This window comes from Hymenobacter radiodurans, from assembly GCF_004355185.1.
Taxonomy (GTDB): domain Bacteria; phylum Bacteroidota; class Bacteroidia; order Cytophagales; family Hymenobacteraceae; genus Hymenobacter; species Hymenobacter radiodurans.
The window spans coordinates 57,672-114,997 of the sequence record NZ_CP037921.1 but is presented as its reverse complement, the minus strand read 5'-3'; the positions used below and the strand labels follow the sequence as shown (position 1 = coordinate 114,997).

Below are 57,326 nucleotides of genomic sequence, written 5' to 3'. Positions count from 1 at the left end.
GGTGGGCATATGTCAGAAGCAGAGGCAGATGAGCATATATATACCCTTATGGAGAAATACAATTCTAGAGTCACCGATTATATTGAGGAGACTCTCAGTAAAGCTCAAGTAAGTATTGACAAACAGCTTGGCCGTAAGAAATAAAGCTTTTTTCTATCCTTCGCGCTGGCTTCGTAAATGGTGAGGTTTGGGTTCTTCAACGATCCTAAACCTCACTTTTTCATTTATTAAGCGCTATATTCTAGTTACTGCGGCTGCCCTAGGCACCATGAGGGCTAGTGTTACCGCCCAAATTCTATCCTCTACGACTGCCGCGCCAGAGAGCTAAACCATCGAAGGCACAGCTAAAAAGGAGAAAGTGCCGAAACAAGCACGGGCCCCAGCAGCGCAGCCGTATCCAAAGTGGGCTAACTAGGCGTCTAGAATCTCAACACTTAATACCTACCCCGCTATTATGGCAGCACGGATCCGCGTAAAGTGAAGTATGCCAACCGCCGTTAAATTTTATTGATTTGGTAACTTATAAAAGCTATTAAATAAAAAGCCCCGCTACAATTGATAACGGGGTTTTTTGCTTTTTACTTATTTCTTAGATCAACGACTTGTACAGCGTCTATTAAATGCGAGAAATGATTAAAAAGCAACTCTACGAAGCGCCCATTAAGTACTCCATATGTCCCTTTTCTTACTTCAGCGTTAGGCCTTAACTTATAGTACAGCTTTAGAGGCTTAACTATTGAATCTACTTGAAGACGAGCACCCTCATTCCATTGCTGATCTCCTGGTTCACCTGGTGTATGCATAAAGGTATACTCAGGTGTAGTTGCACATTCCCAAGTTTTGATGCTTTTATCTTCAATCTTTTCTTTTATCAAACGCAGAAGTACTTCTGGTTCAATATTTTCTTTAAGTGTAATGTAAACAGCCATTATGGAGTGACTTATTGTGTACAGCAAGGTATGAGCAAACGAGCTCGTCTATTACTGTTTATGTATTTCCTGTATTTATCTAGTGCTTTTTATGCTTTCCAGCGTTGCAAACAGTAGAGATGGAATTTCTTCATCAACTATCATTTGATAATTGATCTCCACTTTATTAAGAACATCAACAATCAAGCAATTCTTAGCACTTACATGATGGTTGTTCCCAAAATTTGCGACCATATAGATGTGAAGAGCTTCAGCAAAAATACCCAGTTCTTCCTTTTTGAAACCTTCTAACTTGGCTAAGAACCAAATTGCGCCAACGTAGTTGTTTTCCTTCTCCTCAAATGAATATACTTGGCTAGGTGTTATTTGCACAGGCAAGTTACTTATATCTATAATTGCCTTCTTACTATTTTTACTTAATATCCTGGCATCCTCGGGTAGCCAACTGCTAACATTAAAATCCTCATAATTATGAAGGATGCTGAGGTTTCTCTCATACATATCCTTTGTCTGTTTTATCATACCTGGCTTAAAGTCATTCAATATATCCGTTATTTTCTCCTTAATTGGTTCCGTATTCTTCGCTTTTACGGCATTGCTTAAAGCGCTCAGGCTTCGCACCCAATAATCGCCGCCGCCATCCAAGCTTGCCTCATTCCTTTTGCCTAAACTATTAAGAAAAGTTTTTTGACTTTTTTCAGTCTTATTTCTAAATGTTACAATATTCTTTACGGAAATCTTTTTCATTTTATTATTATTTTGAATATATCGAGCTGTGTTACTTATATAAAGTAGGGTATCCAGCATCGCCCCTTACTTGCGTAAAGAGGGGTGCACTAGATTTAAATTGGTAACGGCTGCCAGGTTGAATCACTGAAGAAGTGAGTTTAACTTGAAGCTAGGAGAGGGAGCACTTTTTCCGCGGCGCGTTCTTGTAGAATGGCGCGGCTTTTCCGGTACTCGACGGCTTCCGCTTCATGCAGGAACTCTATCGTCCCATGGTTGGCTAGTACTGCCTCGGCAATTTCGGGTAAGCTCACATTGAAGAACTCTTTCCGCTCATTCACGCAGTTTACCCGGCGCTGGTGAAAAGCCTTGTGCAAGTTGTTTTCCAGCTTGGGAGCATCATCGCAGTAGATGACGGCATGCACATCGAAATGGAAGGGGACGGAGGCATCCCCCAATTCCTTTACTCGGTCGAGCGGATCTAAACGGCGCGTCATGCCGATTTTGTACACGTTTTCTCCAAAAGAGCCAATGTTGGAAATGACGTACACGTGTCCGGAGCGGGTAAGCTGGGCTTGCGAAATAGCCTTCTGCTTGAGTTGGGCCGCTTGCGTGAGCTGCTCTTGCAGCGCCTGGATCTGCGCCAAGAGCTTCTGCTGCTTCTCTCCCGTTGCTTGTTCCACTTCCTGCTGGGCTTTACGCAAGGCTTCCGCGTACCGGCGCTCCTCCTTTTCGGCATCCGAGCGGGCTTTGTCCAACTCGCGTTGCGCCAATTCCTCTTCGCGCATCTGTTCCCGGATTTGGCGCTGCACCTCCCGTTCCTCCTGCACCTTCTCCTGAAATTCGTGCACGAGATAAAGTTCCTCCAGTTTCAGGTTCAGGTAGCTGGCTGACAGGGACGCATCCTGCGCCGTGGCTAGCTTGTTGATGGCATCGAACGCTTTAGTAATGCGTGTTTCCATCACGGTCACGTTGTTGTACTTCACTTTGGCGATGGCCGCGTCCGACTCTCCATTAAAGCCGCGTAACATCAGCTTCAAGTACTGGTTGGTTTTCTTGCGGCCTTCGCTGACACTGCCGTTGACCTCCCAGCTCGTGGCGCACTTAGCGGCCAGACCCAGCGTAATGAGTTCCTTCTGCCCCCGGCGAATCGCTTCCAGTTTTTGCTGATACTCGACCGAGGTGACAAAGTCGTAACGGGGAGTATAATGGCCGAAAGATTGGAGGTTCGCCTCCTCATCTAAGGCTTTAAATTCCGTTTTTAGGATGGTGATAGCCTGCTCAAACGTACGCTGGGTATCTTGGTGCTGTAGATGCTGCTCTTCCAGTTCCTGGACCTGGTCGAGTACGCGCTGCCGTTCCTCTTCCACATCCGTGATAGGCTTGAATCGAAGTAGAAGCTCGTCTACTGCCTGTTGAGCTTGGTGCAGTTGCTGCTGGTGTTGGGTAGCGACGAGCTGAGCTTGCGCCTCTGCTGCGAAGCGGTCCGCCTCCCGGTGCCGGGAGATTTCCTCCACCATGACCTGATGCTGTATAGTCGCTTCCGCGGCTTCCTGCTTGGCTTGATCACGCTCAGCGGAGCGACGCTGCAGTTGCTTGAATAAAAAGAAGGAGATACCTGCCAAGGCTAGGCAGACAAGAACTAGAGTAGGAATTGTTTGCATACGCGAGAAAAGTAGAATTATACCAATAGACGGGCTTTTTCAACAATGTATTCAGCTTCTGTCAAGGCTCCTTTCTCCTTTAATGCGAGCAGGTGGAGCAACTCATCCGCCTTCAAAATAGCTTCTGGCTGTTGCCTAGCTCGTCGCATGGAAGGGTAAGCGGGCCTCATGCTCGACCTAATTGCTGGCGGGGTGGCCGGTTGCGGAGAAGGACCTGATACAACGGGGGTCGCACGGGCCACAGTTGCCGGCTGCTGGGCGGGCCGTGTTACTGCTACTGGTTGGGCAACACGGACAGGCGGCGGATTGTAGGTTGCATTGAAAACAGCCTCCGATACGGTTAGGTAATAGATTACATGGATCAGCGCGATCAGGCAAGGAATGAGCGTCCAGCAAAAAAGGATGCAGAGGGCACCTTTAAGGGGCTTGCCTAAATAAAAGTACTGGATGCCGATGCTTCCGAAAAAGAAGGCTAGTACGGCGGCGGTAGTTTTGTTCTTCATTAAAAGTGTAAGCTTGAATAAGGAGAATTGAAAAGGCTTACAGACGCAGCTTACATACACATGCATGCATAGCTGCGCTACTATATCACATCAGTAAGGACAATTGCTACAAGCAAGGGCCAGTCCGAACAAAGTATTCAGCAGGAGCTAGGCGAGCGGTGCTTCCGAGCGGAAAGACAACTCCTCATCCTGTGTAGCAACGATCTGCACTGCCTAGGATAAGAAGATTGTCGTGCGTAAGCCAGCTAACGCCAGGAGACTATTACAACTGTAGGGTGATAAAATAGTGGGAAAGGTTATTATGCGTCCTGAAAAGACACGTTCGCGTGTAATAGATAGATGTCAAAATAATCGGAGTGCTGAGGAAGATTTTTTATGCGCACTTCTCCTCAGCAAGCTAATGATTTGCCTTGTACAAGAAGGCTGCCGATTTTTTGTAAGGGGTAACACGGCTAAAGATCCGATCTACTAAGCGTAAGTAGCAGGAGTATATCCGTATGCCTTTTTCAGCTTCGGCTTGCTTCGGTACCTACTACAATCTGGATGATTACTTTGCTACCGAGCAGCAGACAAAAGCGTTGAGCAAAAGTCACACCGCAAGAATAGATGGCTATACCCTAAGGCAGCGGTAGTCTCATTAGTTATCTATTCAAATACTTTGTAACAGATCATAAACGCCCGTTGAACAAGTGTGACGCCATGGAAAAAGGTGGCTATTGTTAGATCTTTTGGGCAGTAGCTCATGTGATACAACCATGCCTTCAGACAACAGGAATGAGCAAGGCCCTTTATCTTGCTGACTTATTCGTCTACTAAACCGGAATGCAGCATACAATCCCTTTTGATGCCTATCTCACCAGCCAGGATCTTGCTGCCTTCCTGCTGGAGAACCGCTACGTCAGGGTGCAGGCCACCACGCCTGGACTTACGAGTGTAAGAATCACGCTCGATGGACCGCACACAGTCAAGCCCCACCATGTCGTCTCGCTAGCCTGCCTGTTGGAAGAATACTACGCAGCGGGCATCCCCATCGCTTTTACTCCCAGCGCTTCCCCGGCGTATAGCTATCTCCAAAACATTGGTTTTCTGGATATGTGGGGCACGGAGAGGCCAACCGAGCACACCGGGTTTACCCCCATGGATGATCCCACTGCCTTTGCCGTGTGGAAAGCCTCGCCGGAACTCATGACCGATTACGTATTGAGCGCTTATGACCACTTCAAGTATCGTTTCTTCGAGGATAAAGACATTAGCTTCCTGCCCACTTATCTGACGGAGCTGTTCAATAATGTCTTTGATCATGCCTTTGCCGAAGGCGCTACGGAACGCTCTGCTTTCGGTATGCTTCAGTACTACCCCACGACCAAACGGCTATTTGCCTCCGTATCTGATTTTGGGATGGGTATTCCTACCTCGGTCAACCGGTTTCTCAGAAGTCGTCAGGAGCCGGAGTTAATTCCGGTTGAAGCACTTCGGAAAGCCACGGAGCTACATTTCTCTTCTCATTCCCGGCCGCATAACAAAGGACGTGGCTTGGACACCCTTCGGGTTGGTCTTACGGCGCTGCGGGGTACTCTCACCATACAAACTTCCCACGCCCTCTACCATTTGAGCCGCGATGGCAAGGAAAGCCTACACAGTTTGCCTGGTATTGATTTCCCCGGAACAACGGTGACCATCAAGCTGTCTTATGGAGACCTGGAACAAGACAGTATGGACGAAATCCAGGATGAGGCTGCGCTATTCTAAGGCTAGTTTCGTATACTGCTTAAAATTACCCTTTACTACTTGCACCCACACACTATGAGCAATACAGCAGCAAACGGGGTAGTACTGACTATTTCTGCTATCACAACCGGTACGTACAGCAATACCGATGGACTTTCTTTGCTGGTGGCGATGAAGGATGGCCTTCGCCAACAACAGGGGGTTATCACTTTATCCTTACAAGGTGTTATTGGTTTCTCCAGCTCCTTTTTAAACTCATCCCTTGGTGCCCTTTATGAAGACATGGGAATGGATGGTTTCAAACGAATTCGCCTGACCAATTACAAGCCAGCGCAACTAGCGCAACTGAAGAAATACATGGCCGATGTGGCGCAGTTGCATGACGCTGAGTAACAACAGTAATCCTTAAAGCGCTCATTTGATGAAAGCTCCTCGACTGAGGAGCTTTCTGTTTCTGCCGCTTCTTCGCTGCCTGCTTCACACGCAATTCTTTACCGCGGGCTTAATAAAAAAGCCCCTATAACAGGGGGCGGTCCGCGTCAAGTTATGCTGAGGAACGGTTATCGTACCTAATCTCGCCAATTCAGGGCTTAGCGGAACGTCAGCCGGCGGGAGCACTTACTGCCCCCGGGTTTTTCCCCCGCCGGTTTTGGATTTCCCTTTGCTTTTAGCGGAGGCCTTCGCTCGTTTATTATAGTCCAGGCACAGGGTGAGAAAGTAGGCAAAGTCCCGCGGGTCTTGGATGCCGTAGGAATCGATATACCCATAGCCTTTGTATTCCTTGCCTTTCATCAGCATCGTGTGGTAGCCGTTCTTTTCAGCCACTTCTTCCTGCCGCCCGGGGTCGAAGCGCAACATGAGACTGTCCTCGCGGACGCACACGCAGGTTTTGCCCTGGACCAGAAAGTTTAACACGCCAAACATTTCTTTTTCCTCAATCACTAACTCTGGTATAGCCGCCAAGTATTCACGAACGCGATCGGTAAGCTTAGGGTCGTAGGCCATGGTTGTAGCAGGATTTACTGGCAGGAATGGTATGAGTAGATAAGGTCGCAACCTACGCCCGGCAATTGACAGCGGTATGTCACCAGGATGACCTGGGGTTCGCGGCTGATCCAACCGGCCATTGGGGCCTTGAGTTGATATAGCTGAAAGTCGGGCGGGGAAGTAGGCATGGCGCTGAGAAGCGCTAATCGGGGTGATTGCCCGTGACCCCGGCGGTGCACCGCTTAGGTAAATGAAAATAGTACTTTACACTAGGAAATCATAATTTTCACTAGATGCTTGCACTATCTAAATTTTTCTTTACTTTTTCTAATGAAGGCTCCGATAATCATTAGTTATCGGAGCCTTAATGCTACCTTTAAGTCGGCCCACATCTAGTTAATTACTCACTCTTCGTTTACATCTATATAAGGAGTATGCCGGACCTGATCCCCGTCACCCCGCCGGCCGTGGGTCGCGCGCGCGCCTTCGACGACTACGCCGCCGAGACCGGCGCGTTTGTGGCCGCCGGCTTGGAAGGGTCAGCCAACACCCAGCGTGCTTACGCCGGCGACTGGCGCCGCTTCACCGCCTGGTGTAAGGCCATGGACCGGCCGGCACTGCCGGCGGCGCTGGAAACCCTGGCCGGCTTTGTCACCCACCTGGCGTCGGAGGGCAAGAAGCTGGCCACCATCCAGCGCCACTGCGCCGCCGTGGCCAAGGCCCACCAGCTGCAGGATCTGCCCAGCCCCACGGACGAGAAGAAATTTAAAGTCCTGCTGAAAGGGGTCGGCCGCAAGAAGGGCAAACGCCAGCGGCAGGCCCCGGCCTTTACGCTCGCTCACTTCAAGCGCGTCGTGCAGGGTATCGATCTGAGCCGGCCCAAGGGCGTGCGCGACCGGGCGATCTTATTGTTGGGGTTGGCCGGGGCCTTCCGGCGCGAAGAGCTGGTGAGCCTGGACGTCGAGCACTTGCGCTTCGACGAGGATGGGCTCGTGGTGGATCTGCAGCGCAGTAAAACCAACCAACTCGGGGAGGCAGACGAGAAGGCCGTGTTCTTCGCCCCGGATCGGCGTACTTGCCCCGTGCGGGCCGTCAAGGACTGGCTCCAGCTCCTGGCGGAGAACGGTCGCACCAGTGGGCCCCTGTTCGTGTCCTTCTACAACGGCCAGCGTCTGACCCGCCAGCGCCTGAGCCCGGAGCGGGTGAACCTGGTCGTGCAGGAGTACTTGGGCGCGGAGTATACGGCCCACTCCCTGCGGGCCTCTTTTGTGACCATCACCAAGCTGGCCGGCGCCGATGACAGCAAGATCATGAACCAGACCAAGCACAAGACCACGGCCATGATCCGCCGCTACACCCGCCTGGATAATATCCGTCAGCATAATGCGGCCCAGGATTTAGCCCTGTAAACTAACTCGCAACTATGAATGGAGAGGAACACCGCGAGCATCCATTCGGCGAGCAACCCGCAATAGTTGAGCTTGAAGCGGCCCCGCTACCGTGCCTGCACAAAGCGCCCTCCCTGAAGTGAGAGTATCAAGCTTTTGCCGTTCGCCTTACGCCGATACCCCTGCTGGGTCAGGCGCTGGTCTTCATAGGTGCGATCATAGGCGGGAAAGTCTTCCTGGTAGAACGAATAGTCGAGGTGCAGCGCCTGCTTATTAGCCTCAAATGTCATCTCGACATTGCAGACGGTTAGGTCCGGGCCCGTACCGAAGGCCCGATTGTCGAGCAGCAGGTAATCGCCTTTTACCTCGAGCACGCGCGCTTCGCTCACGAAGCATCGGCTGTCCCCTTTTTCATTGCCAAGCAGCAAGTAGCGTTGACGGCCCGGAGCAGCGAGCCGATAAATTTCGCCGTACCCGCACTCCAGGTCGGCATGGTAGGCGAAGAGCTTCCCCGCCGCGTTTTTCCACTGAAACACGGGGCGGTTAATCGTGCCGCGCGTGCCCCCGAGGAGTAGGAATACGTGAATACCCTCAGCTGGGTGGCGTCGCGGGAATCGACCGACAAGTCAAGACCCAGATTTTCGGCCGCTGCGGCCGAGACCTCATGGGTGCGCAAATATGCCACCAGTTGGCGGGCCGTCTGCTCGACCAGGCGGTCCCATGCCTCGCTTTCCCCTTCGGTACCGGCCTCCACCAGTGCCAGGTTTTTCTTCAGTTCGGCGGCCGTCGGCAGCTTATGGCCGGTGGGTTGCGCCAAGCCGACGGACACCGTCGCCAGGCAACTAGCGGCCAGCCCCACCAAGCCTTTAAGTAGGTTCCACATGAAGAAGTTAGTTTTTAGGAAAGGGATAGGAGTCGGGAGCCCGAGTAACGGGTGGCATGCACTGTTGGCCTGAGAGGCCCTAATCAGAAGGCATCCCCCCGGCCCCTAGTTCAGGGCTTGGGCGACCACGTAGGTTTCCGTGTCCTGCCAGATGGGGGCCGTGTAGAGCTTGTAATGCACGTTGGCCGGGCTGATGAGCATGGGTCCGAAGTTCTTTTTGACCTCGGCCGCGATAAACGCTTCGGCCTGCGCCAGCCGGCCCGCCGGCACCTGGGTCATAACGGTCGAACACTCGCCCTGCTCGAAGAGGTAGCCGAGCACGGCCCCCTGCGGGGTGGTAAATAGATACACGTCCTGTTCCCTGCCCACGAAGGTTTGCTGCTGGGCGGTAATCGACTGCTGCACCCAGGCTTTGTCTTTATTCAGGCAAGCAATCTGCTGAGCCGTGATGACCGGACCCACCGACCGCGTCCCGCAGCTGAGTAGTAGGACAGCCAGAAAGGAAAAGAGGAAGTTCAGGTACACGGAGTATACTGCTTGGTAAAAAATGATCATGCTTAGGTAGCAAGCCGTGTTCGTCCTAAGGTTCGCGAGGCTTACCCTGCTTAGGAGAGCAGGCGGGCCTGGTGGGCCGCCTTGAGCAGGGTCGGGGCATTGAGCAGGGTGGCCAGGACCACTTCCTTCGCCGCCTGCTTGACTTCATCTTGACTGATGTCGCGCGCCTCCTCCCGCACCAGCTCCGTCAACGCCTGCACGGCGTGGCTCAGCACCTGGCGTTTGGGCCGGGGCTGGTGCAGCTCGGCGCGAACCTGAGCTAGGTGGGCCTGGATCTTCTTGCGGCGAGTGCGGAACACCGAGTCACTGGCCACGGCGGGCTGAATAGTGTCGAGCAGGGCCAGCAGCGGCAGGAGCTTCGCCACGACGGCTCCGCCCACCTGGGCCCGCCGACTCGAGGGGGTATGAGCCGGGTGCCCGGGGGCAGGAGTTGGTTGTTGGAGGCCCAGGGTGGCGGCCGGAGGGGAATCGGAACTAGGAAGCAAAGGCATGGGGAAAGATAAGCAGGTAGACGATGACCAGCGGGCGGAGGGCAGCCGCCACGAGCCGGTGGTGACGGAGTTTATCCCTCTTCTTCTGGAGGTAGGGTAGGCTCCTCGGCGGCGACCTCGGCCGTGAGGGCGACCGCCCCAAAGCGATCTTTAAAGCGGGCATACAACGCGTTCATGCCCAGCAGCAACAGGCCCATCAGGATAAAGACGACGGCCCGCGCGATCGTGCCGCTCTGCCGCAGGTCAAAGAAGACCAAGCGCACCAAGCAAAAGGCAATGCCAGCCAGAGCCACGTAACGCAGGTCCTGCCGGCGCAGCAGCAAGCTGCTCACAAAGATGCCCACCACTTCCAGCATCAGCAACACGGTCAGGATGGACTGATCGAAGGACTGCACCAGCAGCAGGGTGAGGGCGCCAAAGGCCGGGTAGAGCAGCACGGGTACTAAGCGCCGGGGCTGGCGTTGCAGCTGCTCTAAGGGCTCCAGAGACCGCAGTCCCGCCGGCCACCACACGGCCGCCGCAGGCTGGCTTGCGCCGAGCAGAGCCAGGGCCGCGTAGGCAAACAGCCCCACCTGGGCCGCCGCACTCACCAGCCAGTCCACCCGGAGCCAGTGCCCGGGGCTCAGGTAGGTTAACGAGACAAAGCAACTGCTCAGCACCGCGGCGCCATAGAACAGCAGCCCATAGACCCGCACCCGGGCCAGGCGCGGGGGCAGCAGACGCCCTCCGCGGGTTAAGAGCAATGCGGCCATACTCCACAGCAGCGGCTGCCAGGGCGCGCGCACTTCCCAGCCGAACGTGAAAGACGCCAGCAGCAGCGTGACCTCCGGCAGCAAGGGGTGCAGCAGGCGCCAGCTCCGGTAGGGGGCGGCCGGGCCGGGCGGCCGCAGGGCCGCGAAGCCCGCGAGCAGGGCCAGCAGCGCGGTGGCCGTCACGCGTCGCGCTGGTACCTGCAGTAGCAGGGCGTGACTGGGAACCAGCCGCACCAAGTGATAGGCCAGCGCTAGGCCAATCAAGCCATAGGTCAGGTGCAGCAAATAGCGATCGGGACTACCATCCAGCCGCAGCAACGAGGCTTCCAGCCCGCGGGGCCGCCGCCAGTGGGCGGCTCCCGCCGCGCCGGCCGCGAGGCCCAGCCAGCCCAGCACGGGCAGCGCCATGGCGTGGGGTGAGAGGGTGGCCCACGCAATTATCGCGGCGTGCAGGCCCAGTAAGTATAGCCACGGCCAGCGGGTGTGCTGCTGGCGTGCTTCCCACCAGGAACAGGCCAGGCCTACCCCGGACAAGGCCAAGAGGGGCCCTAGGTAAATCAGCAGCGCCCCACTGTGCCACGATGCGGCGGCGCCCCCCAGCACGTAGCTCCACTGCAGCAGATGATAGCCACTGACGGCCAACAGCAGGCCCATCCACAAGCCCGGCACGGGCCGGCTGCGCCGCACCAGCAGCCCGCCCGCGCCCAGCACCACGGCCAGCCCAGTAGCCCACGTATGCTGGTAGACCAAGCCGCCCGCCGCCGATAAAGCCCAGTAGCCGCAGCCGGTAAGTAGGCAGATACGAGAAGGGCAGCCCATCGTAGGCGGGGGCCGCCTGCCGGTGCAGCAGCGACTGGGCCGCTGTGGTTGCGCCGGCCGCCAGCACCAAGAGCAGCGCCCGCTGTTCGGGGCTGAGCAGGCCCGGGCTGCCACGGTAAATGAGGAGGGGAAGCAGACCAGCCAGCCCCAGCGACCCGTAGAGCAGCACGCGGTACACGAGCCATTCCCGCTGCCAGGCGAGCAGCAGCAACATGCCCAGTACCTCTCCGTAAAGCAACGTCACCGTCAAGGGCCAATTGAGGCCCGCCTCGTGCAAGCCCAAGAAAGCGACCGTCAGCAGGAGTTGGCCCACCAGCAGGTGCTCGGCGCGCAGCCACGCCGTGGTGGTGCGCAGCCACCAGGCCAACCCAAACACGCAGCCCGCGGCCAGGGCTGCCCCCCCGATCAGCCCGGCTACGGGTGGGTGAGCCAGGCCGAATAAGCCTTGTAGCAACAGGGCGGCACACCCGAGCCATAGGACCCCGCCAGCCCGCCGGTGGCGTAGGAGAGCCGCGGGGCCCCGGACCACCGGGGGACGGCCTCCTCTTCCTGTTCCCCGGAAAAGCGATTCCAGAAGGGCACGAAGAGCGTCGTCACGCCGCCGGCCAGCGCGAGCAGGCTGGCGTTGCGGCCCAGAGACTCGATAGGTAAAAAGGCCACGTCCTGCAGGCTGACCAGCATCAACCAGCCGCCCGTCAGCAGGGCAGTACTCAGGTAGATCAACGCGGCGGGCTGCTCCTGCCCGCGGGCCAGCAGCCCGGTGAGCAGCAGCGTTTCCAGGTACACGAGTAGGGCCGTGGCCGGCCAACTCAGGCCCGCTTTATGCAACCCGACCAGGACGACCAGCAGCATGGTCTGCCCCAGCAGCAGGTGTAGGAGGCGAAACCAGGGCCAGGTGCGGCCCAGCCACCAGGCCACCCCAAAGATTGCCCCACTGGCCGCGGCGGCGGCCCCTAGTAAGCCCGCGACCGGCGGGTGCGCGCGGCCAAATAAGGCGTGCGCGAGCAGGAGCGCCCCGCCCCCGTAGAGGACGCCGACCATCCAGCCAAAGCGGCGGGCTAACGCCTGTCCGGTCACGCCCATTCCGCTGGTCCCGTCGGCGAGCCTATCGGGCAGGGCAACCAGCCGAAAATAGGCCGCTCCCGCCAGGCCCGCCCCCACCAGCAGCCACGCATTACGGGGCAGCTCCGCCGCCGCGTAGTCGCGCAGGTAGAACAGGTTGAGGCCCAGCAGCAACCCGCCGCAAGCCAGCGCTCCCCAGGAAGCTACCTGAAACACGAGGGTTTCCCCCTCCCGGGCCATGATAAAGGCCACGAGCAGGGTTTCCAGCAGCATAAACAACAGGATGATGCTGCCCGTGGCGTGCCAGCCCTGCAGGGAAAAGGCCGTAGCTAAGGCCAGCAGCAGGGAGATGATGGTGTCGGTCTGAAACAGCCACTGAATGCCTAGCTGCCGCGCCTGCCGCGCTACCCAGAAGGTAAGCAGGGCACCCAGGCCCAGCGGTACTGTCTTCCAGGGCGAGCCGGTACTGTAGCTATACAGGTTGATGCCCAGGGCGGTCCAGTTCAGCACGTGGGCGGCGAAGAGCAGGGCATCAAACTGCTGGTGGGCGTACACGCGGCGGTACTGCACCACCGCTGCGGCCGCGCCGACGAGTAGTACCAGCGCCATCGCGCCCCAGCGGGCGGCCCCCAGCACCGGCGCCTGCTGCTGGAAGATCCAGAACTGGTGAAAGGCAAAAAAGCTCAGGATGCTGAGCAGCAGTTGAAATTTCCAGCGCTGCCGGTACGTAATGGCAATGCTAAAGGCCGTGACCCCGGCGGCGGCGCCCAGGGGTAGCAGCGTGGGAGGCAGCACGGCCAGGGCCACCAGGCTCAGCACCCCATGTAAGGTAGCGACCGCCTCGCGGCTGGTCGCCCAGGCGAGCCAGAGGTTAGCGGCAATGCCCACCAGGAGCACGAGGTATGAAAAGGGCGGCTCCACCCAGCGCAGGCCCGGGACGCTCACCGCGCCCACGCAGGCAAACAAGAAAATGGCTGCCGCGCTGCTCTGCAGCCAGACGTGGAGGCGGTAGGCGAAGGGTTTCGCACGCAGGTAGTGCTGGACCCCCAGTAAAGCGAGGGCGAAGCTGCCAATCATCGCAAAGCGCACGGGGGGAGCTACCTGCAAGGCGGTATACACCCCGAGAAAGCCCACGCCGGTGACGAGCACGATCGCCCCAAGAATTCCCGTCCAGTTGTCGAGCACCAGCTGCTCCGTGCGGTCCCACCACGTGGGCGGGGGTGGTACAGCGGGAGGTGCTGGGGGCACAGGTAGTGGTTTGGGTTGGGGTGCTGTAAGGGGCCGCGGGGGCGACGGAGGCGGGACGGAAGTTGGAGATGTGAGCGGCGGCGGGGAAGCCAGGGGCTCCACTGGCCGCGGAGCTGGCGTCGGCGCGGGAATGGCGGGGGAAGCTGGTTGCGCGGTTGCTGCTGGGTGCGGCCGCTCCACGGAGGGGACCACGCGCGGAGCGGTGGGGGGAGCCACGGAAACGATAGGTGGCGCAACGGGGGGTATAAGTGGCGTGGGAATAGTCGGTTCGGGCTCCCGAGAGGACCCGGCCGTGCGTAGGTTCTGGAGTTGCTCGCGCAGGCTATCCACCATCGTTCTTAGGCGGGTATACTCCTCCTCCCGGCTGCGCAAGCGTTGCTCGAGGTCGAGCAAGCGAGCGGAGAATTTTTGGTAAACAACACCGGCTACGACGAGTACTACCAGCACGAAAAAGTTTTCCATGCCATAATTTTACACAAAAAACTTTATATAGTATTATGAAAAATTATAAATGTTACTTTTGAAGCTTTATTGCCAGCGTGGCCATTCGTTGCTTTTCCGCTGCTCACGCCTGTCCGTTATGCGTACCTTGAGCTCCGTCTGCTCCTCCTCCCCCATCCCCGCCATGTCAACTGCTACCCGTATTTCTTCCCCCGCTATGCCGACTATTACAGCTTCTTCTGTGAATGCCCGGAAGCGCGACCGGCTGAAAGAAGCCTTTTTCATGACGCAAAACATCGTGCGCGGCAACCTGATTCACAATACGGGCGGGGCCTTTCACGTGCTCCGCCTCTTGTCTATCCACCAGCTGCCGGCCGGCCTGCTCACCGCCGATCACCCCTGGGTGACCGGCCTGATACCGCAGGAAGAGGAATTGATATGGCCGCGTAACATCGTCTTTCGAACCCCGGTGGGCACCCTCTGGGCTACGCCAGACTACGTGCCCGAACCAGACGAGGCCATCGTGGGCAAAGTCGGCCGTTTCCTGGCCAGCATGGTGCGTAAGTCCATCCTGACGCCCGAGATTCCCCATGGACCGCAGCGCCGCATGCCCCATGCCATTAACTACCTGCACGGCGCCGTGCACTATAACGGCCTGACGCTGCTCTTCAACACCTTTGCCGAAGCCATGCAGTACCTGGCGGACCCGCGCTTTCGCCGGGAGCTGCGCCGCCTGATCCGCGTCGAGCGCCGCGAGGTCACGCTCGTCTTTCGCGAGCGGCACTATGACCCCCAGGAGTTTGCTTATTTCTCCGCCTTTGTTATGTCCCACCTCCCCTGGTTTGCCAATGTCAACGGGGCGGGGCGCAAAGTCATGTGGGGCAACCCCTCCCCCTACCCGGCCGTGAACATTATCAATGGGGCCTGGGTAGCGGACATCAGCCGGCTGCGCCATGGCGACGCGGCCGGCATTGTGCGCCCGCCGGTGATGGGCGGCAGCTACTTCCAAGGGGACTTCGGGGTGCCGACCCGCGACTTTCATTCCCTCGAGCGCCTTCACGCCTACCTGATCAACAGCTGGGTGCGGCGGCGGGGCTTCCGCGGTGGCCTGTACTTCGTCGACCGCCGCCGCATTGAGCCCGAGCGTTACCAGCAGTACCTGTCCACCGAGGGCAGGGAATGGACGGGCAACCAGCCCCTGCCCAACCCGTTGCGCTCGCGCTGGCCGCGTCGGCGCAGCGCCTGAAGCGGGTGCTGTGGCCTGGTAAACTAACCACGCTGAAGACGTGGTCCAGCTGTTTAATAGCTTTTCCCTTCCTCCACGTCTTTCATCCCGTCGTTTATCACCGCCCACGGGCGTGACGCCCGGTGGGGTATCTCCTGTTGCAGCAGGTCTAGCTCGCCCTGCAGAATATCGGCCATCAGGTAATGCGCCCACAGACGGGCATACCAGTTAAAGGGCGTGTTGATCGTAAACCGGCTCGACAGGGTGAGCCGCGTGCCGCCCGCTGGCAAGGCTTGCAAGGCGTAGACGTCCTCCAGAATATCGAGGTGTTTGCCCCCAATCAGAATATGCTCATCCATGACCGCCGCCGGGATGGCAGCGGGATTTGCATCGACGCGCAACACGAGCAAGCGCGCGGGCTGGTACTGGGTAATCGTTTCCTCAAAGGATAAGCCCTTTTCATAGTACGCCGTTCGTTTGCCGCCCACCCCCGCGGTATTTAGCGTGGTCCGCACGTGTTTAGGAAACCCCAGCAGGGTGGACAACGACGTGGGGCTTTGGGGCGGGCGTACGACCTTGCTGGCGATCAGCGCCTGCCAGACTTCTGCGGGGGGCGCCGGTAGCGTCACGGCCCGTTGGATAACCAGCTGCTGGCGGACTAACGCGTTCTCGCCTTCGAGTAGCCCCAGCGCCAGCGGCACCACCACGAGCAGCGACACCTTCATGCCCGTGGGCTTTTGCCAGCCAGGGGCGTCCGCGCTGTTTGGTCCATCGGTCCTGGCCTTGCGCAGCGCAAAGGCGAGCAGGCCGCCAATGCCGGCGCAGGTCGCGAAAATCGGGAAAATCATGACCCAACAAATCGTGCCCTCGATCTTGAACAGGATCGTGCCGAGCAGCAATACCAAGCTGGTCAGCCAAGGCCGGAAGAAGGCGGCGGTAGCTGAGGTGGTTTTCGCGGCCGGCGTCAGGATAATGGTCAAAAAGCCAATGAGTACAGGCACCAAAAACAGGAACGTGACACTCATGATTTCCAGCAAGCCGTTGGCGGAGCCAAACAAGAGCCGAGTGAGTAACCCGTACACGGCGGCCAGCGCAATGGCCAATAGAGACTTCATAGGGTGGGTAACTAAGTAAGTTTAACGAAGGGAATGAGGGGCCGCCGTCAGGGTGACGAGCACAACGTCTTTTTTGCAGTTGTAGCGCAGGGGCAGCGTGTCGCCCAGGCCTTTGCTGATCAGGTACAGACAATGGCCCACCCGGGCCTGGAGCCGATTCCACCGGTAGAATAGGCGGCCGGGGAACAGGCCCTGGGCCGAACGCCATAACACGACTTGGCTGCCATGCAAATGGCCAGCAAAAGCGAGGTCGAAATGGGGGTGGACCGCCGTCAGGTCTACGGGCTGGTGCAGGCATAAAATGCTGAAATCCACGCCGGCGGCGCGCTCACGGGCGATGTTACCCGTGATCTGGACCCGGCGGCCATCGATACCAATCTCGACGGGCTCGTCCGCCAGCCACACCAGATGGTGGGCTTCGATCAGCGTCTGTATTTTCTGCACGCCAAAAAACAAGTCATGGTTGCCCGCAATGGCGAAAACATGTTCGCGCTTCGCCAAACCTTCCACCAAGCGGGTGAAGTGCTGCAGTCCCTGGGCGCTGTCCACGTAGTCGCCCCCTAGCAGGATCACCCGTGGGTTCAACCGCGCGATGGTCTGCTCCAGCCGTCGGACGGTAGGGCCACTGAACCGGTTCAGGTGCAAGTCGGAGAGGTAGAGCACCGTGAACTCGAGCCCGCTGGGGGCGACGTAGCAGGCGTGCCGCACCTCGAAGGCGTGATTATAGCCGATCTCTAACTTCATCCTGATACCAGAGGAGTACGGCCAAGCAGCCAATATGCCAGCGCCGAAACGGCTGCTGCCGGTTCAATAGCCCCGAAAGCATGTACCCGCCGATCGGCAGCACCCCTAGCAGGGCGCTGAGCAGGCCGATTCGGTAGGTTGCTTTCATACTGGTGCGCAGCGGATTCTGCGCCCCATCCAGCAGCAGGGGAAACAGAAACAGGAAATGAACCTCCATCACGTAGAAGCCCAGCACCGCGAGCGGGGTCAGCAGCAGGCTTATATGGCCCAGCGCCCAGCCTGAAGCGGCAAAGGCCAGCAAACTCAGGCCATATTTGAAGCAGCCATACCAGCCGAAGTTAGGGGAAGCGTCAACCCTATATGCAGTTGTGGGCTCCTTTACCGGCAGCTGGCTGAACATCCACCGCGCCCCCAAAGTAAAAAGGTGAGGAGAGAAGACCGGTTGCACCTGGCGGGGCTGCTGGTCAAACTGCCGTTCACTTTGGCGGATCAAGGCCCGGACTATCATGGGCTTAGCAGTAAATAAAGTGAACCCAGGCCAGCCAGGCTACGCCATTGCCCCCCACCAGCAGTCGATGATACGTGTTTTCCAAGGGCCCGCAGCGTTTGCGGTGGAACACGAACTCGTCGTAACTGATGGCCACCACGGTATACATCAGCACCACCAGGATGGGAATTAACCACGCCGTCGGCCGGGGATGCATCATGGCCCCCCACATCAGCCCAAACATGGGTACGCCCCCCAGCCCCAGCGCTGCGGCTTCCGCGTCGCGCTCCTTTTTAGGAATCTTCATGTTCAGGGGGTTGCGGTGGTAGCGCCAATCCAGTACCCCGCCCAAGGTGGCCACACTGCCCGCCACGCCCATCACCAGGAACTGCCACGGCAGGTAGGGCCATTCAGCGGCCAGTTGCAAGGGGTCGCTGCCGCGAAACACGAGCAATAGGACCCCGAATAATAAGGGGGGAATAAAGAGCAGGACCAACGAAACATAGGGTCGGCAGGACTGTAGGGCAGGCATCATCGATAAATACTGGTAGCAGCCGAAACACACGGACATGATCGGTAAAACGCAAGGCGAGAACATGTTACCAGGGCTTGCAACAGCCCACTCGTAATCTGCTGAATCCCTAGGTAATCCGAATTCACAGTTGATCGTGGGCGACGTTGACATCCACTAGCGCTTCTAGTACCCTATTGCCGATGCCGACCTACATTTTAGTGGGTGCAAGGTAGGTTCCTTTTATTTGCTTTGCAATACAAAGTACTTTTAATGTACAAATAACGACGTCTATGTTTACCTCGCTGGTAGGCAAATCTTATCGCTACTTATCGGGGCATAGAAAAAAGCCACCTGATCTGGTAGCTTTCGGCGTCAAGTTATGACGAGTGAAGGTTATCATACCTTATATTTTAAATAGACGTCCGCCGCAGCCAAAGCCCAGCAGCAAACCGCCAGCCAGTGCTCGCGGCTGTAAGCAACGCATCGTACAGGTGCTTGTCACACACTACTCTGTCGGCTCACCCAGCGACAGGCCTATCCTGGTGGCCGGTGCTGCTGGCCAAAGGTATAGCCCACATAGAGTTGGGTGACCGCATTCCAGACCGAATATGCCGAGCTGACCGTGTAGCGTGCTCCCACCAGCGGACCCGACGCGAGTTGGTAGCCGACGCCTGCGGTGGCCCCCAGACTGAACCTAAACTCCGAACGCAGCCGCTGCGACGTGAGGCGCGAGCCCGAATCATCTGCCCCGTCGGTGCGGTTGTGCAGTAAGTACCCAAGCTGGGGTCCGGCTTCGGCGAAGAAGCCCTGCTGGGTATACCGGACGAAGAAGGCCCCCTCGAGATAATCATACCGCTCCCGCCGCGTAGCGCGTTGACTCGGGTGGGCAATGCGAAAGCCGCGGCGCACATAGAGCAGTTCCGGCTGCCAGCTGAAAGCGCGACTGTGCGGAAAAGGGAGGGTGAGACTGACTCCCCCAACCACCTGGTGAATAGCCGTCACCTCCGTTTGGTAAAGCTCCTGCAACACGGCGCGGCGCTGACCGTGTACCGTGGCTTCGCCGATGCCGGCTTTTAGGCCCAGCGGTAGCCCTTGAGCAGCGGCCGCCGAAGCAAGCCTGGCACTGAGCAGCAGGCAACTTCCTATAATCGTATACATCGTCACTTCACCTAAATAGAAGGATAGTTATAGCCTCCAAGCTGCGGTCGCACTGAACACTTATCGTACCTATTCTTCGAATTTGAGTGTTGGCGCCTCGTGTTCTTCCTCATCGCTCCACACCGGTGTCACGTTTCTTAGCCACCGTTTAAGAGATGTGACGGGAGCGTGCAGCGGTGGTTTTGCTGCCTGCAGTCAGCTAGGAGGACTGACTGCTAGACTTCCCTCCGATTAGGTCAGGATCGATAGTCCCGCTTTCCGATACTGCGCCAGCAGGTCCGCCGATGCCCGGGCGTCCGTAATCAGGGTATCAAGCAGGGAGAGGGGGGCGAACTGGAAATACTTGTCCTGCTCGAGTTTACTCGCATCACACAGTAGATACACGTGGCTCGCGGCACCGGCTACCGCCAGGCTAATGGCGGCTTCGGCTTCGCTGTTAGCGCTTAAGCCCCGCTGTAGCGAAAGTCCATCCACGCCGAGAAAGGCTTTGTCCACGCGGTAGCGCTTCAACTGCTCGACCGCCACGGTGCCGTGCAAGGCTTGCCGCTCGGCGTCTACTTCTCCGCCGGCGAGCACCACTTGCACGGCGGAGCCCACTAATTCGAAGAGCACGGGCAGCGAGTTGGTGACCACACGAATCTGGAGGTGGCGGATGAGCGGACAGAGCGGGAAAGTAGTGCTGCCGCAGTCGATGAAAATCGTGTCCCCGGCGCTGATCTGCGTGGCGGCCAGCTGACAGAGGGCCGCTTTCTCGGCCGCGTGGGCCGTGGATTTGCGGGCAAAGGCCACCGGGTTCTTCACCGCGCCGGGCAGCACGGCCCCGCCGTGGGTGCGCACGACCAAGCCCGCCGCCGCGAGCTGGGCTAAATCGCGCCGGATCGTGAGGGGCGTGGTCCGTAACTGCTGGGCGGCAGCGGTTACTTCCAGGCTGCCGTACTGGGCCAGGGCCGACAATAAATACTGCTTGCGCAAAGGAGAATTCATGGGTTTCGTGTTACTTGCTGCTATCCAATCACAAAGAAACAGAAACGAACACAAACGAACGATTACTTTTGTATGAACGAACGTATCCGCCTGCAGGTACCCGAAATCCTGTCCGCTAACTGGTACACGCTGCGCAAATTCACCTTTGCTTACCAGCGCCGCAATGGCACCTGGGAAACCCAGTCGCGCGAAGCCTACGACCGGGGCAACGGGGCCACCATTTTGCTACACAGCCCGGCCGCCGACACCGTTATTCTGACCCGGCAGTTTCGGCTGCCTACCTTCATCAATGGCAATCCCACCGGGATGCTGATTGAAACCTGTGCCGGGCTGCTGGACGATGAGCAGCCCGATGCGGCCATCCGGCGCGAGACGGAAGAGGAAACGGGCTACCGGCTGACGACGGTGCAGAAAGTCATGGAGGCCTACATGAGCCCGGGCTCGGTGACTGAGCGCTTGTTCTTCTATCTGGCCGAATACTCCCCGGACACCGAGCGGCGCGGGGGTGGGGGCATCGACGAAGAAGAAATCGAGGTGCTGGAGCTGCCGCTCTCCCAAGCCCTGGGGATGGTGGCCACGGGCGAGATTCAGGACGGTAAGACCATCATGCTCCTCCAACACCTGCGCCTGCAACAACTGACCGCTTAACCCTCCTTTCCCCTTCTCATGATGATTCTCATTGCTGGCCCCTACCGGAGCGGCACCAACGACGACCCGGCCCGCATGGCCGCCAACCTACACCAGCTCGAAGCCGCCGCGTTGCCCATGTTCCGGGCTGGCCACCTGCCCATGATTGGCGAATGGGTCGCCTTGCCTTTGCTCGCGCGGGCCGGCTCCACGCGGCCGGGTGATGCCCCGTACGAGGAAATCCTCTACCCCGTCGCCCACCGGTTGCTGGCCAAGTGCGACGCGGTGCTGCGGCTGCCCGGCGCCTCGCAAGGAGCCGATGAGGAGGTGCGCCGGGCCCAGCAGCGGGGCTTACCCGTGTACTACCACGTGGCGGAGATCCCGGGATGCGAGCCAGGGTGAGCCTCCCCAGAGCGAGCGCAGCTTTTCACCGTTTCCGGCGCAAGTGCACATTAAGTCTTGAGCACGTTCCTCCTAAGCATGTAACCCAGCTATTCACTCTCGCTACGTGGAATCGTCCCCTAGCTAAAATGCCCCTGCTGACGGTAATAATAGACCATTAGCAGGGGCGATAAGCTAGCCGTCGACTACATTCTCTCTTCCCACGGCTCCTTGCGAGACTGCTCCCAGCTTGGTATGCAGTTATGGTCTTAACGCAAGATTTTCGGCTTAAACGGGTGGGTATGCACTACGTTTTTACCCTCCCATCGGGAAAGATCATCTAGTTGAAGGAAAGTGGAAACGAGAGAGAGGAAATTAGCACGTTATTAGCTGAACTTGTACTTTGCCGGAAATTATAAGCTAGACAGTTGAGTGCTAAAATTATCCTCGCGTGACCTGGACGGAAGAGCAGGTCCGCGCGCTGGTCACGGATGCGGGTACCCTAAAACGAGGCCAGGAACTGGCCACCCCGACGAAGTGGGGCAACTTGGGCCAAACCGACACGGTGGCCTGGGGCGAGTGCGCGGGCAGCGGGGCCAAGCCCTACCTGACGGGCATCGACTTAACTGAGCCGGCCTTCAAGTGCTCCTGCCCTAGTCGGGTGTTTCCCTGCAAGCATGGGGCCGGTCTGCTCCTGCTGCTGGCGCGTCAACCGGCGCTATTTCCCCAGGCGACTCCGCCGGCCTGGCTGGAAGAATGGCTAGCCAAGCGCCAGCAAACCCAAGGTAAAAAGACGGATAAAGTGGTCCTGGCGGTAGCGAAAGCGGCCGGAGCGGCGATTGGAACACCAACGCCAGTTAGCCTAGGCGAAGGGTTAGCCGAATCGGCGGCGGTAACCACTGCCGCTGGCGGCCCCAACAGCGAGGTTTCCGCTGCCCGATTGGCCCGCATGGCCCAGGGCGTGGACGAGCTGGAGCGCTGGCTGCTCGACCTAGTGCGCCATGGCCTGGCGACCCTGGACCAGCAGCCAAGCAAGTTGTGGGAAAGCCAGGCCGCCCGGCTGGTGGACAACCAGCTGCCGGGCCTAGCGGGCACGGTGCGCGAGTTGGCGACCCTGCGCCACGCCCATGCCGACTGGCCCGCTCGCCTGCTGGCCCGGCTGGGCGAGCTGTACTGGCTGGTGCGGGCCTTCCAGAACCGGGAGCAGCTGCCCCTGGCCACCCGCCAGGAAGTATGGCAGCAGGTCGGCGTATCCCTCAAGCAGGAAGAATTGCCCGCTTACGCCGCGCCGGTGCCGGATGTGTGGCGGGTGCTGGGCCAGTTTACCTGGGACGAGGACCGCCTGCGCGCCCGCCGCAGCTGGCTGCGAGGCGAGGCTACGGGCCGGTACGCGCGGGTGCTGGAGTTCGCCTTTGGCAGCCAACCCTTTGCCACCCCCTGGTGCCGCAGGGGCGCTACCAGGGCGCGCTCTTGTTTTACCCTGGTCCCCTGCCCCTACGCGCGGCGCCCGTGGCGCTGACCTATGCTGGCTCTTTTCCAGCTACTGACGCCCCGGCCGCCGGCCCGTCCCGCGAGCTGTTGAGCGACTACTCCGATGCCCTGGCCCGGCAACCCTGGCTGCGCGAGTGGCCCGCCGCTGTGACTCAGGTCGTGCCCATGCTGCAGCCCGATGGGCGTTGGGTGCTGCATCACCCTACGGACGGGGCCCTGCCCCTGCGCTTTGCCACTGATGATGCCCCCTGGCAACTGCTGGCCGACACCGGCGGGCACCCGCTTACCCTGTTCGGGGAGTGGGACGGCCGGGCGTTCCGCCCCTTAAGCCACTGGCCTGGGGAAGAGGCGGCCGCCGCGCCGGCCCTCCGCAATCCTGAAATAGCGGCGGTGGTGCCGCAGGGCACAGCGCCAGCCGCCGATCCGCAAGAAGTACCCTTGCCGTCCCCTGCCCAGTTGCTGCGCATTGCGCTGCTGGGCACGCGGCAAAGTGGGGAAACCGTACCGGCAATTCCTACCGGCTTCACCCCGGCCGACGGCCCCGAACAGCAACTACTGCTTGCGGCCGGCACCCTGGCCCTGGTGCAGAGAGCCGGCTTCCTGGCGCCGACTACACCAGTCGCCCCGCCGGCCCCGCCCCCCCCCGAAATCGGTGAACCCCTCGGTCCCCGGGGCACGGAGTGTTTTCGGGCCTTGCTGGCGAGTAACCGCTACGTGGCTTTCCGGACCACCTACTGGGAGCAGATGGCGCAGCACCAGCGCCTAGTGCCCCCGGCCCTGCTGGTGGCGGCACTGAATAGCGCGGACCTGCGGCGGCACCTGCCGGGTGCCCTCTCCGCTATTTTAGGAGAACGGGGCCGCTGGCTGGCCCAGCAGAACCCGGAGTGGCACCCAGTGCTGGCCCAGGTGCATCCCTTGCAGGACCGAGCGACCTGGGAAACGGGCACCCTGATCGACCGCCGTTTCTTCCTGCATCAGCTCCACCAGTCGGACCCGGAACAGGCCCGGGAGCTGCTGGCGGCCACGCTGCCCACGGAACGGGCGGCTACCCAAGCGGCGCTGCTCGGGGAGCTGGAACACACCGTAACGGCGGCCGACGAGCCGCTGCTGGAAACCTACCTCGCCGCCAAAAGCAAAGAGGTGCGCCAAACGGTGGTGCCGCTGCTCGTGCGCCTGCCCCACTCGGTCCTAGTGGAGCGGCTCTGGCAGCGGGCCGCGTCCCTGCTTACCCTGAAACGCCCGCTGATCGGACGCAACAAGCTAGAAGTGACGCTGCCCGAAGGGTGGGACAAAACCTGGCTGGCCGATGGCATCGAGCAGCGCGACGACCGGTTTGAGGGCGGCGAGCGGGCCGGCTGGCTGGGCCAGCTGCTCACGCTGTTGCCGCCGAGTCGGTGGACCGCGCACCTGCAGGTGTCGGCCGAGGAGCTATTGACGCTGGCCGAAGCCACCGAGTGGGCGCGCTTGCTGCTGCAGGCCTGGTCCCGGGCGGCGTATCTGCACCAGGACAAGGCCTTTGCGGCGCCCCTGCTAGTGCGTCATGTCGCCCAACCCACCCGCTGGTTTCACCAACTAACCACCCACCTGAGCTGGGTGCTGAGCGAGGACGAAAAACTCGCGTTGCTCCGGGAAATGCTGCCGCTCAAGGACAAGGGCTCACCATTTATCCTGCCCGATTTTCTAAACTGCATCTTCCTCCCCTGGCCCGCTGATATCGTCAACGCCGCCCTCGAGTGCAGTGCCAAGGTGCTGGCGCCCCTGGTGACCAACTCCTATGGGGAACCGTACCAGCGCCTCTCCACGCTGCTGTCTCGCCTGGCGAGCTACGTGCCGCTGCCCTTGGCACCGCAGTGCACTGCGGCGCTGCGCCCCGTGGGCGAAAGATATCCCTTAGTAGCTCCGCTCCTAGAGCAATTCCTGGACTCGCTGCAGTTCCGCCAGCAACTCACGGCCAGCCTCACCGAACCTTCCACCGCTTCTCTTGCCTAACCCAATGTATGGCTGCTCCTCTACCCACTGATTTACTCCGCCCCCATGCCGAAGACCTATATGCCGAAGAGCTGGCGGCGCTGAAAGCCGCCGACGATCGGCCCAAGCCGCCGGGCTGGCAGCTCTCGCCCTGGGCCGTGGTGACCTACCTGCTGGGCGGCCAGCTGGCCAGTGGCTTCGCGGTGGAGCCCAAGTACATTGGCCAGCGGCGGCTCATGGAAATTGCCGTGGCTACCTTGGCTACGGACCGTGCCCTGCTCTTGCTGGGCGTACCCGGCACGGCCAAGAGCTGGGTGTCGGAGCACCTGACGGCGGCCATCAGCGGGCACACCAACCTGCTGGTCCAGGGTACCGCTGGCACCGCCGAGGACAGCCTGCGCTACTCCTGGAACTACGCCCGCCTGCTGGCCGAAGGCCCCTCCCTGGGTGCCCTGGTGCCCAGCCCCCTCTACAAAGGCATGGAAACGGGCCAGCTGGTGCGTATTGAGGAGCTCACCCGTATTCCCTCCGACGTGCAGGACACGCTGCTGACCATGCTCTCGGAAAAGGTGCTGCCCATTCCGGAGCTGAGCACCGAAATCCAGGCCACCCAGGGCTTCAACGTCATTGCCACGGCCAACGACCGCGACCGGGGCGTAAACGAGCTGAGCAGCGCCCTGCGCCGCCGCTTCAACGCCGTGGTATTGCCTCTGCCGGCCACGCTGGCCGAGGAAGTACACATCGTGCAAACGCGCGTGGCCAAGCAAGGCCAGGCGCTACAGCTGCCCGTGGAAGCGCCCGCGCTGGAGCAGATCAGCCGCCTGGTCACTATCTTCCGCGAGTTGCGGTCCGGCGTAACGGAAAACGGCAAGACCAAGCTCAAGTCGCCCACCGGCACGTTGAGCACTGGCGAAGCCATTTCGGTCATGAACTCCGGCCTGGCCCTGGCCGCCTACTTTGGTGATGGCATCCTGCGCGCCCACGACCTGGCCGCGGGCCTAACCGGGGCCGTCATCAAGGACCCAGGGCCGGACCAAGTGGTGTGGCTGGAGTACCTGGAAACGGTAGTAAAGGAGCGCGACGGGTGGAAGGATTTATACCGGGCTTGTCGAGAGGTCGTAGCTTAAGGTTCGCTTCACGGGGACGTCCTACCGGCCCAAAAATATCGTTATGATTTCACCCTCTCTCCTTCGCCCCCATCGCAATCTAGCTCCTGTGGTAGGCTTGCTGATCCTGAGCGCCTACACCATCAGCAGCCCCCTGATCAGTCAACTGCTGGCGGAGGGACGGTACTCCTATTTTAGTGTGACTGCTGCCCACTATCTGGGGTTTGCCTGCCTGTTGGGAACGGTGGTCCTCTATCTCTGCTTTCGGCCTTTCTTCTGGTATGCCCTGCTTATAACCCTTCTACTAGGCTTATTCAACCTAGTGAATTTCATGCCGCTCAGGATGAGCGTGGGGCTCACCTTCGGGTCAGCGACCGTCGGATTTGACCCCCTATCCTTCGTCGTGCTGCTGGCCTACTATTTCCTGCATAAGACGGCGGCTGATTCCTTCCTCCGGAAGCATCTTCACTCCCTCCTGCCTCAGCCGTCGCCGGCTCACCGCACGGCTCGCTGGCGGGAGAGCGTAGATCAATTCAAACAGACGTTTGCCCGGAAAACGGATGAGGCCCTCGGGCTGATCGTGACCGAGCAAAAGATGGTTCCGGCGGCAGTGACCGCGGCCCGTGAACTCCTGCAGGAGCGAAATAGCAACGATTTGGCCGTCCAGAATTCTTAGCCCTTTATGCCCACCCCTGACCTGCGCCTTTTTGGCATTCGCCACCATGGGCCCGGCAGCGCCGCCAGCCTCGTGGCGGCGCTCGAGGCGTTCCGGCCTGACATCGTGCTGCTGGAGTGCCCCGCTGATGCCGAAGCGGCCCTAGCTAGGGCCACGCACCCGGAGTTGCTGCCGCCGGTGGCCCTGCTGGTGTATAACCCCAAGCAGCAAGGCCAGGCTTCGTTTCTCCCGTTTGCCACGTTCTCGCCGGAGTGGCAGGCGGTGCAGTGGTGCGCCAGAAACGACGCCCACGTGCGCTGCATGGATCTCCCCATGGCCCTGCGGTTTGGCATGCGGGAGATGGGAGAAGTGGAACCGGTCGCCAGGGAAGATGAGCCCGACCCCGGCCCGGAAGGAGTTGACACCCAATCCCCTGCTGAGAGCGAGCTAGCTGATTCCCCACCTGCCCCGCCCCTATGGACGCCGACCCCGTGGCCTACATTGCCCGCCTGGCCGGCTACACTGATTCGGAGCAGTGGTGGGAAACCCACCTTGAGCACGCACCCGGCAACGCCGACACGTTTGCTGTGGTGCTGGACCTGATGACGGCCCTGCGCGAGGAGCTGGCCCGGCCCGAAACCGAGGAGACCCTGTTGCGCGAGGCTTTCATGCGCGAAACACTACGAGCTACGCTCACCCAGGGCTACCAGCGGGTGGCGGTGGTGTGCGGGGCCTGGCACGCGCCGGTGCTGCGCGCCGAGCTGCTGAAAAAAGAAGATAAAGCCCGGCTCAAAGGCCTGAAAAAAGTGCCCACCGAAACCACTTGGATTCCCTGGACTTACGAGCGGCTCTCCTTTAGCTCGGGCTACGGGGCGGGCGTGCTCTCGCCAGCCTGGTACGAGCTGCTGTTCGCTGAGCCCCGCGCCGAGGTGCTCACCCACTGGATGGTGCGGGCCACGCGCCTGCTGCGCAGCCAGGACGGGGATGCCTCCTCGGCCCACGCCATCGAAGGGGTGCGGTTGGCCTCCGCCCTGGCGGCCGTGCGCGGGCTGGCCCTGCCCGGCATCGACGAGCTGCAGGAGGCCGCCGTGGCCATCCTGGGTGGTGGCTACGCCGAACCTTTAGCTCTTATTCATCAAGAACTCGTGATTGGGGAGAAGCTGGGCGAAGTGCCCGCCGGGCTGCCCGCCACGCCCCTGCAGCAGGACCTGACCCAGCAGCAAAAATCGCTGCGCCTGAAGCCTGAGGCCCTGCTCAGGCCCCTGGACCTGGATTTGCGTCAGCCTGCCCAGCGCGAGCGTAGCCACCTGCTGCACCGCCTGCGCCTGCTCGACATTCCCTGGGGCGAACCGGAGGAAGTAGGGGGCAAGAGCGGCACCTTCCACGAACTCTGGCGCCTGCGCTGGGAGCCGGAGTTCGCGCTCTCGGTCATCGAGGCTGGCCGCTGGGGCAACACGGTGCTCACGGCCGCCGCAGCGCGGGCCACCGCCCGGGCCACCGAAGCCACGAGCCTAGAGGCCGTCAGCCAGGTGCTGGAACAGGCCCTGCGTGCCGACCTCGGCCCGGCTATTCCGGCGCTGGTCAGCCGGCTCGAGACCATCGGAGCCGCTACCCGCGACGTGACCCACCTGCTGGCCGCACTGCCCCGCTGGTGCAGGTGCTGCGCTACGGCAACGTGCGCCGCACCGATACGGCCCAGGTCGGGCAGGTCGTAAACCAGCTCGTGCCGCGCCTCTGCATTGGCCTACCGGCGGCCGGCGTGGGCCTCGACTATGACGCGGCACGTCCGCTGCTGACCCGCATCGAAGCTACCCACCAGGCCATCCGGCTGTTGCAACACCCCGAGCACGAAGCTGCTTGGTACGCCGCCTTGGCGGCCGTGCAGCGCAACGGGGCCAGCAACGGCCTGCTGGCCGGGGCGGCGGCCCGCCTGCTCTTCGACGCCCAGCAGGCCGATGCAGTCAATACGGCCACGGTGCTCGGCCTGGCCCTGGCGCCCGCCCAGCCCACGGACTACGCCACGGCCTGGATAGAAGGCTTTCTGCGCGGCAGCGGCCTGCTGCTTATTCATCACCGCGAGCTATTTGGCTTACTCGATACCTGGCTCGGCAGCTTGAACGAAGACACTTTCCGCGAAACCGTGCCCCTCTTGCGCCGGGCCTTCACTGACTTTTCGCTGCCGGAGCGGCAGCAGCTGTTGGAACTGGCAGGACGGGACGCCGCGGCACCGGTGGGGAGTTTGAAGACACTAGGCATTGACTGGGAACGCGGGCGGCGGGTATTGCCGGGTTTACGCGCGTTGTTAGGCGTTGCGAACTAGCCAGCAGCGCCGGATTGAATACTAAATCACAAGCTACTATGCCTACCCAAGCCCGCTGGAAACTTGTCCTCGGCAGCGCCGCCGATGCGAATAATGCCGTGCCTCTGCCGCCCGATTATGGTCGCATGGACGATGTCCTCACCGCCCTGTATGATGGCGATAAGACGGAGCGCAAGGCGGGGGGCTGGGCGGCTCGGCCCCGCGGGTGAGCCGCTGGCTGGGCGACATCCGCGAGTTCTTCCCCACCGACGTGGTGGCGGTCATGCAGCAGGATGCCATGACGCGCTTGGGCCTGAACCAGCTGCTGCTTGAACCCGAAATCCTGCGCACGGTGCAGGCCGACGTGCACCTGGTGGGCACGCTGCTCTCCCTCAGCCGCGTGATGCCGCAGAAGGCCAAAGTCACCGCTCGCGAAGTGGTGACGAAAGTGGTGCGCGATTTGGAGAAGAAGCTGGCCAACCCCTTGCGCCAGGCCGTGCAGGGAGCGCTGAGTCGGGCCGTGCGCAACCCCCGCCCCCGCTACCACGAGATCGACTGGGGCGCCACGATAAAGGCCAATCTGCGGCACTATCAGGCGGCGCACAAGACCGTGATTCCCGAGCGGCTGGTGGGCTTCGGCCGACGCGGGCAGGCCCTGAAGGAAATCGTATTGTGCGTGGACCAAAGTGGCTCCATGGCCTCCTCGGTGGTCTACGCCGGCGTGTTTGGGGCGGTGCTGGCCTCGCTGAAAGCGGTGAAAACGCACATGGTCGTTTTTGATACCGCCGTGGTGAACCTCAGTGACAACCTGCGCGACCCGGTGGATTTGCTCTTCGGCGTGCAGCTGGGCGGGGGCACGGACATTAACTTGGCGCTCACTTACTGCCAGCAGCTCATCACCCGGCCCACGGATACCATCCTGGTGCTCGTGACCGACCTCTACGAAGGCGGGAACGAGCGGGAGATGATCAAACGGGCGGCGGCGCTCAAGTCTTCGGGGGTGAACCTGGTGGTGCTGCTGGCCCTCAGTGATGACGGGGCTCCGAGCTTCGATCGTCGGGTAGCCGAGCAGCTGGCCGCCCTGAGTATTCCTAGTTTTGCCTGTACCCCGGCCCGGTTTCCGGACCTGATGGCCGCCGCGATTCAGGGGCAAAAGCTGGAGGCGTAACCCTAGGAGGTGGAAAACCTGTAGGCGGCCCTGCTGCGCTCTAGCTTACCCGTCTTGCTCTGGGCTGTTGGGGGGCGGCGTGCGCGCGCGCAAGGTGTTTTCCAGCGCTTCGATGCTGGGCAGTGCGGCCTGTAAACTGGCGGGCAAAGCTTCGGTCAGCCGGTACTCAGCAATGCCAATGGGCTTGTGCACGTCGCGCAAGGCGTACTCGGCCACCACGTCGTTGCGGCTCTTGCAGAGCAGCAGCCCGATGGTGGGCCCATCCTGCGGGTGGCGCACCAAATCGTCGACGGCCGCCAGGTAGAAGTTGAGCTTACCGGCGTACTCGGGCTTGAACTCCGTGATTTTGAGCTCCACCACCACGTAGGCGCGCAGCTGCAGGTGATAAAAGAGCAGATCCAGGTAGTAGTCCTGCCCGCCCACGACCAGGGGTACCTGCTGGCCGACGTAGGCAAACCCGCGGCCCAACTCGAGCAGGAACTGGGTGATGTGCTCCAGCAGGCCCCGCTGCAGGTCGCGTTCTTTGACCTCGTCGCTGAGCCCGAGGAAGTCGAATAAATAAGGATCTTTCAGGGTCTGCTGGGCCAGCTCCGACTGGGCGGCGGGCAGGGTACGGGCGAAATTGGTGACGGCCTGCCCTTGCCGCAGGTGGTAGCCACTCTCAATTTGGTGCACCAGCACGTCGCGCGACCAGCCGTGGCGAGCGGTGGCTCCCACATACAGCTGGCGGGTGGCCGCGTCCGGCACCTTCTCGAGCAAGGTCAGGTGGTGGTACCAGGGAATTTGTGCAAGCGTGGCTTGCACGAATTCGGCGTCGGGGTAAGTGTGGGCAAAGCGGCGCATGTACTTGAGGTTGCGCGCCGACAAGCCTTTCATGGCGGGAAACTCCTGTTGCAGGGCCTTGGCCAGCTGGTCGATGACCTTGGCGCCCCAGCCCTGTTGGGCTTGCTGGTCCAGGATCAACCGGCCCAGGCGCCAGTAGAGGCCCAGCAGCTCCCCATTGGCGGCGCGGATAGCGCGCAGCTGGGCGCGGTGGATTTCGCGCTTGAGGTGGTCGAGCAGGGAGCCGAAGGCAGCGGGATCAACGGAAAGGGGCATAGTCGGGGAGGGAAAGTCGCAGCGGCCAAGAAGGTGGCGGCGAAGCTACAACCTAGGGGAATAGCTAGCGAGCAACGCTGCCCACCCCTACTGCTAATCGCGCTTCTCTGTTACGGGGAGTTTACGTTGCAGCACGTGAACTACCGCGCACCCCCAGCAAACGCAAAGAGCGATAGACAGTGGAGCGGCCAATGCCGAGCAGCTGCCCAATCTCTTCCGCCGTTTTGTCCTTTTGCAAGTAGAGGGTTTTAACCGCTTCGGCTTTCCGCTGGGCTTCTTTGCTTAGGCCCGGAGGTCGTCCCCCTGCCGGCCCCGGGCTCGCGCGGCCGCTAGTCCCGCTTGGGTGCGTTCGCGGATCAGGTCGCGCTCAAACTCGGCCAACGAAGCAAACAGATTAAACATCAAGCGACCTTGGGCGGTGGTCGTATCCAGATGGTCCTGCAGACTGACAAACTGGATCTGCTTCTCCTGAAACCCAAGCACTAATTCGACTAGGTGTTTCAGGGAACGGCCTAGTCGGTCCAGCTTCCAGACGACGACCGTATCGCCGGACTGGACTTGGTCAAGCAATTCGCGCAAAGCCGGCCGCTCTTTCAGGGCGGAGGCCTTTTCTTTCATTACTTCCTGGCAGCCGTAGGCCCGTAAGGCATCGAGCTGTAGGTGCAACTGTTGTTGCTGAGTCGATACTTGCGCATAGCCCCAAACCATCCGTTCGTCTCGCTAAGTCAATAAGTCTTAAGATACTGACGCATTGATTTCTGAGACAACAATTCTAGACTTTTATCGCTCTTCTTTGGGTAGAACTCATGCCGCATATGGGTCAGCTTCTCGTCTCACAATACGGTCGTTATTATAGCTTGCTCCGTAAAAAAGAACGTCCTAACTGGTTTGCCCAGCCTGCGCGGACCGAGCCGTCCGTGACGTGGCCACCACGCCAATTAGGGCTCGCGCGATAACTGCTGTCCCTCCAGATAAGCTAGGCCAACCACAACGATGACCAGCAGCAGCAAAAACACCACTCCCAACCCTGTGGCCGTGTGAAGGTGCGCCAGCCATAAGCCCAAGCTGATGAAGGTCCACAGCCAATTGGCTTGAATGAGCCAGCGCGTGAGCCGCACAGAGGTCAAGGGTAGCACGGCCAGCCACCCAGCCCAGCGTAGAGGAGCGTGATGCCCGCTACGATGATGACCACGAGGGTACTTAAGCCTAACAGCTTAGCCAAAGCAGAGGAAAATGCTAAGCCCACCACGGCAGTAGTGCCGCCCAGCAGAGCGTCGAGTCGAAGTAGATTTTTTAGCCTGCTGGGATTGACAATGTAGTGCATGCGTTAATGATCAGGAGTATTTACGAAGGCAACTTGCTCGGGCTTATTAATCGATTCACCGCAGAAAGCAAAACCCATTTCCCTGAAGCAGGGGCATTTCTCTTAGAATGAATTTATTACCCCCAGGTTTTGTGGCTCAGCATAACGCTCTTTATTGTACACATTTTCATAGTCTTGGCTTAACCTGCCGGTAATGCCACCCCCATAGTTTTGCAGCCGAATCGATTAGGCAAACCTATGAAAAACAACTACTTGGCTTCGCTTCTTAAATTAAGCGTTGTCGTGGCATTTATCCTGGTGCACGGCGGTAGCGTCTTCGCTCAGAGTCAGAACATTACCGGCACCGTGACCGACGACCAGGGCGGGGCGCTGCCCGGCGCCACGGTCGTCGTGAAAGGCACCACCACCGGCACCTCCACCGACGTGGGGGGCAAATTTGCGCTCAGCGTTGCGCCCGATGCCATTTTACAAGTCACCTACATCGGCTTTCTGGCCCAGGAAGTGCGCGTGGACGGCAACTCAGAGCTCAATATGCGCCTGGCGCCCGACAGCCGGCAGCTAAACGAGGTAGTCGTGACGGCGCTCAACATCAAGCGCGAGCAAAAGTCGTTGGGTTACGCTACCCAGACCGTTAGCGGGGAAGCGTTGCTGGAAGCCCGGCCCAACAACTTCGCCCAGGCCTTAGCGGGCAAGGTGGCGGGCCTCAATCTGATTTCGCCGGGCTCAGGACCGGTCAACTCCACCCGCATCTCCCTGCGGGGCGACAACTCCCTGAATCCCAACGGCAACAACGCCCTCATCGTGCTCGATGGCGTGCCTATGAACAGCGGCCTGACCAGCTCGGGGGTGAGCAGCGCCTACGGGGCCGGCTCCGGCAACGACGTGCCCGTGGACTTCGGCAACGGCATCGCCGACATCAACCCCGACGATATTGCCAGCATCACGGTGCTGAAGGGGGCCAGCGCCACCGCCCTCTACGGTAGCCGGGCCGCCAACGGCGCCCTCATTATCACCACCAAAACCGGGGCCCGCAAAACCAAAGGCCTGGGCGTGACGGTCAACTCCAACTACAGCGTGAACACCGTGCTTCAGTGGCCTGAATTCCAGTACGAGTACGGCCAGGGTACGGGCCGCTCCTTCAACGCGGCCGGCGAGCCTTATTACTCCTACGGGGCCTCCGAAGACGGCGCCAGCACGGGCGGCACCAGCAGTGCTTTCGGCCCCCGCTTCGAGGGGCAGGAGTACTTTCAGTACGACCCGGTTACCCAGGCCCAATCGGCCGAGCGGCGGCCGTGGCGGCCCTATAAGGACAACGTGACGGGCTTTTTTCGGACTGGCTCCACGCTCACCAACAGTGTGGCCCTGGAAGGCGGCACCGAAACGACCTCGGCGCGGGCGTCGGTGACCCACTCCCAGAACGAGTGGATTATGCCCAACACGGGCTTCGAGCGCCTGACCGCCGCCCTGAGTTTAAACCACGCCGTGTCCCCGAAATTAAAGCTGGGGGGCAAAGTGAACTTCACCAACCGCACCAGTGACAACCTGCCCGCCACCGGCTACAACAACCAGTCGGTATCTTACTTCATGATTTTCCAGAACCCGAACGTGCCGCTCGACGCCTACCGCACCATCTGGAAGTACGGCCAGGAGGAGCTCGACCAGGTGCACCCGTTCAGCTCCTTTATTGACAATCCGTATCTGATTGCCCAGGAGATGATTAACTCAGTGGACACGCGCACCACGGTGGGCAACCTGTCGGCTACTTATGAGTTCTCGCCCAAGTTCGATCTGCTGGTGCGCTCGGGTATTGCCATGACCCAGGAGGAGCGTGAGCAACGTCGCCCCTACAGCACGGCCAACTTCCAGCGCGGCTACTATAAGCAGCAGGACATCAGCAACTACGAAGTCAATACCGACGCTTTGTTCACCTACCACCAGGACCTAGGCCAGCACTTCAACGTGCGCGCCTCCATAGGGGCTAACCGCATGGACCGCCGCTTCCGAGGCATCGATGGGGTGGTGCGCGACCTCGTGATTCCGGGCGTGTACAAGCTTACCAACGGCGTGAGCAGCCCCCTGCTGACGGCCACCACCACCAATCGGCGCATCAACAGCGTGTACGCCCTCACCTCCTGGTCTTTCGACGATAAGATCTTCCTGGATTTGACCGGCCGCAACGACTGGTCGAGCACGCTGCCCAGCCAGAACAACTCGTTTTTCTACCCCGCGGTCAGCACCAGCTTTATTTTGAACGAACTGGTGCCCATGCCTAACTCGATTTCGCTGGCCAAGCTGCGCCTCTCGGCCGCCCAGGTCGGTAACGACACCGAGCCCTACCGCACCCGCAAGTACTACGGGCGCAGCGACTTTGCCGGGGCCGGCTCCTTGCCCACCACCCTCTACAACACCAACTTCAAGCCCGAAATCACGACCAGCTTCGAGGCGGGCGTGGAGTATCTGATGTTTCAGGGCCGCATTGGGGCCGACCTGACGGTGTACCAGAACACCACCCGCAATCAGATTCTGGAGGTGCCCCTCGACCCCACCACCGGCTACGGCCGGGCCGTGCTTAACGCCGGCGAGGTGCGCAACCGGGGCGTGGAAGTGGTGCTCAACACCCGGCCCATCGACAACAACGCCTTTAAGTGGCGCAACACCGTTACCTGGGCCCGCAACCGCAACCGCGTGCTGAGTTTGGCCGACGGCCTGGAAGATCAGCAGGTAATCGGGACGGGCGGCACGGCCACGCTGCTGGCTACCGTGGGAGGCACCACCGGCGACATCTGGGGCTTCGGCTTCGACCGCAGCCCCGATGGGCAGATCATTTACAACAAGGACGGGTTGCCCGTGCAGCCGGCCGACATCAAATACATCGGCCGGGCCTTTGCCGACTGGAAGGGGGGCTTTTTAAACGAGTTCAGCTACAAGAATTTCCGGCTGAGTGTGCTGGTCGATGGACAGTACGGGGGCATTATCTACTCCCAAACCCACCACAAAATGATGGAGCAGGGCAAGCTCAAATCCACGTTGCCGGGCCGCGCGGAGAACGGAATCGTGGGCGATGGCGTGGTGCTGAACGCCGACGGCACCTACTCACCCAACACCGTGAGCGTGATTCCGGCCGCCTACTACGCCGAGTACTACCGCCGCGCCAACATCGAGTCCAACTCCTTCGATGCGTCTTTTCTGAAGCTGCGCGAAACGCGCCTCGAGTACACCCTGCCCCCCGCCCTGCTGGCCCGCACCAAGGCGTTGACCGGCGCTACCATCGGCCTCTACGGCCGCGACCTGGCCATGTGGACCAAGTTCCCCCTGTTCGACCCCGAGACGGCGGCCCTCAACGGCGGCACCATTCTGCCCGGTGTGGAAATCGGGCAGCTGCCCAGCACCCGCACCATGGGCGTGAACCTCACCCTCCAGTTCTAGCGCGGCCTCCCTCCTTCTTTCGCTTTCTGACCTCCCGTCTTCCATGAAAAAATATCTAACCCTGCTGTTGCTGACGTTGGGTGGCAGCCTCGTGTCGTGTACCAAGGACTTTGACGAGCTCAACCTCGACCCCAACCGCATCGAGCGCATTAGCCCGGGCACCCTACTCAACCCGATTCTCTACGAGTTGGCCGCGTTTAATACCAGTCGGGCCGATGGGTTTACCTTCGATATCATGCAGGTGGCCTTGCCGTTTCCCAGCGTGTCGGGGGGCGTGCACCGCTACGTGGTCAGCGAAAGCGCCGGCAACTCCACCTGGACGACTTATTACCGCTTGCTGGCCAACATCCGGGAGATGCGCCTCGCTGCCCAAGCCGCCCAGGACCCCAACTACGAGGCCATTGCTATGACCCTGAATGCCTGGGCCTACGCCAATCTGACCGACTGCTTCGGCGACGTGCCCATGACCGACGCCGGGCGGGCCGAAGAAGGCGTGCTCTACCCCAAGTTTGACACCCAGCCCGAGATTTATTCCCAGCTGCTCACCGACCTGGAAACGGCCAACGGGATGTTCGACAAAGCCCGCACCATGCCCTACGGCAGCGACATTCTCTTCAACAACAACGTGGACGCCTGGCGGCGCTTCTGCAACTCCCTGCGGATGCGCCTGCTGCTGCGCATCTCCAAGCGTACTGAGACTAACGCTACGGCCCAACTGGCGGCCATGATTAATGACCCCGCTACCTATCCGGTGTTCACCCAAAACAGCGAAGCGGCTATTCTGCGGATCACCGGCGTCGCGCCCAGCGTGTCGCCCTGGGGCCGGGCCGTCGATTTTACCACGTTCCGGGCTGCGGGGGGCTTTTTTATCGATAACCTGAACATGCTCAACGACCCGCGCCTGGCCCGGCTCAATACCCAGGCCCGGTCCAGCGACGGCCGCACCACGATTGGCTACCGCGGCATTCCGAGCGCCTACGCCGGCAGCGACGCCCAGTTTCCCTACCAGCCATCCAACTTCAACGTGGCTCTGGTAACGGCGACCGTGGCGGCGCCCATGCCCCTGGTGATCATGACCTACGCGGAGGTGGAGTTTATCAAAGCGGAGGCCGCGCAGCGCGGCTACACCACCGCCGACGCTCGCCTGCACTACGAGCGGGGCGTGAAGGCGGCCGTGGAGCAGTGGGGGGCCGTGTTGCCCGCCGATTACTTCCAGAACGCGGCCGCCGCTTACAACGGCACGCTCGAGCGCATCCTGCTGCAAAAGTACTACGCCCTGTTTTTCAACGACTACCAGCAGTGGTTTGAGTACCGCCGCACGGGCTTGCCCCGCCTACCCCGCGGCCAGGACCTGCAGAACGGGGGCGTGATGCCCGTGCGCTTTAAGTACCCGCTTATCGTGCAAACCAACAACGGCGACAACTACCGCGCCGCCGTGCAGGCCCAGGGCCCCGACGACGTGAACACCAAAGTGTGGTGGGAAAAGTAGCTTGCCGGCTTCCGGAAAACCAGGGGCGGGAGCTAGCACGCCTGCCCCAAAAAGCCCCCAGCGGATAGCTTGAAACCCTAGCATCACCCTTACCGAGAATCCTCAACTTTTCGCTTTATGGCACAACAACGCCGGACGTTTCTCAAAGCCGTGGGCCTGGCTGGGCTGGGTGCCACCCTGGACATAAGCACGGGCTTGGCCCGCTCGAAAGCGCCCGCCCGCACGAGCAAAGGGGTAAGCGTCACCACGCTTAGCGGCAAGGTGCACGCCGGCGGCCAAGGCTTGGCGGGCGTCGCCGTCACGGATGGCACCACCGTCACGCTCACCGACGCCAAAGGGCAGTATGAGCTGGACAGCAGCGCCGCCACCGAGTTTGTGTACATCTCCGTGCCGCGCGGCTACGAGTTTCCGCAGGAGCAGGGCGTGGCCCGCTTCTACCGCCGCAAAGAGCCCGTCCGCGGCCGCTTTAAGGCTGACTTCGAGCTGCGCAAGCTCAGCCAGGATGACACCCAGCACAACTTTATGGTGTGGGCCGATCCGCAGATGATATCCAAGGCCGATGCTGCTGAGTTCAAAGCCACGGCCGTGCCCGACGCCCAGAAGCTCATTTCCAGCTACCCCGCCGGCGCCCTCTTCCACGGCATCGGCTGCGGCGACCTGGTCTGGGACCACTTCGAGCTGTTCGAGGACTACCAGCAGGGCGTAGCTGCTACGGGCATCCCGTTTTTTCAGGTTATCGGCAACCACGACATGGACCTCACGGCCCGCACCGACGAAGGCTCGGCCACTACTTTTCGCCAACTGTTCGGGCCCACGTATTACTCCTTCAACCGGGGCGAGATTCACTACGTGGTGCTGGATGACGTGTTTTTCATCGGCGCCGTCAAGAAGTACATCGGCTACCTCACCGAGCAGCAGCTGGCCTGGCTGGAGCAGGACTTAAGCTACGTCAAGCCCGGCACAACCGTGGTGGTGAGTGTACACATTCCGCCCTATACCCGCCAGCACCTGCGCAACAAGGAAAAGGAGGAGTCTATGGGCGGCACGGTGGCCAACCGCCGCGAGCTGTACCGCTTGCTCAAGCCCTTCAAGGCCCACATTATGTCGGGCCACACCCACTTCAACGAAACCCTCGTGACCGAGGAAAACGTGGTGGAGCACGTGCACGGCACCATCTGCGGGGCCTGGTGGACGGGCCCCATCTGCACCGACGGCACGCCCGCCGGCTACGGCGTGTACGAGGCGCGGGGCAGTGAGCTCCGGTGGTACTACAAATCCATCGGGCAGGAGCGCACCCACCAGTTTCGCCTGTACCCGAAAGGCAGCCTGCCCGAGCGCCCCGACGCCCTGGTCGTGAACGTCTGGAACTGGGACCCCGCCTGGAAAGTGACCTGGCTGGAAGACGGCGTACGCCGGGGCGAGATGGAGCAGTACACCGGCCTCGATCCGCTGTCGGTGCAGCTGCACGCCGGCCCGGCGCTGCCCGCCAAGCACAAGTGGGTGGACCCCACCCTCACCGAGCATCTGTTTGTCGCCAACATCGCGGCGTCGGCACGGGAGATTCGGGTGGAAGTCACTGACCGGTTTGGGCAGGTATATTCGGAAACGCTGTCGGCGTAAGATTGCTTGGCCCTCCGCTCGCTGGGGCCTACCCGCGGGCGGGGGCTTTTTTGGCTATGTCCACCCAGGGTAAACGCCGCCGACGGCATGGGGGCTTTTTTATTTGCGTATGTTGACCTTGATGCGACGACCTATCCTGGCCTTGCTGGCTACTACGTTTACTATGCTCAGCGCGGCGGCGCAGCGGCCCCCGCTGGACTGGCAGGGCCACCGGGGCTGCCGGGGCCTGATGCCCGAGAATACGATTCCAGCCATGCGCAAGGCCCTGGATCTGGGCGTGACGACCCTGGAAATGGATATCGCCATCAGCCAGGACCGGCAGGTGCTGCTCTCCCACGACCCTTACTTGAACGCCGATTTCGTGCGCACGCCGGACGGGCAGCCCATCAGCAAAGCCCAAGAAAAAAGCCTGCGCCTGTACGCCATGCCCTACGCCGACATCCGGCGCTATGACGTAGGCAGTCAGGGTAACCCCAAGTTTGCGCGCCAGCAGAAGCTGCGCACCTACAAGCCCCTGCTGGCCGAAGTCATCGACTCGGCCGAAGCGTACGCCAAGCAGCAAGGGCGGCCCGCGCCGCGCTACAACATTGAAACGAAAATGACCCCGGCGGGCGACGGCACCCTGCACCCCGCGCCCGCCGAGTTCGTGCAGCTGCTGCTGGCCGTGGTGCAGGCCAAAGGCATTGCGGAGCGGACGACGATTCAGTCCTTCGACCCACGGGCCCTGGAGCAGGTGCACCAACGCTCCCCTCCTATCCAGACCGCCCTGCTCGTGGATAATCTGCTGGGAGTGGACAAGAATCTGCAACGGCTCAGCTTCCGCCCGACCATCTATAGCCCCGCCTACCGGTTGGTGTCCGCTGAGTTGGTGGCGGCCTGCCACGCCCAGCAGATCCAGGTGATTCCCTGGACGGTGAACGCGGCCGCGGCAATCGAGCAACTCATCCAGCAGCAGGTAGATGGCATTATTACGGATTATCCGGATTTGCGCCCGGCGCGGTGAACACCCTGCCTACTATGGATTAGGAGCGTCTTTCAACAGAAAAATGTGATGGCCGGGTTCAATGGCTGGAAGCCAGAGTAGCCCCCTTACTTCTCCTTAATCGTGTCGGAGGTGATGAATGAGCTTCTGCATGCCCTTGATTAAGCAGAAAGCCCAGCCTGCGCTACGATACAATAAAATCTCTGTGTAGGGTCCGCTACCACCTCCCTACCGATCCTAGCTCGCTCCGCCAATTGCGAAGGGTTAGCTGGTAAGAAGTAAGGATTAGGCACGTTCCCTAAACTTCCGAGTAAGGTTACCTAGTTCTTTGTCGCTGCCCACCTGGGACAATTCTATCGGCCGGCGACTGCCCGCAGCGGGTAGGGTATTGGGCGGCGTAGGGATTGGTATGTAGCAGCCGGCGGCCAGGCCCTCACTTGGTGCGCAACACGACCACGTCCATGGCCGGTACGGTGAGACGCGTCACCCGTTGGCGCGTGAACGCATCCTGATAGGTATGCTCGGTGAGCACGGCGTGGGTGAAGGCCGCCGGCCGGGGACCACGGTTAAACACGACCAGCACGTCTTCCTTCCCGAGCGTGCGGCGGAAGGCGTACAGCTGCCGGGCATCGTCGGTGGCCACGGTGGTAAACGCGCCGCGTTGAATGGCCGGCGAGCTGCGGCGCAGGGCAATGAAGCGCTGATACCAGGCAAACAGGTCAGCCTCAAACCCCACGGGGTCCGGGGCGTGGGTACTCTGATCCGGATTAAACGTTTCGGCTTCGTAGCGCTGGTCAGCCCAGACCATGGGCTTGCGGCAATCCGGGTCGTTGCCGCCCCACATGCCCGCTTCGTCCCCGTAGAAAAGCATGGGGGAGCCCACGTACAGCTGCTGGAAGGCGGCAATGAGCCGTTGCTTTTTTCGCTGGGCCGGGGTGGGCTTGCGGGCATTGTAGCTTTTGTTGTTACTCTTCTGGCTCCACGAAAAATAGGCGCCCCAGTCCCCGAACTTCTTGCCGTCGGGGTTGGCCACGGCGCTGCCGATGCGCGTCGCGTCGTGGCTGTCCACCAGGTTTTGCATATTCAGGGGCACGCCGGGGCCGAAGGCCTCGCGCAGCGCCCGCAGGCGCGCGTCCAGCTGGGTGACCGAGGAGGCGGTGGCCTCCTGCACGAAAAAGTCGTGCACGGCGAAGGCGAAGTTGTAGTTCATGGTGGCATCAAACTCATCCCCGCGCAGGTAGGGCCGGGTTTGCTCGACCGGAAACACCAGCTCAGCCGTCAGGTAGGCCTGCGGGTTCAGGCGCTTTACCCACTGCCGCCAGCTTTTCCAGAAGGGATGGCCCACATCGTAGGCCACGTCCAGGCGCCAGCCGTCAATGCCATGGGCCGCGCCTTTATTCATGGGGTTCATCCAGCGCTGGGTGGCGTGGAAAATGTACTGCTTGGGCCCGGCGACAATGCCCGTGCTGTCTTCTTTTAGCTCGGGCAGGGTCTTGACCCCAAACCAGCCCTTGTAGGCAAAGGGGGTGCCCGTGGCCGCATTGCGCCAGCTGGTGACCATAAACCAGTCGGCGTAGGGAGAGGCCTGCTGGTTCTTTTCGACGTCCCGAAAGGCAAAGCTCTGGGCGCCCAGGTGGTTGAAGACGCCGTCGAAAATGAGGTGCATGTTCCGCCGGTGCACTTCGTCAATAAGTTTAAGCACCAGCAAGTCGGCTTTGGTCCAGACCCAGGTCTGGGGGTCCAGCGGGTTTTCCGTGGCCATCAGCTTTTTGTCCCCCGCCGGGTCGGGCCCGAAGGTGGGGTCCGCGTGGTGGTAGCACAAGGCGTCGTACTTGTGGGAGGAGGGCGACCAAAACACGGGCGTCAAGTACAGGGCGTTCACGCCGAGCTGCTGCAGGTAGTCGAGCTTGTCGAGGATGCCCTGCACGTCGCCCCCGTAGCGGCGGCGCTGCAGGTTGTAGTAGATGTCCTTGCCGTTTTGCTGCTCGTAGGGCTGCAGGCGGTACCAGTCGCTCGTCCAGGGGTGAATCTGAAAGGCCGACGAATCATCGAAGGGGTAAGCCCCGTTCTGGTCGGCGGCCTGCGGATCGTTGCTCGGGTCGCCGTTGTGGAAGCGCTCGGGGAAAATCTGGTACCAGACCACGCCCTTGCTCCAGGTGGGGGTGAAATCGGCTTGGGCTTGGGCCTGCGCCGGCCGGGGCCGGCTGCTCAGCGCCAGGCCGAGCAGCAGCCCGAGACAAGGTGCGGTCAGCCGGCGGAATAACGTTGGAACTGTCATATTTTCTAGGCGGGGGGTAGGCCCGCAAAAGGAAAGGGCGCCCGGGGGGCCGTACCCTAAACATACGCGAAAGCGCCCAACCTACCGCGGAGCCTAGACCTGATGCGGTCATCGACCCGGCGTAGGAGCTGGGTGCTGATAGTAATAGCTCAGCAGCCCATCCGGGGTGACGGCATCGTAGCGGTGAAAACCCAGGCGCTGGTACAAGGCGCGGGCTACCCAATTATTGTAGCGCACGTGCAGGGCAACCACCTTTTTTTCGCGCTCCCACGCCGTTTGCAACACGCGCTGCAGTAGTAGCTTGCCCCAGCCCCGGCCGCGGTAAGCCGGGTGCACATGAACATCGGCTAACAGGGCCTGCTGCGGCGTGTTGGGGTAGTGAGTCAGGCCCAGGGTAGCGTAGGAAATAATGTGGTCATCGAGCAGACCTACAAAGCGCACGGCTTGTGCCCCATCGATGTGCGTATCCGTGGTATAGAGCTGCATGGAGGAAGGATAAGAATTTCTACCGCTTAAAAAGATCTCCCCAACCAGTTTACACGGCCTGTTCGGGTCGGGACGGATGCGGGGAAGAAACACATATCCACCCTTTCTCATCCGTCGACCACAGCAGGATGGTCACAGGGGGACTAGGCCATAAAGCAACTAGTAAGCGAGTGTTAAATATAAGGCGGCATGTCAAAAAAAAGCAACAATTGCTACAATATAGCCTATATTTCAAGGGCGTTGACACCAATGAAACCATAATAATCTAGGATTGCCCTTCACTTTTAATCGCTACTCGACTTTAATTATATTTTCGTCTTAAGTTCAGGGGCCATCCTTCCTCCTACCCCACCCGGGGGCTTCATCCTCTTACCCAATCCTGGTTGCGGTGGTGCCGCTGCTTCCCCCCTGTCGATATGAGGGGTAACGGCAGGGTAGGCTTTCCTAAGGGGTAAGAAGCTGCTCACCTATAGGACTGCCGTCAACAAAAAGCACATACAAGTCAACATGCTAGCCACCAGCAACCTTTCCGCTCCCCCCGCCTTGCCCCGCGCTCCGTCGGCTCCCCGCCTCCCGGAGCCGGGGGTCAGTGCGCTGACGGTCCGGGTCGTGCGCGGCCAAAGCCGCCTGGTGGTCAGCCTCAGCCAGCAACCACTCAAGCTGCTCAACCCCGCCTCTCCTACCCCGACCTGCCACGTGGTGCTCTCCAGCTACGGGGGCGGCTTGGTCGCCGGGGACAGCCTGCGCCTCCACCTCACCGGGGAGGTGCACACGCGGCTCTTTCTCAGCACCCAGGCCAGCACCCGCGTCTTTCGGTCCCCCGACGGGGCCGTGGCCGAGCAACATACCACCGGGGTGTTGGGGGCGGGAGCGCTGGCCGTGGTGTTTCCCGATCCGGTGGTGTTGCAGGCCCAGAGCCGCTACCGCCAAACCCAGGACTGGCACCTGCAGCCGGACTCCCTGCTGCTGCTGCTGGATTGGTTTCACGCCGGCCGCCTGGAGCAGGGGGAGCGGTTTGCCTTCACGTCCCTGCAGACGGAGCTGCGGGTCCACGTCAACCAGCAGTTGGTGGTGCTGGATCGGTTTTCCTTTCGCCCCGCGGAGCACATCGCCCCGTCGCCGGCCCACTTCGCCGACTATCACACCTTCTTGTCGGTCTTTCTGGTCGGCAGCCCGGCCGATAGCCGCTTTGCCCACCTAGGCCGCGTGCTGGAAAATCAAAAAATGGCGGGTAGCCAGCAGCCGCATTTCCGGGTCGACGCGGTGGAGTGCTTGGTATCGGTCGTGCGGGCTCGGGATAACGTGTATGTGCTGCGCGCCGCTGCCCGCAGCCGGGCGGCGCTGCAGCCCCTGTGCGACGCACTGCTAGCGGCCTTGGCAGCGGAGGAACTGCTGGGCTATAATCCGCTCAAGCGAAAGTATTAATCCTCCTAAATTAGCGCCGGTCTTCCCGCACGGCAGCCAATGCGCGGGCTTTTGCGGCGAGGATGTGGGCGATGATCTCGTCCAGGCCGTGGCCGTCGGTGGCCCGGGCAAACAGGAAGGGGCCCTCCCCGCGCATCTGTTGCGAATCGCGGGCCATGACCCCCAGGTCGGCCTTGATCAGGTCTTTCAAATCGATTTTGTTGATGACCAGCAAATCAGACTGGGTGATGCCGGGGCCGCCCTTGCGCGGGATTTTGTCGCCCCCCGACACGTCGATCACGTAGATGGAATAGTCCACCAGCTCGCGGCTGAAGTGGGCGGCCAGGTTGTCGCCCCCGCTTTCCACGAACAGGTAGTCGAGGGCGTAGTCGAAGCGCGCCATCAGGCCTTCCAGGGCATCCATGTTCAGGGAAATATCCTCGCGGATGGCCGCGTGCGGGCAGCCGCCGGTCTCCACCCCCACAATGCGGTCGGCGCTCAGGGCGCTGTGGCGGATGAGAAACTCGGCGTCTTCGCGGGTAAAGATGTCGTTGGTGACGACGCCCAGCGCAAACTCGTGGCGCAGCCGCTCACACAGGGCTTTGAGCAGGGCGGTTTTGCCCGTGCCCACCGGCCCGCCGATGCCCACGGTGAAGGCGCGGCGGCGGAAGTTGCGGTAGGACGGCAGGCGCCGCGTTTCGCGGGCCGTGAAGTCGCCGGGCGACTCGTACGCTTCGTGGCGGTGACCGTGGAGCAGCAGGGCAAGTTTTTCGGCAAAGGCCATGGCAAACCGATAGCGTTAGTTTTGGAATAGCTTCGAGTAGAGGTCGGCGTGCAGGCCCTGGGCGGCCTCCAGCAAGAAGGCCGTGCGCGTGGCCTGCTGGTAGTCCAGGCCGGTGGAGGTGGCCAGCAGCTGGTCGAAGACGGCGTAGAAGTCGTGCTGCAGGCGGTGCCCTTCCAGCGGGCCCAAAAACCCCAGGCGGATGGCGGCGCTGAGCTGGTCGCGCAGCTGCAGGTGCAAGAACATGGTCTGCACCTCGAGTAGGACAAACCCGACGCGCTGCAAACTCAGGGCAAATACCAGCGTGAAGTGGGTCGGCAGGTGGCGGTGGGCAAACCACAGGGCTATTTCGGGGAGTGGCGCCTCGGGGTAGAAAGACGTGAGCAGGCGCAGCCAGGTGCGGCCCTGCCCGGCGCTGGCTTTTGCCAGGCTGGGCACCAGCAGCTGGGCGTGGTAGTCGGCGGCCACCAGGTCAAACTCCTTCCCCAGGTCCGCCCTCCGGAAGCTGGCGGTGAGGTAGGGCAACTCGGCACTTGCCGCCTGCTGCAGGTACGCGTACAGGTACTGGCGCAAGTCGGCGGCCGAGCTAATGAGTCCCCCGCGATGCTGCTTTCCAGCCCGGACGAGTACGCGAACGAGCCGGTCGGAATAGCCGAATCCACCAGGTGCAGGAGGCGGGCGAAGTGCATATTAAAATAAGTTATAGAGCTGGGCCAGGGGCAGGGTCTCGGCCGGGGGCAGGTCAGGTGCTCCCCGTCCACCGTGACCCGGTAGGTTTCCGGATCCACCGCAATGTTGGGCAGGTAGTCATTCAGCGCCATGTCGTGCTTGGAAACCGCCCGGCAGCCCCGGACCGCCACCACCCGCTTGTGCAGGCCGTAGGTTTGCTGCACCCGGGCCAGGGACGCCTGCGAGACGAACGCCACCGCGGCCGGCCCGACGGCGCCGCCTAGGGCCCCGAACATGGGGCGCGAGAACGACGGCTGGGGCGTGGGAATGGAGGCGTTGGCGTCGCCCATCTGGGCCTGCACAAGTATGCCCCCCTTGAGAATCATCTCCGGCCGCACCCCGAAAAAGGCGGGCTTCCACAAGACCAGATCGGCCAGCTTGCCCACCTCCACCGAGCCGACTTCGTGGGCAATGCCGTGGGCGCGGGCCGGGTTGATGGTGTACTTGGCCACGTAGCGGCGCACGCGGAAATTATCGGCCGCGCGGCCCGCATCCTCGGGCAGCGGCCCGCGCTGGGCTTTCATCTTGTGGGCCGTTTGCCAGGTGCGGGTAATGACTTCCCCTACCCGGCCCATGGCCTGGGAGTCGCTGGAAATAATGCTGAGCGCGCCCATGTCGTGGAGGATGTCCTCGGCCGCGATGGTCTCGCCCCGAATGCGGCTTTCGGCGAAGGCCACGTCCTCGGGGATGTTTTTATCCAGGTGGTGGCAGACCAGGAGCATGTCCAGGTGCTCGTCCAGGGTGTTGACCGTGAAGGGGCGGGTGGGGTTGGTGGAGGAGGGAATGACGTTGGGCAAGCCGCAGATTTTGATGATGTCGGGGGCGTGGCCGCCGCCGGCGCCTTCGGTGTGGTAGGCGTGGATGGTGCGCCCCTTAAAAGCGGCCGTGGAGGTTTCCACAAAGCCGCTTTCATTCAGCGTATCGGTGTGAATGCACACCTGCACGTCGTACTCCTCGGCGATGCTGAGGCACATATCAATGGCGGCGGGGGTGGTGCCCCAGTCCTCGTGCAGCTTGAAGCCCAGCGCCCCCGCCTCCACCTGCTCGCGCAGGCCCTCGGGCTTGGAGGAGTTGCCCTTGGCCAGGAAGCCGAAGTTCAGCGGATAGGCCTCGGTGGCTTTGAGCATCATCGCCAGATAAAAGCCCCCCGGCGTGCAGGTAGTGGCCGTGGTGCCGGCGGCCGGACCGGTGCCGCCCCCCAGCATGGTAGTCACGCCGGAGGCCAGGGCCTCGGGAATCTGCTGGGGGCAGATGAAATGGATATGGCAGTCGATACCGCCGGCAGTCAGAATCTGACCTTCCCCGGCCACGACTTCGGTGGTCACGCCCACGATCATGCCCGCGGTCACGCCGGGCATGATATGCGGGTTGCCGGCTTTGCCAATAGCGGCAATGCGCCCGTGCTTGATGCCGACGTCAGCTTTGTAGATGCCGGTGTAATCGATAATTAAGGCGTTGGTAATGAGCAAGTCCAGCGCGTCGGCTTCGGCTATGCCAGCCGCCTGGCCCATGCCGTCGCGCAAGACTTTGCCGCCGCCAAACTTGCACTCCTCCCCGTACACGGCGAAGTCGTGCTCGACTTGAATGAGCAGGTCGGTGTCGCCCAGGCGCACCCGGTCGCCCGTGGTGGGGCCGTACATCTCAGCGTAGGCGCGGCGGTCGAGGGGAAAAGACATATCAGGACACAAGAGTCATTTAGAGGTAGCAGGTGCTTCATAAAAAGCATTGATTCTTTGCAGTAAGGGAATCAAAGGCTTTTTACCTGTCATTGTATTGTAAAATAGATTATTGACTGAGCAGTCCAGCGCTTGTTCATCAATTACTTTAATTAAATAAGGAAAGCCTTTTTTCTCTTTTACACCATAAAGCATGTGGGAAATAAATTTGCTATCAGGCCCACAATCAATTTCTTCTCCATCCACAAAAACAACTCTCGTAGTTGGATCAAGATGCGGAACAACAGCATGTTTTGCGAACTCAACACTACTTTTCCGGCTGTTGTAGAAGAAAAAACAACTTCCATCTGCGCGGTGCAAAAACTCTTTGTATTCCTCCTGAAATTTCTTGTTTGAAAAAAATGAACTGATTAGAAAACCGATTAGCGCTAAAATTCCAATAGCAACGAATAGGGCTCCTAATAGCAGGCCAATTCCAATTAAATACTTGGCAAAAAAGGCCAGAATAATCACTCCAACTACACGCAGAATTCTGTCAGACCAAGTGCTTTTTGGGGTTACCATATTAATCAGATGACAAGAGCATTCGTCAGTTATTGGCAAGCTTATTTAGTGCCGCCTGCTTATTCTCTTCTCCCAATTCCCCATCAATCAGCCCGTTGCCGCCGTACACGATTCTTTGCCCCCCAGCGCCACCAGCGTCACGCGCTTGCGCTCGCCGGGCTCGAAGCGGACGGCGGTGCCGGCCGGGATGTTGAGGCGGTAGCCGTAGGCAGCGGCGCGGTCGAAGTGCAACGCGGCATTGGTTTCAAAGAAGGGATAGTGCGAGCCGACCTGCACGGGCCGGTCGCCCATGTTCACCACCTCGATTTGTACCGTTGCGCGGCCCTCGTTGAGGACCAGATCCGTCGGTAGCAGCAGGTACTCGCCGGGTTGGGCGGCGCTGTCGGTGTCCGGGGCGGACTGGGGAGCTTTTTTGGTGAGGCCGGAGCCGTAAAGTGCTAAGTCTGGGTTGCCGGTCTCGCGGCAAATGGGGTGATGCACGGTTACGAGCTTGGTGCCGTCGGGGAAAGTACCTTCCACCTGCACTTCGTCCACCAGCTCGGCCACGCCGGGCAGCACGTCAGCGAGGCCGAGCAGCTGCTTGCCTTTGTCCATGAGGATGGCTACCCGCTCGCCGTCACGAATAAATTCCAGCAGTTGGGTGGCCAGCAGGGCCACGGCTTCGGGGTAATTGAGGAGCAGGCCCCGGGCGTAGCGCTTCTGGGCCACGAAGCCGGCCTGGTGGAGAACGAGCTTATCAAGGTCTTTGGGGGAGAGATGCACGGCGGGCGTTTGTTTTCGGTAGGGAAACGGGTAGGGATGGGGGAAGGTATGCTCACAGATTCACATACATCATCCAGCTGCCGTAGCCCACGCAAAGCAGGGACGACAAGGTGACGGTGCCGGCCTGCAGGCGGCGGCTGAGGCGCATGCGCCGGGTGAAGGGCACGTGACACAAGCCGGCCACCAGGCACATACCCACCAGGGAGCCCCCGCCAAACAACAGGAAATACAGGAGGCTCAGGCTGACATCCCGCAACTCACTCATCACCAGCAGCACCAGCGCCCCACTGCCCGCCAGCCCGTGGAGCAGGCCCACGGCGAAGGCCCAGCCCGGCGCCGCTGCGGTAGGTGGCCGCGGCGCGGGTTTGCGCTGTTCCCGCAGCCGGCTGAGGCCCATGAGCACCAGCAGCAGGCCTACGGTGGCCTCGAAGTAGCCGCCCGTAAGAATGGTGAGCCTGCCCAGCAGGATGATGGCCCCCACGACGACCAAGGTAGTGGTGTGACCTAACCCCCATAGAATCCCCTCGCGCAGGGCTTCCGCCAAGGTATCCCGGCGCGAAATCAAGTTGCCCACAGCCAAAATATGGTCGGGTTCAAACGCATGACCCATTCCGGCTACAGAAGCAAAAATTAAGGGCAACAGGCCTTCCATTTAAAGGGGGTTAAGCATAATATTCCCTAATGTAAGATAACTAGCCTATACATTCGATAGGCTTCTCACAAAATGTTCATTTCTGCTCATGCTAAGGGAACGCCTGTGTTCTGCTTTGGTTTCAGGCGTTTTTTTTCATCGGGGGTAGTCCAAGTCGCTCCTCCGCAACGACGGGCCCTTGGTCGAATCTGAGCGCGCGCCCCCCCACGCCATGTCCCGTCAGATCTTCTACCCCGTGAGCTAAGCGTAAGCAATAAGGGGTAGCAGTCCTGATGGAGGGCTCGACCTGCTGCGGGAAGTCACGGCCGGTAAGTGGAAAATCAGCCTGCTCTACTTCATTGGCCAGGGCCTGCGCCGGCCTAGTCAACTGCATCAGCGCCTGCCCGGCGCCGCCCCCCGCATGCTCAACCTGCAGCTGCGACAGCTCCTGGCCCACGAGCTCCTGCGCAAGCAAACCGTGTCCGCGCCCCCTCACGGTGGAGTACCACCTCACGGGCTTGGGCGAATCCTTGCTGCCCCTGCTCACGGCGCTGGGCCGCTGGGGCGATGAGCACCAGGCGCAGCTGCGCCGAGTCGTGGCGCAGTCGGCCGCAACAGCGCCCATAAGATAAGCCCTGTGGGGCCGTGTTCCGGAGGGCCTGCTCACGAAGCCGCCGCGGTGCGAGGGTAGAAACGGAGGGGCTTCGTCGGGCCAAGGGAAGCAGCGTGGCCGGGGCAACCGGTTGCAGGAAGGAAGTCCTGCGACCGGTTGCCCCGGCGCGTGCAAAGATCCTTCAACCCGATGCGCTCAGATGGCGGCCGTCACGATGAGCATCACGTAGGGGCCATACGTTAGCCTAATGGACTTTAATTAATGGGGCCTGCTGGCGGGCGGGCCATCCGGAGCGACAAACCTGCCGCAGCGCCTGCCGCTAGTAACCACATCCGACCGTGCATGGCTCCCTTGGATAGGTGCGCTAAGTAAAGCTGGTGCTCTCAACTAGAGCACCGCGGCGCACGAGGGAAGGAAGGCAAGAGTCTTTCCTGCAAGCGGGTCAACAAGCGAGGGCCCGAAAGCGCAGGGAGCTTTCATTTCTGAACCGGCTTGTGGGACCAGGCGGGCGAGCGGAGGGGGCGACTTCACCGGTCACTCCCCGTAGGGCCCTTATTCTATGACTTGCTGGGCCTTGCCCTTAACTCGATTCATCGCTATACCTAGAGACTAGCGGTTTGCAAATGAGCCTGTTGCAAGGGCGCGGCGCGGTTTGGTTCAAGCTAATATTTTCGTTCAGGAATAGCAGCGACTTTCCATCCTGCGGCTATCATACTTAGGCTTTTTATCTACATTAGTCGTTCACTCGCCACCCGTTCACCCTGCCATCGTTGTGTTCTATTTACGTGGGCTGTTCACGGGACTATTCGTCACTGGCTGTCTGCCGGCCAGCGCCCAGCAAGCCGTACCGGATAGTATCCGCCCTATCAGCTTACAGGGCGTCATTGTCTCGGCCACTCGGGGGGCAGAATCGCGCGTTACCGTGCCCCAGCAGGTGGACGTATTGTCCGCTCGGGCTATTCGGCTGTTGAACCCGCCCACCACGGCCGATGCGCTCCAGCAGAGTGGCTGGGTGTATGTACAGAAATCCCAATTAGGGGGGGGAGCCCGGTGTTGCGAGGCTTTGAAGCCAACAAGGTGCTGCTGGTCGTCGATGGGGTGCGGCTGAACAATGCCATTTTTCGCGGCGGCCACCTGCAAAATGTGCTGGGCATTGACGCCAACGTGCTCGAGCGGGTGGAAATACTCAGCGGCGCGGGGGCCGTGCCCTACGGGTCCGATGCCTTGGGCGGGGTCATCAGCCTGCACACCAAGCAGCCCCAGCTAGCGGACAGCAGCGCCGCCGCGCCCGTGGCGCGGACCACCAGTCTACTACGATATGCTACGGCCGCTCGGGAGAAGACCGCGCACGCGGATGTAAGCCTGGGCTGGCAGCGCCTGGCGCTGCTGACCAGCGTGACCGCCACCGACTTTGACGACCTGCGCAAGGGACGCCGCGATTACGCCTCCTTTCCGGGCTTTGGCGACAAGCCTTTTTACGTGCGGCGCTTGGGCCAGCGGGATAGTGTACTCGTGAACGCAGATCCTCACCGGCAGCGCGACTCGGGGTACAGTCAACTCGACGTGCTGCAGAAGGTCGTGTTCCGGCCCACCCCCCAGCAGCAGCATCTGCTGAACCTGCAGTACTCGACGACCACCACTGTGCCGCGCTACGACCGCCTCCAGGTAGTGCGTGCCAACGGCTTGCCACGCTATGCGGAGTGGAACTACGGCCCGCAGCGCCGGCTGCTGGCCAGCTATCAGGTTCAATACAGCCACCCGACGCGCTTTTTTGATGCGCTAACTTTCACGCCGGCCCTGCAACTCCTGGCCGAAAGCCGCCTCGTGCGCGACTTTGGCCAGGAGCTGCGGCAGGAGAACCGGGAGCAGGTCCGGGTATGGTCAGCGAACTGGGATCTGCAGAAAACCCTGGGCCACCACCAGTTGCGTTACGGGGCGGAGGTTACGCATAACCGGGTGCGTAGCACGGGTACCGGCCGGAACGTCAGCACCGGGCAATGGCAGGCCATAGTCACGCGCTACCCCCACGGGGCTACCTACGCCACCACCGGTGTATATGCCACGCACCGCTGGCCGCTGACGCCCATCTTCCGCCTTTCCACGGGGCTGCGCGTGAGCACCGTGCGGCTGCGCGGCGAGTTCGATCCGCGCTTCTTTCAGACCGCCGTCCGCCACCTCCGGCAGTCCTCGGCCTCGCTTGATGGCAGTCTAGGGCTGGTGGCGCAGTTGCGGGGAGGGTTCCGCGCCACCGGGCTGGTCGGCACCGCTTTTCGCAATCCCAACGTGGATGACGCCGGGAAGACCTTCGAGCAGAATAATGGCACCTTGCTCCTGCCGAACCCCGCCCTGCGGCCCGAGCGCGTCCGTACGGCGGAAGTAGAGCTGTCGCACACGCTCGAGAACCAATTGCACGTCGCCCTGACGAGTTTCTATACCCAGCTGCACGACGCCCTGACCGTGCAGCCCTACGCTACCCCCAGCGGGGCCGCAACCGTGGAATTCAACGGGCAGACCTACACGACCGTCGCCACGACCAATACGGGTCGGGCGCGTATCTACGGACTCAGTGCCCGTGCCCAGGCCCAGCTAGGCGGGTGGTCGATGCAAGGCAGCCTCACGTACACGAAAGGGCGCGACCTCACGCGGCGCGCTCCGCTCGACCACATTCCGCCCCTGTACGGCCGGGGGGCAATTATTTACCGCCGCCGCGCTTTCACGGGGGAAGCATCGGTGTTATGTAATGGCCGCAAGCGCCCGAGTGAGTTTAGCCCCTCGGGCGAAGACAACCTGGAGCAGGCCACGCCCGCGGGCGCGCTCGGCTGGTACACGGTAACGGTGCGCACCGACTACCGCCTCACCCCGCGCTGGACGGTGCAGGCGGCCGTCGAGAATCTGCTGGACCAGAGCTACCGGCAGTTCGCTTCCGGCATCAGTGCTCCCGGCCGCAACCTGGTGCTGGCGCTGCGCTTCACTCAGTAGTTTAGTCAGGGTTTCCAACCTGCGCCTGGAAAGCGCGCTAGCCGCCTATTCAAGGTTAGCGCGTTGTTTATGGGTGGGTAATCCCTGATAACACTACTCCTGCTACCAACGCTGGTAGCCAAAGTCTTGCCATCCGGCTTACCTTATGGTTCTAATCTAGACCTTCTCCGCTGCCCCATGCGATTCGTGACCCGCGCCGTCTGGCTGCTCTCGCTTATCAGCCTGTTCACCGACCTGGCCAGTGAGATGCTCTACCCCGTGATGCCCTTGTATTTGCAATCTATTGGCTTCTCGGTCTTGTACATCGGGCTGCTCGAAGGCATGGCGGAAGCCGTGGCCGGCCTGAGCAAAGGGTACTTCGGGCAGTGGTCCGACCGCCTGGGCCGACGGGTGCCGTTTGTGCAGTGGGGCTATGGCCTGAGCGCCCTGTCAAAGCCCCTGTTAGCGTGGCTGACTACCCCGACTGGGGTGCTGCTGGTCCGCACCGTGGACCGGCTCGGGAAGGGCTTGCGTACCGGGGCCCGCGATGCCCTGCTCGCGCACGAAGCCACCCCCGCGAATCGGGGCAAGGTGTTCGGATTTCACCGGTCCCTGGATACGGTGGGCGCCGTGTTGGGGCCGCTGGCGGCCCTTGGGTGGCTGGCGGCGTATCCGGGGCAGTACCGGTCGCTGTTTCTGTGGGCCCTCCTGCCGGGGGCAGTGGCAGTCCTTCTCGCTTTCGGCTTGCGCGAGGGACGGGCCGTGCCCTCGGGGCGTCCGGTCGTGCCTTTTTGGGTGGCGTTCCGCTACTGGCGGCAGGCCCCGCCCGCGTATCGACGCGTCGTCGGGGGGCTGCTGGTATTTGCCCTATTCAACAGCTCGGATGCCTTTTTATTGCTGGTGGCGCAAGCGCGGGGCCTCCCCGCTCCCACGGTTATTGGGCTGTATGTTCTCTACAACCTCACCTACGCGCTCTGCGCCTGGCCCTTAGGCCATGTGGCCGATCGGTGGGGGCCGCGGCGCTTGCTGGTGATGGGCTTCGTGGTGTTTGCCGGGGTGTATGGCGGGGTCGCGCTGGCCCACGACCGGTGGACGTTTGGGGCCCTGTTCGTACTCTACGGCGTGTACGCCGCCGCCACCGAGGGGTGAGTAAAGCCTGGGTCAGCACCCTGTGTGCCCCGCGGGACACCGGCGCGGCCCTGGGCACGTTGGGCGGGCTGAGCAGCCTGGCTGCCTTAGGCGCGAGTGCCGGGGCGGGCCTGCTCTGGCAGTGGGGCGGGGTGGCGCTGCCTTTCGGCGTGGCCGCGGTCATGGCGGTGGGCGTGGCCGCTTACCTAGCCCAGGTTCGCGTAGAAAAAGCAGGGAGCTAACCCCTCCGCTCGGTTCGCCGGCGTGGGGGCAAGCAGGAGTACCCCGGACCTTGAACCAGCGCGTCCTAGTGGCCGGCACCTTCCCGGCTGATTTAGAAGCGAAGCTTATTACCTTAGAGGCAGTTGACTGGATGGAAACTTCCCCCGGCAGGTTGGCGCGTCGACTCTCGGTACTCACCCCTTGCTATTCTTTTCTTTTGCCTATGAAACTTCCCCTACCCCTGAATGCCGCTTTGCTTGGCGGGTTGTTTGGTCTGCTGCTGCTCCCAGCCCCTGCCGAAGCCCAGCAGCGCGCCAAGCGAAAGAAAGCCCCCCAAGGCACCACCGCAGTCTATGACACCACCTTGTACAATGGACTGCGGTGGCGCTCCATTGGCCCCTACCGCGGCGGACGGGCGGGCACGGCGACGGGCGTGCCCGGCAACCCCAACCTGTACTACATGGGCACGGCCGGGGGCGGCGTGTGGCGCACCACCGATGGCGGCGGCACCTGGGAAAACATCTCCGACCGCTACTTTGGCGGCTCCATCGGGGCCGTAGCCGTCAGCGAATCGGACCCGAACGTGCTGTACGCCGGCGAGGGCGAGCAAACGGTGCGCGGCAACGTGTCGTCGGGCTTTGGGGTGTGGAAGTCGCAGGACGCGGGCCAGACCTGGGTGAACGTCGGCCTCAAGGATTCGCGTCATATCGGCCGCATTCGCGTTCACCCCAAAAACCCGGATCTGGTGTATGTAGCAGCCATGGGCGATTTGTACGCGCCCAGCGAAATGCGCGGCGTGTACCGCTCCCAAGACGGCGGCAAGAAGTGGGAGCGCGTGCTGTTTGCTAACCCAGACGCGGGCGCCGTCGACTTGATTCTGGACCCTAGCAACCCGCGCATTTTGTACGCCAGCACCTGGAATGTGCGGCGCACCCCCTACAGCTTCTCCTCGGGCGGGCCGGGCTCGGGCCTGTGGAAAAGCACCGATGGGGGCGACACCTGGCAGGATATCTCCCGCAGCGAAGGCTTGCCGACGGGCACCTTAGGCATCATCGGCGTGGCCGTGTCGCCGGTGAACTCTAGCCGGGTGTGGGCCTTGGTGGAAGCGGAAAAGGGGGGCTTATTTCGCTCCGACGATGGGGGCAAGCACTGGCAGAAGCTTTCCGATGACCGCAACCTGCGCCAGCGGGCCTGGTACTATACCCGCATTTATGCCGACCCCAAGGACGCGGACGTGATGTACGTGCTGAACGTGTCCTACCACAAAAGCAAGGACGGGGGGCGCACCTTCCAGGCCGCGGATGCGCCCCACGGCGACCACCACGATCTGTGGATTGCCCCCGAGAATCCTAACCGCATGGTCATGGCCGACGACGGCGGCGCCCAGGTGAGCACCGACGGGGGCCTGAACTGGACCACGTACCACAACCAGCCCACGGGCCAGTTTTACCGCGTGGTTACCGACAACCATTTCCCCTACCGCATCTACGGGGCCCAGCAGGACAACTCGACCGTACGCATTCCGCACCGCACGGCGGGCCGCAGCATCGAGGAGCGCGACTGGGAGCCGACGGCCGGGGGCGAAAGCGCCCACATCGCTGTCGACCCGCGCAACCCTGATATCGTGTACGGGGGCAGCTACGACGGTTTTCTTTCCCGCGTAGATCATAGCACCCAGCAGGAACGCACCATTGACGTATGGCCCGATAACCCCATGGGCCACGGCGCGGAGGGCATGAAATACCGGTTCCAGTGGAATTTTCCCCTGCTGTTTTCCCCCCATGACCCCAAAAAGCTTTACGCGGGCTCCAACCATTTGCACGCCACAACCAACCAAGGGCAGTCGTGGGAAATACTCAGCCCGGATCTGACCCGCAATGACCCCAAAACCCTGGGACCCTCGGGTGGACCTATTACCAAGGACAATACGGCCGTGGAATACTACGGAACCATCTTCGCCATCGCGGAATCGCCGATAGAGCAAGGCGTAATTTGGACAGGCTCCGACGACGGACTGTTGCACATAACTCGCGACCAGGGCAAAACCTGGACGAAAGTGCAGCCCAAAGGCATGCCCGATTGGATTCAGATTAACAGCATCGACGCCCACCCCACCACGAAAGGCGCCGCCTACGTAGCGGCTACTATGTACAAATCCGGCGACTTTCGGCCTTACCTGTACAAGACCACCGACTACGGTAAGACGTGGACAAAAATCACCGCCGGCATTCCCGACACGCATTTCACCCGCGTGGTGCGCGCCGACCCCAAGCGCGCCGGGCTGCTTTACGCGGGCACCGAATACGGCTTGTACGTCTCCTTTACTGACGGGCAGCAGTGGCAGCCGTTGCAGCTCAATCTGCCCCCGGTTTCCATCACGGACCTCACGATTAAAAACGACAACCTCATTGCCGCCACGCAGGGCCGCGGGTTCTGGCTGCTCGACGACCTTACCCCCTGCACCAGCTGAGTGCGCCGGTGGCCGCCAGCAAGTTTCATCTCTACACGCCGGCCGCGAGCTATAAGATGGAGGGACGCGGCACCCCCACGATACCTAAAACTGCGGGCCAAAACCATCCGGGTGGGGTCATGCTACACTATTACTTCGCCCAAAAGCTGGATTCGACCAGCCAGGTGAAGCTGGAAATCCTGGATGCGAGCGGCAAGCGTATTCGCACGTTCACGAACACGGAGCGGGAGCTGGGGGGCAAAAATTTGACGAAGGCCGAAAAAGCCAAGGTAAAACGGGAGCTGCTGCCTACTCGTAAGGGCCTGAACCGCTACGTTTGGGATTTAAGCTACCCCGATGCAAGCCAGTTTGAAGGGCTTATTCTGTGGGGGGCGGCACGCAGGGGCCTAGGGCCGTGCCGGGCACCTACACAGCCCGCCTGACGCTCAACCAGGAAACGCAGGAAGCGACCTTTAAAGTATTGCCTGACCCGCGCAGTAAAGCCACCCCGGAGGATCTGCAGGCGCAGTTTACCTTTCTGCAGGAAGTGCAGCAGAAGCTCACCGAAACCCACAATGCCATTCGCGATATCCGTACCCTGCGCGGGC

Annotated in this window: 51 protein-coding genes and 5 pseudogenes (2 of these 56 cut by a window edge); 26 read left to right on the top strand and 30 right to left on the bottom strand. The window is 61.0% G+C overall.

The features are described 5' to 3' along the window. Positions 1-144 carry the 3' portion of a hypothetical protein gene (locus tag EPD59_RS00540; protein WP_133271086.1) on the top strand. The gene continues 132 nt to the left of window position 1, outside the view, so 144 of the gene's 276 nt are visible here — the last part of the coding sequence; its start codon lies beyond the left edge, outside the window; its stop codon occupies positions 142-144. A gap of 434 nt (positions 145-578) precedes the next feature. On the opposite strand, the gene EPD59_RS00535 is transcribed toward EPD59_RS00540, so the two are convergent. From EPD59_RS00535 to EPD59_RS00520, 4 genes are all read right to left on the bottom strand, one after another. Further along, on the bottom strand, positions 579-929 hold the full coding sequence (locus tag EPD59_RS00535) for a hypothetical protein (RefSeq protein ID WP_133271085.1): 351 nt from the start codon (positions 927-929) through the stop codon (positions 579-581). 75 nt (positions 930-1,004) lie between these two features. Continuing rightward, complete coding sequence (locus EPD59_RS00530) at positions 1,005-1,676, bottom strand: hypothetical protein (RefSeq protein WP_133271084.1); 672 nt, start codon at positions 1,674-1,676, stop codon at positions 1,005-1,007. A gap of 140 nt (positions 1,677-1,816) precedes the next feature. Continuing rightward, positions 1,817-3,319: a DUF4041 domain-containing protein gene (locus tag EPD59_RS00525; protein WP_133271083.1), complete on the bottom strand. Its 1,503-nt coding sequence runs from the start codon at positions 3,317-3,319 to the stop codon at positions 1,817-1,819. A 17-nt stretch (positions 3,320-3,336) separates the two neighbouring features. Further along, positions 3,337-3,822 carry an NINE protein gene (locus EPD59_RS00520; RefSeq protein WP_133271082.1) on the bottom strand — a complete coding sequence of 162 codons (486 nt, stop codon included), beginning with the start codon at positions 3,820-3,822 and terminating at the stop codon, positions 3,337-3,339. Positions 3,823-4,644: 822 nt separating this feature from the next. On the opposite strand from EPD59_RS00520, the gene EPD59_RS00515 reads away from it, so the two are divergent. Both EPD59_RS00515 and EPD59_RS00510 read left to right on the top strand, forming a co-directional pair. Then, complete coding sequence (locus EPD59_RS00515) at positions 4,645-5,571, top strand: hypothetical protein (RefSeq protein ID WP_133271081.1); 927 nt, start codon at positions 4,645-4,647, stop codon at positions 5,569-5,571. 54 nt (positions 5,572-5,625) lie between these two features. After that, the gene (locus EPD59_RS00510) at positions 5,626-5,943 is read left to right on the top strand and encodes an STAS-like domain-containing protein (protein ID WP_133271080.1); all 318 of its coding nucleotides are present in this window, start codon (positions 5,626-5,628) and stop codon (positions 5,941-5,943) included. 225 nt (positions 5,944-6,168) lie between these two features. On the opposite strand, the gene EPD59_RS00505 is transcribed toward EPD59_RS00510, so the two are convergent. Further along, positions 6,169-6,555 (bottom strand): TfoX/Sxy family protein, encoded by a 387-nt coding sequence (locus EPD59_RS00505; protein WP_133271079.1) that lies wholly within the window; start codon positions 6,553-6,555, stop codon positions 6,169-6,171. Positions 6,556-6,971: 416 nt separating this feature from the next. Here EPD59_RS00505 and EPD59_RS00500 point away from each other — a divergent pair, with 416 nt between their 5' ends. Beyond that, positions 6,972-7,946: a site-specific integrase gene (locus EPD59_RS00500; RefSeq protein ID WP_133271078.1), complete on the top strand. Its 975-nt coding sequence runs from the start codon at positions 6,972-6,974 to the stop codon at positions 7,944-7,946. A gap of 86 nt (positions 7,947-8,032) precedes the next feature. Here the strand turns inward: EPD59_RS00500 and EPD59_RS00495 are convergent, their stop codons facing one another. The 5 genes from EPD59_RS00495 to EPD59_RS00475 form a co-directional block, all read right to left on the bottom strand. Further along, complete coding sequence (locus tag EPD59_RS00495) at positions 8,033-8,314, bottom strand: hypothetical protein (RefSeq protein WP_133271077.1); 282 nt, start codon at positions 8,312-8,314, stop codon at positions 8,033-8,035. Next, positions 8,311-8,808 (bottom strand): hypothetical protein, encoded by a 498-nt coding sequence (locus EPD59_RS00490; RefSeq protein ID WP_133271076.1) that lies wholly within the window; start codon positions 8,806-8,808, stop codon positions 8,311-8,313. Before EPD59_RS00490 ends, EPD59_RS00495 begins: the two co-directional genes overlap by 4 nt. A 105-nt stretch (positions 8,809-8,913) precedes the next feature. Beyond that, positions 8,914-9,363, bottom strand: a complete 450-nt coding sequence (locus tag EPD59_RS00485; protein ID WP_133271075.1) for a hypothetical protein — start codon at positions 9,361-9,363, stop codon at positions 8,914-8,916. Between the two features lie 50 nt (positions 9,364-9,413). Continuing rightward, positions 9,414-9,728 carry a hypothetical protein gene (locus tag EPD59_RS00480; protein ID WP_133271074.1) on the bottom strand — a complete coding sequence of 105 codons (315 nt, stop codon included), beginning with the start codon at positions 9,726-9,728 and terminating at the stop codon, positions 9,414-9,416. 197 nt (positions 9,729-9,925) lie between these two features. Next, the gene (locus EPD59_RS00475) at positions 9,926-11,425 is read right to left on the bottom strand and encodes a hypothetical protein (protein ID WP_133271073.1); all 1,500 of its coding nucleotides are present in this window, start codon (positions 11,423-11,425) and stop codon (positions 9,926-9,928) included. A gap of 22 nt (positions 11,426-11,447) precedes the next feature. Here EPD59_RS00475 and EPD59_RS00470 point away from each other — a divergent pair, with 22 nt between their 5' ends. Then, the gene (locus tag EPD59_RS00470; protein WP_133271072.1) at positions 11,448-11,867 is read left to right on the top strand and encodes a hypothetical protein; all 420 of its coding nucleotides are present in this window, start codon (positions 11,448-11,450) and stop codon (positions 11,865-11,867) included. Here EPD59_RS00470 and EPD59_RS00465 read toward each other — a convergent pair. Beyond that, positions 11,840-14,197: a DUF2339 domain-containing protein gene (locus EPD59_RS00465; protein ID WP_133271071.1), complete on the bottom strand. Its 2,358-nt coding sequence runs from the start codon at positions 14,195-14,197 to the stop codon at positions 11,840-11,842. The two genes, EPD59_RS00470 and EPD59_RS00465, sit on opposite strands and share 28 nt — an antisense overlap. A gap of 196 nt (positions 14,198-14,393) precedes the next feature. Between EPD59_RS00465 and EPD59_RS00460 the strand changes: the two genes are divergently transcribed. Then, a complete protein-coding gene (locus EPD59_RS00460) occupies positions 14,394-15,422 on the top strand; it encodes a hypothetical protein (protein WP_133271070.1) in 1,029 nt (342 codons plus the stop codon). Between the two features lie 53 nt (positions 15,423-15,475). On the opposite strand, the gene EPD59_RS00455 is transcribed toward EPD59_RS00460, so the two are convergent. From EPD59_RS00455 to EPD59_RS00430, 6 genes are all read right to left on the bottom strand, one after another. Next, entirely contained in the window at positions 15,476-16,516 is a 1,041-nt protein-coding gene (locus EPD59_RS00455; protein ID WP_205703386.1) for an SRPBCC family protein, read from the bottom strand. A 21-nt stretch (positions 16,517-16,537) separates the two neighbouring features. After that, entirely contained in the window at positions 16,538-17,260 is a 723-nt protein-coding gene (locus EPD59_RS00450; RefSeq protein ID WP_133271069.1) for a metallophosphoesterase, read from the bottom strand. Beyond that, a complete protein-coding gene (locus EPD59_RS00445) occupies positions 17,238-17,768 on the bottom strand; it encodes a hypothetical protein (RefSeq protein WP_133271068.1) in 531 nt (176 codons plus the stop codon). Before EPD59_RS00445 ends, EPD59_RS00450 begins: the two co-directional genes overlap by 23 nt. Before the next feature lie 4 nt (positions 17,769-17,772). Next, entirely contained in the window at positions 17,773-18,195 is a 423-nt protein-coding gene (locus tag EPD59_RS00440) for a hypothetical protein (RefSeq protein WP_240731352.1), read from the bottom strand. Positions 18,196-18,795: 600 nt separating this feature from the next. Next, positions 18,796-19,419: a porin family protein gene (locus tag EPD59_RS00435; protein WP_133271066.1), complete on the bottom strand. Its 624-nt coding sequence runs from the start codon at positions 19,417-19,419 to the stop codon at positions 18,796-18,798. Positions 19,420-19,650: 231 nt separating this feature from the next. After that, positions 19,651-20,403 (bottom strand): DeoR/GlpR family DNA-binding transcription regulator, encoded by a 753-nt coding sequence (locus EPD59_RS00430; RefSeq protein WP_133271065.1) that lies wholly within the window; start codon positions 20,401-20,403, stop codon positions 19,651-19,653. Between the two features lie 72 nt (positions 20,404-20,475). On the opposite strand from EPD59_RS00430, the gene EPD59_RS00425 reads away from it, so the two are divergent. From EPD59_RS00425 to EPD59_RS00380, 9 genes and pseudogenes are all read left to right on the top strand, one after another. Continuing rightward, complete coding sequence (locus EPD59_RS00425) at positions 20,476-21,051, top strand: NUDIX domain-containing protein (protein ID WP_133271064.1); 576 nt, start codon at positions 20,476-20,478, stop codon at positions 21,049-21,051. Positions 21,052-21,069: 18 nt separating this feature from the next. Next, positions 21,070-21,432 carry a DUF4406 domain-containing protein gene (locus EPD59_RS00420; RefSeq protein WP_133271063.1) on the top strand — a complete coding sequence of 121 codons (363 nt, stop codon included), beginning with the start codon at positions 21,070-21,072 and terminating at the stop codon, positions 21,430-21,432. Positions 21,433-21,862: 430 nt separating this feature from the next. Beyond that, positions 21,863-22,930, top strand: a complete 1,068-nt coding sequence (locus tag EPD59_RS00415) for an SWIM zinc finger family protein (protein WP_133271062.1) — start codon at positions 21,863-21,865, stop codon at positions 22,928-22,930. Beyond that, on the top strand, positions 22,882-24,891 hold the full coding sequence (locus EPD59_RS00410; RefSeq protein ID WP_133271061.1) for a DUF5691 domain-containing protein: 2,010 nt from the start codon (positions 22,882-22,884) through the stop codon (positions 24,889-24,891). The genes EPD59_RS00415 and EPD59_RS00410 overlap by 49 nt, the downstream gene beginning before the upstream one ends. 8 nt (positions 24,892-24,899) lie before the next feature. Further along, positions 24,900-25,997, top strand: coding sequence for an ATP-binding protein (locus EPD59_RS00405; protein WP_133271060.1), 1,098 nt, complete (start codon positions 24,900-24,902; stop codon positions 25,995-25,997). Positions 25,998-26,040: 43 nt separating this feature from the next. Then, positions 26,041-26,652 carry a hypothetical protein gene (locus EPD59_RS00400; RefSeq protein ID WP_133271059.1) on the top strand — a complete coding sequence of 204 codons (612 nt, stop codon included), beginning with the start codon at positions 26,041-26,043 and terminating at the stop codon, positions 26,650-26,652. 6 nt (positions 26,653-26,658) lie between these two features. Next, positions 26,659-27,234 carry a DUF5682 family protein gene (locus EPD59_RS23040; protein ID WP_133271058.1) on the top strand — a complete coding sequence of 192 codons (576 nt, stop codon included), beginning with the start codon at positions 26,659-26,661 and terminating at the stop codon, positions 27,232-27,234. Next, positions 27,123-28,951, top strand: a pseudogene (locus EPD59_RS00390) (DUF5682 family protein). Before EPD59_RS23040 ends, EPD59_RS00390 begins: the two are co-directional and overlap by 112 nt. A gap of 38 nt (positions 28,952-28,989) precedes the next feature. Then, positions 28,990-30,098: pseudogene (locus EPD59_RS00380) on the top strand (VWA domain-containing protein). Between the two features lie 45 nt (positions 30,099-30,143). Here EPD59_RS00380 and EPD59_RS00375 read toward each other — a convergent pair. The 5 genes and pseudogenes from EPD59_RS00375 to EPD59_RS00360 form a co-directional block, all read right to left on the bottom strand. Next, a complete protein-coding gene (locus EPD59_RS00375) occupies positions 30,144-31,196 on the bottom strand; it encodes a PDDEXK nuclease domain-containing protein (protein WP_133271054.1) in 1,053 nt (350 codons plus the stop codon). Between the two features lie 121 nt (positions 31,197-31,317). After that, a pseudogene (locus EPD59_RS23385) lies at positions 31,318-31,437 on the bottom strand (hypothetical protein); the annotation flags it as partial. Positions 31,438-31,478: 41 nt separating this feature from the next. Continuing rightward, complete coding sequence (locus EPD59_RS00370) at positions 31,479-31,904, bottom strand: recombinase family protein (protein WP_317128354.1); 426 nt, start codon at positions 31,902-31,904, stop codon at positions 31,479-31,481. 230 nt (positions 31,905-32,134) lie between these two features. Next, entirely contained in the window at positions 32,135-32,314 is a 180-nt protein-coding gene (locus tag EPD59_RS00365; RefSeq protein ID WP_133271053.1) for a hypothetical protein, read from the bottom strand. 5 nt (positions 32,315-32,319) lie between these two features. Then, complete coding sequence (locus tag EPD59_RS00360) at positions 32,320-32,520, bottom strand: hypothetical protein (RefSeq protein WP_133271052.1); 201 nt, start codon at positions 32,518-32,520, stop codon at positions 32,320-32,322. Positions 32,521-32,757: 237 nt separating this feature from the next. On the opposite strand from EPD59_RS00360, the gene EPD59_RS00355 reads away from it, so the two are divergent. The 4 genes from EPD59_RS00355 to EPD59_RS00340 all read left to right on the top strand — a co-directional run bounded on the left by EPD59_RS00355 (position 32,758) and on the right by EPD59_RS00340 (position 40,058). Continuing rightward, positions 32,758-35,946, top strand: coding sequence for a SusC/RagA family TonB-linked outer membrane protein (locus EPD59_RS00355; RefSeq protein WP_133271051.1), 3,189 nt, complete (start codon positions 32,758-32,760; stop codon positions 35,944-35,946). Between the two features lie 43 nt (positions 35,947-35,989). Next, positions 35,990-37,435, top strand: coding sequence for a SusD/RagB family nutrient-binding outer membrane lipoprotein (locus EPD59_RS00350; protein ID WP_133271050.1), 1,446 nt, complete (start codon positions 35,990-35,992; stop codon positions 37,433-37,435). A 117-nt stretch (positions 37,436-37,552) separates the two neighbouring features. Next, positions 37,553-39,055 carry a calcineurin-like phosphoesterase C-terminal domain-containing protein gene (locus tag EPD59_RS00345; RefSeq protein ID WP_133271049.1) on the top strand — a complete coding sequence of 501 codons (1,503 nt, stop codon included), beginning with the start codon at positions 37,553-37,555 and terminating at the stop codon, positions 39,053-39,055. A gap of 121 nt (positions 39,056-39,176) precedes the next feature. Next, the gene (locus EPD59_RS00340; RefSeq protein ID WP_133271048.1) at positions 39,177-40,058 is read left to right on the top strand and encodes a glycerophosphodiester phosphodiesterase family protein; all 882 of its coding nucleotides are present in this window, start codon (positions 39,177-39,179) and stop codon (positions 40,056-40,058) included. 412 nt (positions 40,059-40,470) lie between these two features. Here the strand turns inward: EPD59_RS00340 and EPD59_RS00335 are convergent, their stop codons facing one another. Then, positions 40,471-42,315, bottom strand: coding sequence for a glycoside hydrolase family 13 protein (locus tag EPD59_RS00335; protein WP_133271047.1), 1,845 nt, complete (start codon positions 42,313-42,315; stop codon positions 40,471-40,473). A 108-nt stretch (positions 42,316-42,423) separates the two neighbouring features. Beyond that, on the bottom strand, positions 42,424-42,801 hold the full coding sequence (locus tag EPD59_RS00330) for a GNAT family N-acetyltransferase (RefSeq protein ID WP_165963419.1): 378 nt from the start codon (positions 42,799-42,801) through the stop codon (positions 42,424-42,426). A 723-nt stretch (positions 42,802-43,524) separates the two neighbouring features. On the opposite strand from EPD59_RS00330, the gene EPD59_RS00325 reads away from it, so the two are divergent. Beyond that, positions 43,525-44,226, top strand: a complete 702-nt coding sequence (locus tag EPD59_RS00325; RefSeq protein WP_165963418.1) for an urease accessory protein UreD — start codon at positions 43,525-43,527, stop codon at positions 44,224-44,226. Positions 44,227-44,236: 10 nt separating this feature from the next. Here EPD59_RS00325 and ureG read toward each other — a convergent pair whose 3' ends face one another. From ureG to EPD59_RS00295, 6 genes and pseudogenes are all read right to left on the bottom strand, one after another. Then, complete coding sequence (gene ureG, locus EPD59_RS00320; protein ID WP_133271044.1) at positions 44,237-44,989, bottom strand: urease accessory protein UreG; 753 nt, start codon at positions 44,987-44,989, stop codon at positions 44,237-44,239. Between the two features lie 15 nt (positions 44,990-45,004). Continuing rightward, positions 45,005-45,559 (bottom strand): urease accessory protein UreF, encoded by a 555-nt coding sequence (locus tag EPD59_RS00315; RefSeq protein ID WP_165963417.1) that lies wholly within the window; start codon positions 45,557-45,559, stop codon positions 45,005-45,007. A 117-nt stretch (positions 45,560-45,676) separates the two neighbouring features. Then, a pseudogene (gene ureC, locus EPD59_RS00310) lies at positions 45,677-47,391 on the bottom strand (urease subunit alpha). 15 nt (positions 47,392-47,406) lie between these two features. Next, complete coding sequence (locus EPD59_RS00305; RefSeq protein WP_133271042.1) at positions 47,407-47,955, bottom strand: hypothetical protein; 549 nt, start codon at positions 47,953-47,955, stop codon at positions 47,407-47,409. Between the two features lie 87 nt (positions 47,956-48,042). Continuing rightward, a complete protein-coding gene (gene ureA, locus EPD59_RS00300; RefSeq protein ID WP_317128353.1) occupies positions 48,043-48,717 on the bottom strand; it encodes an urease subunit gamma in 675 nt (224 codons plus the stop codon). A gap of 52 nt (positions 48,718-48,769) precedes the next feature. Continuing rightward, on the bottom strand, positions 48,770-49,369 hold the full coding sequence (locus EPD59_RS00295) for an urease accessory protein (protein ID WP_133271041.1): 600 nt from the start codon (positions 49,367-49,369) through the stop codon (positions 48,770-48,772). A 272-nt stretch (positions 49,370-49,641) separates the two neighbouring features. Between EPD59_RS00295 and EPD59_RS22045 the strand changes: the two genes are divergently transcribed. The 6 genes and pseudogenes from EPD59_RS22045 to EPD59_RS00275 all read left to right on the top strand — a co-directional run. Next, positions 49,642-49,980, top strand: a complete 339-nt coding sequence (locus tag EPD59_RS22045; protein WP_449404372.1) for a winged helix-turn-helix transcriptional regulator — start codon at positions 49,642-49,644, stop codon at positions 49,978-49,980. 753 nt (positions 49,981-50,733) lie between these two features. Next, positions 50,734-51,069, top strand: coding sequence for a hypothetical protein (locus EPD59_RS21435; protein WP_165963416.1), 336 nt, complete (start codon positions 50,734-50,736; stop codon positions 51,067-51,069). Continuing rightward, positions 51,012-52,940 carry a TonB-dependent receptor plug domain-containing protein gene (locus tag EPD59_RS00285; protein WP_165963415.1) on the top strand — a complete coding sequence of 643 codons (1,929 nt, stop codon included), beginning with the start codon at positions 51,012-51,014 and terminating at the stop codon, positions 52,938-52,940. Before EPD59_RS21435 ends, EPD59_RS00285 begins: the two co-directional genes overlap by 58 nt. A 177-nt stretch (positions 52,941-53,117) precedes the next feature. Next, positions 53,118-54,068, top strand: coding sequence for an MFS transporter (locus tag EPD59_RS00280; RefSeq protein WP_317128352.1), 951 nt, complete (start codon positions 53,118-53,120; stop codon positions 54,066-54,068). Beyond that, on the top strand, positions 54,065-54,289 hold the full coding sequence (locus EPD59_RS23380) for a hypothetical protein (RefSeq protein ID WP_317128351.1): 225 nt from the start codon (positions 54,065-54,067) through the stop codon (positions 54,287-54,289). The genes EPD59_RS00280 and EPD59_RS23380 overlap by 4 nt, the downstream gene beginning before the upstream one ends. 203 nt (positions 54,290-54,492) lie before the next feature. Beyond that, a pseudogene (locus EPD59_RS00275) lies at positions 54,493-57,326 on the top strand (WD40/YVTN/BNR-like repeat-containing protein); it runs 395 nt beyond the window's last position.

Excerpts from the sequence above, each read along its gene's own strand:
- EPD59_RS00535 (WP_133271085.1), bottom strand. The coding sequence starts at position 929 with ATGGCTGTTTACATTACACTTAAAGAAAATATTGAACCAGAAGTACTT.
- EPD59_RS00530 (WP_133271084.1), bottom strand. The coding sequence starts at position 1,676 with ATGAAAAAGATTTCCGTAAAGAATATTGTAACATTTAGAAATAAGACT.
- EPD59_RS00525 (WP_133271083.1), bottom strand. The coding sequence starts at position 3,319 with ATGCAAACAATTCCTACTCTAGTTCTTGTCTGCCTAGCCTTGGCAGGT.
- EPD59_RS00520 (WP_133271082.1), bottom strand. The coding sequence starts at position 3,822 with ATGAAGAACAAAACTACCGCCGCCGTACTAGCCTTCTTTTTCGGAAGC.
- EPD59_RS00515 (WP_133271081.1), top strand. The coding sequence starts at position 4,645 with ATGCAGCATACAATCCCTTTTGATGCCTATCTCACCAGCCAGGATCTT.
- EPD59_RS00510 (WP_133271080.1), top strand. The coding sequence starts at position 5,626 with ATGAGCAATACAGCAGCAAACGGGGTAGTACTGACTATTTCTGCTATC.
- EPD59_RS00505 (WP_133271079.1), bottom strand. The coding sequence starts at position 6,555 with ATGGCCTACGACCCTAAGCTTACCGATCGCGTTCGTGAATACTTGGCG.
- EPD59_RS00500 (WP_133271078.1), top strand. The coding sequence starts at position 6,972 with ATGCCGGACCTGATCCCCGTCACCCCGCCGGCCGTGGGTCGCGCGCGC.
- EPD59_RS00490 (WP_133271076.1), bottom strand. The coding sequence starts at position 8,808 with ATGTGGAACCTACTTAAAGGCTTGGTGGGGCTGGCCGCTAGTTGCCTG.
- EPD59_RS00485 (WP_133271075.1), bottom strand. The coding sequence starts at position 9,363 with ATGATCATTTTTTACCAAGCAGTATACTCCGTGTACCTGAACTTCCTC.
- EPD59_RS00475 (WP_133271073.1), bottom strand. The coding sequence starts at position 11,425 with ATGGGCTGCCCTTCTCGTATCTGCCTACTTACCGGCTGCGGCTACTGG.
- EPD59_RS00465 (WP_133271071.1), bottom strand. The coding sequence starts at position 14,197 with ATGGAAAACTTTTTCGTGCTGGTAGTACTCGTCGTAGCCGGTGTTGTT.
- EPD59_RS00460 (WP_133271070.1), top strand. The coding sequence starts at position 14,394 with ATGCCGACTATTACAGCTTCTTCTGTGAATGCCCGGAAGCGCGACCGG.
- EPD59_RS00455 (WP_205703386.1), bottom strand. The coding sequence starts at position 16,516 with ATGAAGTCTCTATTGGCCATTGCGCTGGCCGCCGTGTACGGGTTACTC.
- EPD59_RS00450 (WP_133271069.1), bottom strand. The coding sequence starts at position 17,260 with ATGAAGTTAGAGATCGGCTATAATCACGCCTTCGAGGTGCGGCACGCC.
- EPD59_RS00445 (WP_133271068.1), bottom strand. The coding sequence starts at position 17,768 with ATGATAGTCCGGGCCTTGATCCGCCAAAGTGAACGGCAGTTTGACCAG.
- EPD59_RS00435 (WP_133271066.1), bottom strand. The coding sequence starts at position 19,419 with ATGTATACGATTATAGGAAGTTGCCTGCTGCTCAGTGCCAGGCTTGCT.
- EPD59_RS00430 (WP_133271065.1), bottom strand. The coding sequence starts at position 20,403 with ATGAATTCTCCTTTGCGCAAGCAGTATTTATTGTCGGCCCTGGCCCAG.
- EPD59_RS00425 (WP_133271064.1), top strand. The coding sequence starts at position 20,476 with ATGAACGAACGTATCCGCCTGCAGGTACCCGAAATCCTGTCCGCTAAC.
- EPD59_RS00420 (WP_133271063.1), top strand. The coding sequence starts at position 21,070 with ATGATGATTCTCATTGCTGGCCCCTACCGGAGCGGCACCAACGACGAC.
- EPD59_RS00405 (WP_133271060.1), top strand. The coding sequence starts at position 24,900 with ATGGCTGCTCCTCTACCCACTGATTTACTCCGCCCCCATGCCGAAGAC.
- EPD59_RS00400 (WP_133271059.1), top strand. The coding sequence starts at position 26,041 with ATGATTTCACCCTCTCTCCTTCGCCCCCATCGCAATCTAGCTCCTGTG.
- EPD59_RS23040 (WP_133271058.1), top strand. The coding sequence starts at position 26,659 with ATGCCCACCCCTGACCTGCGCCTTTTTGGCATTCGCCACCATGGGCCC.
- EPD59_RS00375 (WP_133271054.1), bottom strand. The coding sequence starts at position 31,196 with ATGCCCCTTTCCGTTGATCCCGCTGCCTTCGGCTCCCTGCTCGACCAC.
- EPD59_RS00370 (WP_317128354.1), bottom strand. The coding sequence starts at position 31,904 with ATGGTTTGGGGCTATGCGCAAGTATCGACTCAGCAACAACAGTTGCAC.
- EPD59_RS00360 (WP_133271052.1), bottom strand. The coding sequence starts at position 32,520 with ATGCACTACATTGTCAATCCCAGCAGGCTAAAAAATCTACTTCGACTC.
- EPD59_RS00355 (WP_133271051.1), top strand. The coding sequence starts at position 32,758 with ATGAAAAACAACTACTTGGCTTCGCTTCTTAAATTAAGCGTTGTCGTG.
- EPD59_RS00350 (WP_133271050.1), top strand. The coding sequence starts at position 35,990 with ATGAAAAAATATCTAACCCTGCTGTTGCTGACGTTGGGTGGCAGCCTC.
- EPD59_RS00345 (WP_133271049.1), top strand. The coding sequence starts at position 37,553 with ATGGCACAACAACGCCGGACGTTTCTCAAAGCCGTGGGCCTGGCTGGG.
- EPD59_RS00340 (WP_133271048.1), top strand. The coding sequence starts at position 39,177 with ATGCGACGACCTATCCTGGCCTTGCTGGCTACTACGTTTACTATGCTC.
- EPD59_RS00335 (WP_133271047.1), bottom strand. The coding sequence starts at position 42,315 with ATGACAGTTCCAACGTTATTCCGCCGGCTGACCGCACCTTGTCTCGGG.
- EPD59_RS00330 (WP_165963419.1), bottom strand. The coding sequence starts at position 42,801 with ATGCAGCTCTATACCACGGATACGCACATCGATGGGGCACAAGCCGTG.
- ureG (WP_133271044.1), bottom strand. The coding sequence starts at position 44,989 with ATGGCCTTTGCCGAAAAACTTGCCCTGCTGCTCCACGGTCACCGCCAC.
- EPD59_RS00305 (WP_133271042.1), bottom strand. The coding sequence starts at position 47,955 with ATGGTAACCCCAAAAAGCACTTGGTCTGACAGAATTCTGCGTGTAGTT.
- EPD59_RS00295 (WP_133271041.1), bottom strand. The coding sequence starts at position 49,369 with ATGGAAGGCCTGTTGCCCTTAATTTTTGCTTCTGTAGCCGGAATGGGT.
- EPD59_RS22045 (WP_449404372.1), top strand. The coding sequence starts at position 49,642 with ATGGAGGGCTCGACCTGCTGCGGGAAGTCACGGCCGGTAAGTGGAAAA.
- EPD59_RS00280 (WP_317128352.1), top strand. The coding sequence starts at position 53,118 with ATGCGATTCGTGACCCGCGCCGTCTGGCTGCTCTCGCTTATCAGCCTG.